The sequence below is a fragment of the Victivallis vadensis genome (assembly GCF_003096415.1).
In the GTDB taxonomy this organism is placed as follows: Bacteria; Verrucomicrobiota; Lentisphaeria; order Victivallales; family Victivallaceae; genus Victivallis; species Victivallis vadensis.
The window spans coordinates 115,344-173,014 of sequence record NZ_QEKH01000004.1 but is presented as its reverse complement, the minus strand read 5'-3'; the positions used below and the strand labels follow the sequence as shown (position 1 = coordinate 173,014).

Genomic DNA, 57,671 nt, shown 5'->3' with positions numbered 1-57,671 from the left:
TGTCCACGGTGAGCCGCAGGTCGTTCATCGCGGCGATGATCTCCTCGTGACAGCCGCCGAGGGCGGTTCTGAGGGCTTCGCACTTGACGGAAAGCTCGTCGAGGCCGGAACCGAGTTCCCCGGCGCATTTTTCCAGCCCCGCGAGGCCGGAGGCGATTCCGGCGGCCTTGGCGTCGGCCAGAGCTTTGGCGATCATGCCGAACTCCTTCGCGACGGCGGGCTGGACCATGCTGCCGGCGATTTCGAGGGCGATCTCGCCTTCGATGCGGATTTTGCGGTGGTAATCTTCAAGGAACACCTCGTAGCGGGATTCGAGTTCGCGCCGGTTGTAGACGCGGTATTTCTCGAACATTGCGATATTTTCCTCTTTGGTCAGGCAGCGCAGCGCGTCCATCGTGGTCGCGGCGTTGGGCAGCCCGCGCCGGGCGGCCTCGGCCTTCCACTCGTCGGTGTAGCCGTTGCCGTTGAAGATGATCCGCTTGTGGGCGCTGATGATCCGCGAAAGGAGATGCTGCAGCCCGGTGTTGAACTCCTCTTTCGGGAGTTTTTCCAGCTCGTCGCTGATCCGGTCGATGGATTCGGCGACGATGGTGTTGAGCACCGTGTTGGGACCGGAGCAGGACTGGCTCGAACCCGGGGCGCGGAACTCGAACTTGTTGCCGGTGAACGCAAAGGGACTGGTCCGGTTGCGGTCGGTCGCGTCGCGGGGCAGCGGCGGCAGCGTATCCACGCCGATCTTCATGGTTCCGGCCTGGCGGCAGGAGGTCGCGGCGCCCTTTTCGAGCTGCTCGATCACGTCGGCGAGCTGGTCGCCGAGGTACATGGAGATGATCGCCGGGGGAGCCTCGTTCGCGCCGAGGCGGTGGTCGTTGCCCGCGCCGGTCACGCTGGCGCGCAGCATGTCGCTGTGCAGGTCGATCGCTTCGATGATCGCGGTCAGCACGGTCAGGAAGATCGCGTTCTGGTGCGGATCGGTGCCGGGATCGAGCAGGTTCTGGCTGCCGTAGGCGAGCGACCAGTTGTTGTGCTTGCCGGAACCGTTGACGCCCGCGAAAGGCTTTTCGTGGAGCAAACAGACCAGCCCGTTGCGGTCGGCGACTTCGCGCAGGATCTCCATCACGAGCATGTTGTGGTCGCAGGCGAGGTTCAGCTCCTCGAACATCGGCGCCAGCTCGAACTGGGCCGGGGCGACTTCATTGTGGCGGGTCTTGGCCGGAATGCCGAGCTTCCAGAGTTCCTGTTCGACTTCGGTCATGAAATTCAGGATGCGCATTTTGATCGAACCGAAGTAGTGGTCCTCAAGCTGCTGGTGCTTCGGCGGGGGCGCGCCGAACACGGTGCGGCCGGTCTGCACGAGGTCGGGGCGCTGGTAGTAGAAATTCTTGTCGATCAGGAAATACTCCTGCTCGGGGCCGAGGGTGATCTTCACATTCGCCTCTTCCTTGCCGAAGCACTTCATCAGCCGTTTCACCGAGGCCGAAAGCGCCTGCATCGAGCGCAGCAGCGGGGTCTTCTTGTCGAGCGCCTCGCCGGTGTAGCTGCAGAAGGCGGTCGGGATGCACAAGGTCGCGCCGTTGCCGTGCCGCTTGATGAAAGCCGGGCTGGTCGGGTCCCACGCGGTGTAGCCGCGCGCTTCGAAGGTGGAGCGCAATCCGCCCGACGGGAAGCTCGAAGCATCCGGCTCGCTGATGATCAGGTTTTTGCCGGAAAAAGCCATGATCGGCTTGCCGTTCCTGATTTCGAGGAAGGAGTCGTGTTTTTCGGCGGTGGTGCCGGTCAGCGGCAGAAACCAGTGCGTGAAGTGGGTCGCGCCGCGTTCCAGCGCCCAGTGCTTCATCGCGTGGGCGACGTCGGCGGCGATCGCCGGATCGAGCGGCGCGCCGTTGTTGATGGTCGCGAGCAGCTTTTCGGCGGTGGCTTTCGGCAGGTATTCGCGCATCACGTCGGCGCTGAACACGTCTTCGCCGTAGCTGCTCATGTCGACGGGAGCGGCAGGTTCCGGGACGGGGGCGTGAAGCGCCGCGACCGTGTTGACGGCATGGATACGATTCAAATTATTCATGGCAAACTCTCCTTTGTGGTGATTCCGAAAATCCGTTGCCACCGGTTAAGCAAATGCCGTGCCAACTTGAAAATGAGCGGAGACAAGCGGGAGGTGGGAGATATTGTTTTACAAAATTGTAAAGGAGTGGCCGGGGCGTTTACAATTTTGTAAAAACCGGGAGGAGCGGGACGGCGTTTTCCTCCTCGGAATGAGCTTGGCACGCTTTTTGCTTTTCCTGTCAAAAAATATTTTCGGACCAAAAGAGGAAGGAGCTCTGAAACCATGGAAATGAATCGACAGCAACCCCAACAGCGATTTGCAGCGCCGCCGGTGCCGGATACCGGACTCTACAGCTTTGCGAACGAACACGACGCATGCGGCGTCGGCCTCGTCGCGGACCTGAACAATGTGCCGAGCCACCGGATCGTCGAGATGGGAATGACGGTCCTGAAGCGGCTGATGCACCGCGGCGCGGCGGGCGGCGACCCGGATACCGGCGACGGAGCGGGGCTGCTGCTGGCGCTGCCGGATGAGTTTTTCCGCGCCGAACTCGGCGGCAAGTTGCCGGAGCCGGGGAAATACGGCGTCGCGATGATCTTCGGCGGAGCGGGCCGGGAAGCCGCCGTCGAAGAAGTCGTCACCGCCGAGGGGGGCCGGGTGCTCGCATGGCGCGACGTGCCGGTGAATCCCGGCGAGATCGGGCGGGCGGCGCGGGAAACGTGCCCGGCGATCCGCCAGCTCTTCATCGACGGCGGCGCTTTCCATTCGCAGGCCGAATTGGAGCGCAAGCTCTATGTGATGCGCCGCCTGATCGAAAAGAGCGTGCCGGAGTGCTACATCTGCAGCATGTCGGGCCGCAGCATCGTCTACAAGGGGCTGCTGCTGGCGACCCAGCTGGAAAAATTCTATCCTGACCTCGGCGATGAACGCTTCAAGTCGCCGCTGGCGCTGGTTCATCAGCGTTACAGCACCAATACTTTCCCGACGTGGAATCTGGCGCATCCGTTCCGCTACCTCGCCCACAACGGCGAGATCAACACCCTGCGCGGCAACCTGAACCAGCTGCGCGCCCGCGAACCGTTCCTCGCCAGCGAACTGTTCGGCGACGACATGCGCAAATTGCTGCCGCTGATCCCGGAAGGGCAGAGCGATTCGGCCTGCCTCGACAATATGTTTGAACTCCTGGTCGCCGCCGGCCGCCCGCTGTCGCACGCGATGCTGATGCTGATGCCGCAGGCGTGGGGTAAAAACTACCACCTCGGACGCGACGTGCGCGGCTTTTTTGAATACCATTCGGCGCTGATGGAGCCGTGGGACGGGCCTGCCGCGGTCGCGTTTTCCGACGGCGTGAATGCGGGCGCGATCCTCGACCGCAACGGATTGCGCCCGGCGCGCTACACGCTGTGCAAAGACGGCGTATTCGTGCTGGCCTCCGAAACCGGCGTGCTGGATTTCCCGGCGGACCAGGTGGTGCGCAAGGGGCGGCTGCGTCCGGGCGAGATGATCTACCTCGATCTGGAGAACCACCGGCTGATCAACGACGGCGAACTTAAGAACCGCGCCGCCCGCCGCCGTCCCTACCGGCGCTGGGTGGAGGAGAACAAGATTTCGGTGCACGGGCTGTTCACCGAAATCACCCCGGCGGAGCTGCGGGACGATCTCGTCGCGATGCAGAAGCGTTTCGGCTACACCCGCGAGGATATCGAATTGATCGTCAAGGCGATGGCCGCCGCCGGCAAGGAGCCGGTCGGTTCGATGGGCAACGACGCGGCGCTGGCGGTGCTGTCGGACAAGCCGCAGTTGCTGTTCAACTACTTCAAACAGCTGTTCGCGCAGGTCACCAATCCGCCGATCGACCCGATCCGCGAGGAGCTGGTGATGAGCCTGACCACCTACATCGGCAACCGGGGCAACATCCTCGCCGAAACTCCGGCGCACGCCCGGCTGATCAAGCTGAACCGCCCGGTGCTGACCGACGACGAGCTCGCGAGGCTCGAACGGGTCGGCCGGCAGGATTTCCAGTCCCGCGTGCTGCCGATGGAGTTCCCGGCGGGGGGCGACGGCGCGGTGCTGAAACTCGCGCTGGAAAAGCTCGCCCGAGACGCGGTCGAGGCGGTGCGGGAGAACTGCCGGATTCTGGTGCTCTCCGACCGCAATGTGTCGGAAAAGTGCGTGCCGATCCCGTCGCTGCTGGCGACGGCGGCGGTGAACCGCGCGCTGGTCGCCGCCGGGCTGCGCCCTGAGGCCGGGCTGATCGTGCAGTCCGGCGAGGTGCGCGAAATCATGCACTTCGCGCTGCTGATCGGTTTCGGCGCGACGGCGGTGAATCCGTATCTCGCGCTGGAAAGCGTGACCGGGCTGGCCTGCTCCGGCGCGATTCCGGTCGATCCGGTCACGGCGGCGGGCAACTACATCAACGCGGTGGACAAGGGATTGCTGAAAGTGATGTCCAAGATGGGCATTTCGACGCTGCGCAGCTACCGTTCCGGGCAGATTTTCGAGGCGGTCGGCCTGAACCGCGAAGTGATCGACGCCTATTTCCCCGGCACCGCCAGCCGGATCGGCGGCATCGGCCTCGACGAAATCGCCGCCGAAGCGAACCGCCGTTGCGAGGCCGCCGCCGCCCCGGCGCTCGGCCGCGGCGAAAACCTGCTGCCGGACGGCGGCCAGTACCGCTTCCGCCGGGGTGGTGAAAATCACCTGTGGACGCCGGAGTCTCTGGCGGCTTTCCGGCAGGCGGTCCGCACCAACGACCGCGAGGCGTTCAACCGCTATTCGAAGCTGATCGACGACCAGGCGAAGCACCTGTGCACTTTGCGCGGGCTTTTTGAATTCGCCCCCGCCACTCCGATCCCGCTGGACGAGGTCGAGAGCGTTGAATCGATCCTGAAGCGTTTCGTCTCCGGGGCGATGTCGCTCGGCTCGCTCAGCCCGGAGGCGCACGAGGCGATCGCGATCGCGATGAACCGCCTCGGCGGCATGAGCAACTGCGGCGAGGGCGGCGAGGACTCCATGCGCTACACGCCCGGCCCGAACGGAGAAAACCGCACCAGCGCGATCAAGCAGATCGCCAGCGGCCGCTTCGGCGTGACCATCGACTATCTGCGCCATGCGAAGGATTTGCAGATCAAGATGGCGCAGGGCGCGAAGCCGGGCGAGGGCGGGCAGCTGCCGGGGCACAAGGTGGACGCCTTCATCGCGCGCATCCGCCACTCGATGCCCAATGTGAGCTTGATTTCGCCGCCGCCCCACCATGATATTTATTCGATCGAGGACCTCGCGCAGCTGATCTACGACCTGCGCAACGCCAACCCGGCGGCGCGGGTGTCGGTGAAGCTGGTTTCGGAGGTCGGCGTCGGCACCGTCGCCGCGGGCGTCGCCAAGGCGCACGCCGACGTGGTGCTGGTCAGCGGCCATGACGGCGGCACCGGGGCCTCGCCTCTGACCAGCATCAAACACGCCGGGCTGCCGTGGGAACTCGGCCTCGCCGAAGCGCAGCAGACGCTGGTGCTGAACCAGTTGCGCGACCGGGTCAGGCTTCAGGTCGACGGCCAGCTCAAGACCGGCCGCGACGTGGTGATCGGCGCGCTGCTCGGCGCCGAGGAGTTCGGCTTCGCGACCACGGTGCTGGTCTGCCTCGGCTGCGTGATGATGCGCAAGTGCCACGAGAACAGCTGTCCGGTCGGCGTCGCGACGCAGGACCCGGAGCTGCGCAAACGCTTCTGCGGCAAGCCGGAGTATATCGAAAACTTCCTGCGCTTCATCGCCGAGGACACCCGCGAAATTCTCGCCCGTCTCGGACTGCATTCGATCGACGAGGCGGTCGGCCGCGCCGACCTGCTGAAAATGAACCGCGCGATCGACTTCTACAAGGCGCGCCGTCTCGACTTCGGCAAAATCCTGACGCCGGTGGTCCGGGGCAAGGTACGGTTCGATCCGGCCCGCGCCCCGGAGGAGCTGGAGAATTTCGACCGCCGGCATCTGCTCGCGCCGCTGCTGCCGCACATCGACGCCGGAACTCCGGCGGAGCTGGAGTGCGCGGTCTGCAACGTGGACCGCACCGTCGGCACCGAGCTTTCCGGCGAACTGGTCGCGCGGCGCGGTGCGGCGGGGCTGCCCGACGGCACGTTGAAGGTACGCTTCAAAGGATGTGCGGGCCAGAGCTTCGGCGCGTTCCTCGCGCCCGGCATCGAATTCGAGCTTGAGGGCGAAGCCAACGACTTCGTCGGCAAGGGGATTTCGGGCGGTGTGATCGTGATCCGGCCGGATCGGGAGGCCTCGTTCGATCCCGGCGCCAACGTGATCGCGGGCAACGTGATCGGTTACGGCGGCACTTCGGGCCGGATCTTCATCAACGGGCAGGCGGGCGAACGCTTCGCGATCCGCAATTCCGGCGTGACCCTCGTAGTAGAGGGCGTCGGCGACCACGGCTGCGAATACATGACCGGCGGCCGCGTGGCGGTGCTTGGGCGCACCGGCGTGAACTTCGCGGCGGGCATGACCGGCGGCCTCGCCTACGTGTACGACGAATCCGATGACTTCGACCTGCGCTGCAACGTCGGCACGGTGGACCTTGAGAGCATCCTGCCGGATTCGGAGGACGAAGCCGAGCTGACCGGATTGCTGCGCGAACATCTGGCCCGCACCGGCAGCCCCCGGGCGAAAGCGATTCTGGACGACTGGACCAACGAGCGCGCGAAGTTCGTGAAGGTGTTCCCGGTCGAGTACCGGCAGGCGCTGGGCCGCATGGCCCGCGAGGACGCCGAGGCCGTCGACCGCCGCGGCGAAATGAATTGAGGATAAGGAGACAGCATCATGACTCACAGAATAGACGATATCTACCGCCCGGCCGAACAGCGCCGCCGGGACTTCAGGGAGGTCGAGCGCCCGTTGTCGTGCGCCGAACTTCACGAACAGGCCGCCCGCTGCATGGGGTGCGGCATTCCGTTCTGCCACGGCGCGGGGTGTCCGCTCGGGAACGTGATTCCGGAATTCAACGCGGCGGCGTGTTCCGGCGACTGGCGCGGGGCGTGGGAGATCCTCTCCTCGACCAGCAGTTTCCCTGAGTTCACCAGCCGCGTCTGCCCGGCGCTCTGCGAAGGCTCCTGCACCGACGGCATCGACGATGAGCCGGTGATGGTCCGCCAGATCGAAAAGGCGATCGTCGAAAAGGCCTATCAGAACGGCTGGGTGAAGCCGTTCACTCCGCCTCGCCGCAACGGCAGGCGCGCGACCGTGATCGGCTCCGGCCCCGCCGGGCTGGCGGCGGCGGACGAACTGAACCGGCTCGGCTGGCTGGTGACGGTGTTCGAGGCGAACGCCGCGCCGGGCGGACTGCTCCGCTACGGGATTCCTGACTTCAAGCTCGACAAAAAGGTGATCGAACGCCGTATTGAACTGATGAAACAGTCCGGCATCGAATTTGTGTGCGGCACCCGTGTCGGCGAGGATGTGTCGGCGGCCTATCTGGCCCGGCGCTCCGACGCGGTGGTGCTGGCGGTCGGCACGCCCGAGGCGCGTGACCTGAAACTGCCGGGGCGCGAACTGGCGGGAATTCATTTCGCACTGGAATTTCTGCAGGGCCAGAACCGGGTGGTCGGCGGCGAACTCGCCACCGTCCCGGTCGTTGCGGCCGGCAAGCGCGTGGTGGTGATCGGCGGCGGCGACACCGGCAGCGACTGCGTCGGCACGTCGATCCGGCAGGGGGCGGCGAGCGTGCTGCAGATCGAGATCATGCCGAAACCGCCGGCGGAGCGTTCGCCTTCGACGCCGTGGCCGATGTGGCCTTATGTGCTGCGCACCAGCTCCAGCCACAAGGAGGGCGGCGAACGGCGGTGGAACATTTCGACCAGAGCCTTTGCCGGTGAGCGCGGCCATGTGACCGCACTCGAAACCGTCGAAGTCGAGTGGGAGTTCAGCCCCGCCGGAAGACCCCTCAAATTCGCCGAAATTCCCGGTTCGGAGCGGCGGATCGAGGCGGACCTCGTGCTGCTGGCGATGGGATTCACCGGCGTTCGGCCCGACGGCGTCGCCGCCGAACTGGGCCTCGCGGTCGATCCGCGCGGCAGGGTGCTGGAGGACCCGGCGCGCCGCATCTTCTGCTGCGGCGACACCGCGAACGGCGCATCGCTGGTGGTGCGGGCGCTGGCGGACGGCAAACGGACGGCGCACCGGGTGAATGACGCATTTCACGGAGGAAACTGACCATGCAATTTTCCAAGTGGCACGGGCTGGGCAACGATTTCGTGATCGTTGAACCGGAGAAGAATCCCGGCTTCGATTTCCGGGGGAGCGCGGAGCATCTGTGTGACCGCCATTTCGGAATCGGCGCGGACGGCGTGGTGACCGTCCGTCCCCTCGGCGGCAGCGCCTTTGAAATGCGCATCTACAACTCCGACGGCACCGAAACCGAAATGTGCGGCAACGCGACCCGCTGCGTCGGGCTGTACATCCGCAAAAACAAACTCGCCGCCGGCAGTGAATTTGAACTGCACACCCGTGGAGGAATCGTCCGTCCGAAGGTGCTGGACAACGGTTCGGTGCGCGTCGACATGGGCGAACCGCATCTGCTGCGCGGCGAGATCCCGGTCGCGGGCGATCCCGCTTCCGGCGCCGAAAATCTCGCGATCGAACTGCCGGGGCGGCAGTTCTCCGCCGTCGGCGTGTCGATGGGCAATCCGCACGCGGTGATCTTCGTGCCGGACATCAACGCGGTCGAGCTGGAAAAGTGGGGGCCGCAGGTGGAGTGCCATGCGCTGTTCCCCAACAAGACCAACGTGGAGTTCGTCGAGGTGATCAGCGACCGGATGGTGCGAATGCGCGTGTGGGAACGCGGCTGCGGCGTCACGCTCGCCTGCGGCACCGGCAGCTGCGCGACCTGTGTGGCGGGCGTGGTCACCGGCCGCACCGCCCGCTGCATCACCGTGCTGCTCGACGGCGGCGAACTCCAGATCGATTATTCGCTGAACGACAATCATGTCTATATGACCGGCCCCGCCTGCGAGGTGTTCCGGGGGCAGTATACCGAAACGAGGTGATCCCGATGGCCCGTATCAATTCCAATTACCTGAAACTCCCCGGCAGCTATCTGTTTGCCGAAATGAAGCGCAAAACCGACGCTTACAAGGCCGCCCATCCGGAAGCGGACATCATCCGGCTTGGAATCGGCGACGTGACCCGCCCGCTGGTTCCGGCGGTGATCGACGCGATGCACCGCGCGGTCGGCGAAATGGGCAGCGCCGAAACCTTCCGCGGCTACGGCCCGGAACAGGGCTATGATTTCCTGATCGAAGCGATCATCGCCAACGAATATGCGCCGCTGGGCGTCGAAGTCGCTGCCGACGAGGTGTTCGTCAGCGACGGCTCCAAGTGCGACGTCGGCAACATTCAGGAGATTTTCAGCTCCGACGCCCGCGTCGCGATCGGCGATCCGGTCTACCCGGTCTACCTCGACAGCAACGTGATGGCCGGGCGTTCCGGCGGATTCGGGCCGTCCGGCCGCTTCGCCGGGATCACCTACCTGACCGGCACGGAGGAGAGCGGATTCGCCCCCGCGTTTCCGCGGGAACCGGTGGATCTGATCTATCTGTGCAGTCCGAACAACCCGACCGGCACTGTTCTGCCGCGCGAAGAACTGGCCCGCTGGGTCGCCTACGCGAAAGAGCATGAGGCGGTGATCCTGTACGACAGCGCCTACAGCGCCTATATCCGCGAGGCGGGCGTGGTGCGCAGCATCTACGAGATTCCGGGAGCGCGGGAGGTTGCGATCGAATTCAAATCCTTCTCCAAGACCGCCGGATTCACCGGAGTGCGGTGCGCGTTCACCGTGGTGCCGAAAGAGTTGAAGCGGCGCGATGACCGGGGAGTGCCGCAGAGCGTGAATGCGCTGTGGCTGCGCCGTCAGTGCACCAAGTTCAACGGCGTCTCCTACATCGTGCAGCGCGGCGCGGAAGCGGTCTACACGCCCGGCGGAATGCGCCAGACCCGCGAGGTGATCGACTACTATATGGAGAACGCCGCGATTATCCGCGACGGGCTGGAGGCGGCCGGTTACCGGGTGTTCGGCGGGAAAAATGCGCCGTATATCTGGTGGAAGCTGCCCGCCGGGCTTGACTCCATGAGTTTTGCGGATAAATTATTAAACACCTGTCAGGTGGTCGGCACGCCCGGCGTGGGCTTCGGCCCCGGCGGCGAGGGATATTTCCGGCTGACTGCCTTCGGCGACCGCAACCGGACCCGGGAGGCGGTCGAACGGATCCGCAACGCGAACTTGGGCTGAAGAACAGCAGGATATGGAACGATGCCGCAGAAGAAACATGAATTGAGTCCCGAAATCACCGTTCTGCAGGAAATCAGTTACGCGGTGGTCCACCATCAGCGCAACGTCGACGACCTGCTGAACGAAATCCTCGCCGTGCTCGACCGGCGCATGGGGATGCTGCGCGGCACGATCACCTTGCTTCACGGCGACACGCTGAAGATTGAAGCCTCCCACGGCCTTGACGAGAGCGGGATGCAGCGCGGGCTGTATCACCTCGGCGAGGGGATCACCGGCCGCGTCGCCCAGACCGGCAGGCCGGAGCTGGTGCCGGACATCGCGAAGGACGCCCGGTTCCTGAACCGCACCAGGACCCGCAAGTACGACCATCCGGTCGCATTCATCTGCGTGCCGGTCTATCACATGGAGCGGGTGATCGGCACTTTGAGCATCGACCGCCGGATCGAACCGGAAACCGATCTTGAGCGCGACATGGCGCTGCTCGAAACCATCGGCAACATCGTGGCCGACGCGGTCGAAGTCTGCCGCCGGGAGCACGAGGAGCGCGAGGACCTGCTCGAGGAAAACCGCAAGCTGCGCAAAATGCTCAACGAAAACCCCGGCGAGCTGATCGGCAACTGCCGCACCATGCAGAACATCTACGGGCTGATCCGGCAGGTCGCCCCCTCCGACGCGACCGTGCTGATCCGGGGCGGTTCCGGCACCGGCAAGGAGCTGGTGGCGCGCGCGATCGTGCAGCTTTCGGGGCGCAGCGCAAAACCGTTTGTGGCGCTGAACTGCGCCGCGCTGCCGGAGAATCTGGTCGAAAGTGAACTCTTCGGCCACGAAAAAGGCGCATTCACCGGGGCGACCAGCCGCCGGATCGGCCGCGCCGAAGCCGCCGACGGCGGCACCCTCTTTCTCGACGAGATCGGCGACCTGACGCTGCAGACGCAGGTGAAGCTGCTGCGCTTCATTCAGGAGCGCACCTTTTCGCGGATCGGCAGCAATCAGGAGTTGAAATCGAACGTCCGCTTCCTCGCCGCGACCAGTCGCAACCTCGAAGAGCTGATGCGGCAGAAGAAGTTCCGCGAGGACCTTTACTACCGGCTGAACATCTTCCCGATCGTGATGCCGGATCTGTGCAAGCGCCGCTGCGACATCATCCTGCTGGCCGAACACTTCATCGAAAAGCTGAACGTCCGGTACGGCAAGCATGTGAAGCGGCTCTCCACCCCCGCGATCAACATGCTGATGAGCTACCACTGGCCCGGCAATGTGCGCGAGCTGGAAAACTGCATCGAGCGCGCCGTGCTGACCGCCACCGACGACTGCATCCACGGTTACAACCTGCCGCCGTCGCTGCAGACCGGCAAGGAATCCGGTTCCGACCTGCTGCCGGAGGGCAAAGCCTCCTTCAACACGCTGGTGGACTCCTACGAGCGCGAATTGATCGTGGAGGCGTTGAAGCGCAATCTCGGCAATATGTCCGCCGCCGCCCGCGACCTCGACCTCTCTCCGCGCGTGATCCACTACAAGATCGGCCGTCTCGGCATCACCCCCGAATGGTATCAGCAGCAGGAGCATTCCGACGGCGACTTTGCCGGATGAACCTGACGGGGGCCTTTGGGCTTGCTCCTGCGACGCGAAGCGTCTTTGGAGTGCGGAGATTCATCTCCGCACTCCAAGTCGCGCGTGAGTTTTATCTTCGACTTTGCATTGCCGCAATAACAGGCATGGCGCCCGGAGGGTAACAACTTTCGAGCTCAATAACAGGCATGGCGCCCGGAGGGTAGTGAGCACCGCACCTCCGGCCTGCGGATGGCTCCGGGGGACGCCGCGCACGTCCCCCGGAGCCCCTCGCCGGTGGCGGAGGCCGGTCCGGTTGCGGAGCACTTCCGCTCGCGGGCGCGGCTTCGCCGCTTACTTGTCCGCCTGCGGCAGCCAACCCTTCATCGCCCGCGTTGCGGGCTACGCCAGGGGGGCTTCGCTCACTGCGTTCGGCTTCGTCACTACCGTTCCTCGTTATTTTGCTGTTGCAAAATAATGCCCTCACATTCGTTCGCGGCGCTTGCCGCGCTTGTTGTGCGCCGCGTAAAGGGTATTGCGGCTTTATTTGTGCGCCGCGTAAGTGGTTATGCAGACCGACCAATGCCTTGCCTGTGCTTGGTCGCACGCCCCCCGTAGGGGCATTGGCGTGCGCATCCGGCAGCGGCACCTTGCCGCCCGCGTAAATGGTCTTGGAGGCCAACCTTTGCCTGACTGTACTGTCCGCCCGTGCGACCCGGAGGGTTACGGCAGAAAAAGACGGCCCGGAATCTTTTTGATATCCTTCTGCGGCTGAACCTTTTTCCATGCCGGGTCCGGCTTCATGCCGGGTTCGATCAGGACCCCGAAGCCGGCGGCGGCGGGGCTGATGGTTTCCCAGACCGTGAACTCGTTGGCGGCAACGTCGAAGCCTTCCAGATTCGCGAAATTCCGCCACAGCGGAATATACGGGTCCAGCAACGGGCGGGCCTGCTGCGGCGTCAGGTCCTGCCGGTCGGAGAGTGCGTGCGGCATCAGCGAGACCTGAACGCCGGGGTAATCGAAATCCTTGCGGGGCCGGTACTGCAGCAGATAGATCATTTCGCGCGCCGCGGCCGAGCCGGGACCGGCATAGGTGTAGGGCGTCAGTCCGGGAATCGGATCGGGCACCGTCTCCTCGATCAGCCATTGCGGATGGGACAGCAGGCGCACCGGATAGACTTTGCCGAGTCCGGTGGTCAGGCTCCGTCCCATCGGGTTGGCTCCGAGCATCCAGTCGCCGAGCAGAAACAGCGCGTCGCGATACCGTTTCTCCCCGGAGGCGCTCCATGCGGCGACCAGCGCCCGCCCTTTCTGGAACGGCAGCGAAGCCCCCCAGCGCATGAACAGGAAGAAGCCGTGCCCCAGCGGCCAGTGTACATTGCGGTAGGCGAGCTCCTGCTGGGTTTTCAGCAGCTTCCCCGCTTCCTCCACTGCGCGTTTCCGGTACTGGGCGGCTTTGATGAAGGCAAGTCGGGGAGAGGCCATCAATTCGGACAGGAAATACGGACTGCGGCGGTTGTCGAAGCAGCTCCGCAGCGCGGCGTTGAAATTCTCCTTGCCGAGATAGGCCTGATACTCTTCACAGCTGTCGTCGAAGGCGTAGAGGTTGAATGCCGCCTTGTAGATCAGGTCGCGGGGCAGCTCCTCCGGCTCCTGATAGGTCACCTTGCCGACCTTCGGAAGAGTGAACTCCTTTTTCTGCCGGTTGGCGGGTTCCAGCGCGTAGCGGAACGCCCGTGCGGCGGAGTCGTGGAACAGCCGGGCCTTCTCCAGTGCCCCGGCCCTCTTCAGCGCGAACGCGAGCTTGGCGGCATAGGCGGCGTATTCGAGCGAACTTTCGCGGGTGGGAAGCGCCAGATAGTAGCGCGGCGGATCGTTGAAGGGATCGGTGCGCTGGGGATGCGAAACCGCTTCCAGCCAGCAGCCGACGCCGCCCGCGGCATTCTGGGCGCGCCGCCAGACGTCGGCTCCCCAGGCCGCTTCGTCGAGAATGTCGGGTATGCCGTTGCCGGATTCGGGGAGGTCGAGCTGCCCGTCGCTGAAATTCTCCGGAAACATCAGATAAACGGAGGTCAGGTCCTCGATGATCTGAAAATGGTAGGTGCGGCGGTCGAAATCCCCGGCATCCCACCAGCCGCCGTAGACTTCGGGCAGGAACTCCTCGGTGGCGGTGGCCCGGATCATATCGAAGGGGCGGACCGTGATCGCCTTTCCGGCGGAATCGCGGAAGCAGCCGCTTTGGGCGTTGTAGTGCTGGTCGTTCGGCGCGAAGCCGCCGCGCCAGGAGCCTTTCTGCCGGGCGGGCATCGGCCAGCCGGTGAGGGCGGCGCTCTTTTCGATTCCGCTGCGCTGGTGGAAAAGGCCGCGCATCTGCACGTAAAAAGCGCGGTCGAACGCGGTCGGAGCAAGCTTGAATTCCCATGACCGGCCGACGCCGGGGATTGAGATGAAGTAATCGCCGGGCGTGTTGAAATCGGAGAAATCCAGCTCCATTACGGTTTCGCCGTTGAGCCGGTAGCGGTTCTGGTTGTGCCGGTGGAACTGCTCCCGGCTGCGCAGCGCGATTTTTCCGGTGTGGACGACCGAACCGTCGGAGCTCCGGCAGATCCGGAACTCCCTGCCGTTGAACTCCTCCGCCGGAAGTTCGCCCAGAGTGCCGAGCCACATCCCGAGATAGGCGTACTTTTCTCCCGCTTCGGTAGAATATCCCTCCTGATTCACCTTGATCGCGCGCGAAAGGGTCGTCGCGTCGTCGTATTTCAGTTGAGCCTGGTTGCCGTCGCCGGTCGTCACCGTCAGGATCTGGCCGTTTTTCAGCGGTTCCGCCAGTTTCAGGTAGGCGAAGTGAATCAGTTCCGCGGCCTGGACGCGATAGTGGTCGCGCCTTCCGGCACGGGGAACCCGCCAGAGACCGATCGCGTTCAGCCAGTACCCGTTGGCGGCGACGGCTTCGGGGTGTCCGTCGACGGAGATATGGAAAAAGTCCTTGTTTTCAAAGCGGTTCCGCAACTGGGGATGGTAGCGGCCGCTGATCTCCTGCGCCGCGAAATTGTACCGGAACTCGAACGCCCACGGTTTGAGCCTGCCGGCGGAAAAGGCTTTTTCCACTTGCATAAGGCGTTTGCCGTAGCTCTGGAGCAGCTGGGAATCCAGCATGTCGGTGTAGTCGCCGGCCACGACGATATATTGCGCAGTCAGCGGAAACAGTTGGAGCTCGCCGCGTTTCCAATCGATCCGGGCCGGCTCTTCCGGCCGGGCCTCCCGGATCGGGTCTCCGGCGGCGATGGAAAAAAACGGAACCGCGGACCACAGGAACAAAAACAGAAAACAGCGGATCTTTCTCATGATCACATCAGAGTCCGGTTAATTGGAATTTTCATCGTCAAACGGGTTCCACAGGCAGCGGTCGAGGTCGACGCAGCCGTTACGCCGGAAAGGAATTCCCTCCGCCTCCAGCAGCGCCCGCTGTTCGGTCCAGCCCGGAGCGGTCCGCCCCGCGTGATTGACCACCCGGTGGCAGGGCAGCGAAAGACCGGGCGGAACATGGCTCAGCGCCCGCCCCACCATCCGGGACTGGCGCGGCCGCTCCAGCAGGAACGCCAGCTGTCCGTAGGTCGCGACAAAACCGGCGGGAATGGCTTCGACCAGCTCGTATACCTCTTCCGGGCGTATCGTGTTGTTCATCATGCAGAGAATATAGGTGCACCGGCGGATGATATCAAGCATGAGACTTTATTTTTATGGATTTTATTCCAGTGGAAATTCCAGAAAAGAATATTGTGTAACAGGAAATTCGCCGGGAGAAGTGATATTGTTATGCGAACCGGATATGCCGCCGTGACCGGCCGGAAGCGCCGGAGAAGAACGAATTGCCGGGGAAAGTTTATGCCCGGCGCTTGTATTTCAGGGCAAGCCGGGCTATTTTTGTCAACGGTATGATGAAAACATAACGACAGGGGTTGACGGATGGACGGCAGAAATATTCTGGTGACCGGTGGCGCCGGATTCATCGGCTCCGCACTGGTCCGGTATCTGATCCGCGAGACGGCGGAACGGGTCTGCGTGGTCGACAAATTGACTTACGCGGGCAACCTCGAATCGCTGGCGGAGGTTTCCGGTTCGGACCGGTTCCGGTTTGAACGGGCCGACATCTGCGACCGGGCGGAACTGGACCGGATTTTCAGTGAGTTCCGGCCGGATGCGGTGATGCACCTCGCCGCCGAATCCCACGTCGACCGTTCGATCGACGCGCCCGGCGATTTCATCCGGACCAATATCGTCGGAACCTATACGCTGCTGGAGGCCGCCCGGAACTATTGGAGCGGGCTGCCCGCCGGGGCGCGGGAGCGGTTCCGTTTCCACCATATTTCGACCGACGAGGTGTTCGGCGACCTGAAGGATTCCGATGGATTCTTCCGCGAGGATACCCCCTATATGCCCTCGTCGCCGTATTCGGCCAGCAAAGCCTCAAGCGACCATCTGGTGCGCGCATGGTTCCGGACGTTCGGGATGCCGACGCTGGTGACCAACTGTTCCAATAATTACGGCCCGCGCCAGTTCCCGGAAAAGCTGATCCCGCTGATGATCCTGAGTGCGCTCGATGACAAGCCGCTGCCGGTTTACGGCGACGGCGCGCAGGTCCGCGACTGGCTCTATGTGGAGGATCACGCGCGGGCGCTGCATCTGGCCGTGACCCGGGGCGTTCCCGGCGAAACCTACAACATCGGCGGGCATAACACAAAGAGCAATCTGCAGGTGGTTCACACGCTGTGCGGCCTGCTCGATGAGCTGAGCCCCCGGCGCGACGGCCGTTCCCGCCGCGAACAGGTCGTGTTCGTGGCGGACCGGCCCGGCCACGACCTGCGGTATGCGATCGACGCCGCCAAGATTCAGCGCGAACTCGGCTGGACGCCGAGGGAGAGCTTTGAAAGCGGCCTGCGCAAGACCGTCGAATGGTATCTGGCGGAGAGAGCGGGATGGTGCCGCCGGGTGCTGGACGGCTCCTGCCGCCTCGAACGGCTCGGATTGGGAGGTGGACGATGAAAGGGATCGTGCTGGCCGGCGGCGCCGGTTCGCGGCTGCATCCGGTGACGCTCGGAGTTTCCAAACAGCTCCTGCCGGTGTACGACAAGCCGATGATTTACTATCCGCTCAGCGTGCTGATGCAGGCGGGTATCCGGGATATTCTGGTGATCACCACGCCGGAGGATCAGGCGGCCTTTATCCGGCTGCTGGGGGACGGCTCGCGGTTCGGGCTGAACCTCAGCTACGAAGTTCAGCCGTCGCCGGACGGAATCGCGCAGGCGTTCCTGATCGGCCGGGAGTTCATCGGTGCGGATTCGGTCGCTCTGGTGCTGGGGGACAATATCTTCTACGGCGCACACCTTGAACAGATGGTGCGGCAGGCGGCTTCCCGGAGTTCGGGAGCCACGATTTTCGGTTATTACGTGTGCGACCCGGAGCGTTTCGGCGTGATCGAGTTCGATGCGGAGGGGAGGGCGCTTTCCATCGAGGAGAAGCCGGCCGTTCCGAAGTCCAGCTACGCGGTGACCGGGCTTTATTTCTACGACAATTCCGTGCTCGACATCGCCGCCGGAATCACGCCGTCGGCCCGGGGCGAGCTGGAGATCACCGCCGTGAACTGCGCTTATCTGGAACGCGGCGAGCTTCGGGTGGAACGGCTGGGCCGCGGCTACGCGTGGCTGGATACCGGCACGCACGATTCGCTGATGGAAGCCGGGGATTTCATCCGCACCATCGAAAAGCGGCAGGGCCTGCAGGTCGCGTGCCTGGAGGAGATCGCGTGGATGAACGGCTGGATGACCACGGCACAGGTATTGGAACGTTCCGCGATGCTGCGGAAAACGGAGTACGGCCGCTATCTGGAGCGCCGCGTGGGGGAAGGCGCGCAATGAAGTTTCTGGAGACCGCGATCGCGGGAGTGAAGGTGATCGAACCCCGGCTGTTCGGGGATTCCCGGGGATATTTTTTTGAGGCGTACCGCAAGGACCTGTTTGCCGGAGCCGGAATCGATGCACGGTTTATTCAGGACAACGAATCGTTTTCGACCGGCGGCGTGCTGCGGGGGCTGCACTATCAGATTCCACCCTATACGCAAGCGAAGCTGGTCCGGGTGGTTTCCGGGAGGGTGCTCGACGTGGTGGTGGACATCCGGCTCGGATCGCCGACGTTCGGAAAACACGTGGCGATCGAACTTTCCGGGGAGAGCAAACGGCAGTTGTTCCTTCCGCGCGGAATGGCGCACGGTTTTGCGGTGCTTTCGCCGGAGGCGGTGTTCGTCTATAAGTGCGACAATTTTTACTGTCCGGCCTCCGAGCGGTGCATCCGTTTCGACGATCCCGCGCTGGGAATCGACTGGCGATTGCCGCCGGAGACGGTGAAACTCTCCCCCAGAGACCGGCGCGGCGTACTGTTTAAAGACGCGGAATTGTTTGAGGAGTACTGAGTTTATGCGGATTCTGGTCACCGGCGGAAAAGGAATGTTGGGGCGCACGCTCTGCCGCGCGTGGAAAAAGCACGAGGTGATCGCCGCCGGCCGTGCGGAAGCGGACATCACCGATGCGGCGGGGTTCGACCGGCTGGTCGGGGAGCTTCGCCCCGATGCGGTGGTGCATTGCGCGGCCTTCACCGCCGTCGACCGCTGCGAGACGGAGTCCGAAGCCGCCTACCGGGTCAATGCCGCCGGTACGGGCAACGTCGCCGCCGCCTGCCGTCGCCACGAGGTGAGGCTGATCGCGATTTCCACCGATTACGTATTCGGCGGGGAGCTGGACCGCCCCTGCCATGAGTTCGATACGCCGATCCCCGGAACCGTCTACGGCCGGAGCAAATTTGCGGGGGAAGAACTGATCCGGCAGACCTGTCCGGACCATGTGATCGCCCGGACCTCCTGGCTTTACGGGGCGGGCGGTCCGAGCTTCGTGCATACGATGATGGCGCTGGCGGACGGCAGCCGGCCGGAGCTGAAGGTGGTTGCCGACCAGTTCGGCAACCCGACCGGAGCGGATGCGCTGGCGGGGCATCTGGCCATTCTGCTGGAACACCCGGAGCTTTCCGGCACCTGGCACCTGACCTGCGAGGGGGAGGCGAGCTGGTATGAGTTCGCCTGTGAAATCTTCCGGCTGGCCGGGAAGAAGCAGAAGGTGACGCCGTGCGCCACCGCGGAGTTTCCCCGCCCGGCGCGCCGTCCCGCCAACTCACGGCTCGACAAGATGATGCTGCGTCTTCATCACCTTCCGCCGATGCCGGAGTGGCGGCAGGTACTGGCAGAATTCATGCAGTCCGAGTTTTCACTCTGACATACCGGCCGTATGGGTAATCCACGGCGTGAATTATTGTTCCGGGGAGCCGGTGTGCCGCCGGTGGGAGGGACCGGCGGGAAACCAGCCCTTTGCGACCCGTTCGCGCTGCTCGAAGATTTCCAGAATGCTCCAGAAGCAGGTGAAGGAGAGTACGCCGAGCAATGCGGAAGCGATTGTATTCGCGCAAAGCAGCGACGCGGCGAGCGTCACGATTCCGGCCAGCAGGAATGCCCGCCAGATCCGCACTCCGAAATAAAATTCGCCCTTGATCACGATCGGATGGAAAATCCCGATGATCAGAAAACTGGCCAGGCCGATTACGACTCCGTTGAAATTCATGGTTCATTTCTCCTTTGCGATTGATTCCTCCATACATAACTTATTGCCGGTTGCGTTTTTGTCAAACCGTACCGGAGGAGGAATCGTTTTTTTTGCCGATACTTTTTTGTGAAAATTTCCTTGATTATTTTCCCTGACACTATATATTAAATCAAAATTTAACGTCCGGGAAATTTTATTTCTAATTTTTTAAGGAGATCAGAGCATGGCAAAAACAGCGTTGGTGACCGGCGGCGGCCGGGGAATCGGAGCCGGGATCGTCGACAGACTCGCCGCGGAGGGGTGGAACGTCGCCTTCTGCGGGCGCAAGCCGGCGGAGGAGTTCGCCGCCCACTGTGCCGGGATCGAGGCGAAGTACAACGTGAAGGCGCTCTACGTGCAGGCCGACGTGTCGAAGGCCGAAGACCGCGAAAAGCTGCTTTACGCCATTCTTGAGATGTTCGGTTCGCTCGAAGCGCTGGTCAACAACGCCGGGGTTGCGCCGCAGGTCCGCTGCGATCTGCTCGAAATGAGCGAGGAGAGTTTCGACCGGGTGATGAACATCAACCTTAAAGGCCCCTTTTTCCTGACCCAGCGCGTAGGCCGCTATTTCGCGGAAAACCATATTCAGGGCGTCATCGTCAACGTCGGCAGCATTTCGGCGACCGTCGCGTCGATCAGCCGCGGCGAATACTGCCTCTCCAAGGCAGGCGTCGCGATGGCGACCAAGCTGTTTGCGGTCAAGATGGCCGAATTCGGCGTGCCGGTCTACGAGATCCGTCCCGGCGTGATCTCCAGCGACATGACCAGCGTGGTCAAGGAAAAATACGATAAGCTGATCGCCGACGGGCTGACGCTGCAGCCGCGCTGGGGCTTCCCGGAGGATATCGGCAAGGCGGTTGCGATGCTGTTGCGCGGCGACCTCGCCTATTCGACCGGACAGGTGATCAAGGTGGACGGCGGCATGGAGATCGGGCGGCTGTGAAACGGACGGTCAACACACTGGTGATCGGCTCCGGCGCGGCGGGACTCGCGGCGGCGCTCCGGCTCAAGTCGCTCGGCGTGGACGATGTGCTGCTGCTCTCCGAAGGGCTGAACCGCGGCACTTCGATCAACACCGGCAGCGACAAGCAGACCTACTACAAACTCGGCATCTACGGCGCGGAGCCGGATTCGCCGGTCCAGCTGGCGCAGACGCTCTTTGAGGGCGGTTCGGCGCACGGCGACGTGGCGCTGGTCGAGGCGGCGCTGTCGGTGCGCTGCTTCATGAACCTCGTGAACCTCGGCGTGCCGTTTCCGTGCGACGGCTACGGGCAGTACATCGGCTACAAGACCGACCACGACCCGAAGCGGCGCGCGACCAGCTGCGGCCCGTACACCTCCAGAGAGATGTGCCTCGCGCTGATCCGGGCGGTCAGGGCCGCCGGAGTCGAAATCGCCGAAAAGCGCAATGTCGCCGAGCTGATTACGGTCGGCAACCGCGCGGCGGGGGCGATCGCGCTGAACAGGGAGACCGGCGAATTTGAAACGATCTTCGCGGAAAACACCGTATTCGCGGTGGGCGGCCCCGGCGGGCTGTATGCGTCGAGCGTCTATCCGGTCGGCCACTTCGGCGCGATCGGGCTGGCGCTGAAGGCGGGGGCGCTGGCGCAGGGACTGCCGGAGTCGCAGTTCGGGCTGGCTTCCGTCAAGTTCCGCTGGAATGTTTCGGGGACCTATATGCAGGTGCTGCCGCGCTTCGTGTCGACCGCGCCGGACGGCTCCGACGAGCGCGAATTCCTGCGCGACCATTTCAAAACCGCCGGGGAGATGAATTCGATGATCTTCCTGAAGGGCTACCAGTGGCCGTTCGACGTGCGCAAGGTGCCGGACGGCTCTTCGGTCATCGACCTGCTGGTTCACGAGGAGACCGTCAAGAAGGGGCGGCGGGTCTGGCTCGATTTCCGCGCCAACACCGAAGGGTTGGATTTCGCGGCGCTTTCCGATGAGGCGCGCACGTATCTGGAGAAATCCGGCGCCTGCTTCGGCACGCCGCTGGAACGGCTCGAAAAGATGAATCCGGGCGCGATCGAGCTCTATCGCGACCACAACATCGATCTTGCCGTCGAACCGCTGGAAATTGCGGTCTGCGCCCAGCACAACAACGGCGGTCTCGCCGGAAACGTCTGGTATGAATCCCCGAACCTGAAGCATCTGTTTCCGGTCGGCGAGGTGAACGGCTCGCACGGCGTCTGCCGCCCCGGCGGCACCGCGCTGAACGCCGGGCAGGTCGGCGGCACCCGCGCTGCCGAATATATCGCCGGGCGCTGCCGGACTTCCACCCTCGACCTCGCGGTTGCGGAACGGCAGGCCGAAAAACTGCTGGCCGATCTCAGGCGGCGGCTCAGCGGCACGCGCGACTGGCGCAAAGACCGCCGGGAGCTGCAGGAACGCATGACCGTCTACGGCGGCCACCTGCGTCCGGCGGACCGGCTCGAACAGGCGGCGGACGACGCGCGCAAGCTGGTCGAGGCGATGGAGCGCGACGGCTATCCCGCCGCCGACGCGGATCATGCGATTACCAACTTCCAGCTCGCGTTCGCGCACTGGATCTACCTCGAATCGATTGCGTTCCAGGTCTCCACCGGGGCCGGTTCGCGCGGCTCGGCGGCGGTGCTGGACAAGGAGGGAAAACTGATCCCGGAAAATCCCGCCTACCGCAAGCACGTGCTCGAAACCGAATATTCGGCCTCCGGCCTGCGGCTGCGCTGGACGCCGTGCCGCCCGGTGCCGAACCCGGACGGCTGGTTCGAGACGGTCTGGAAGGAGTACCGCACCGGAGAGGTGTATGGAGCTGTTTGACTTCTCCATCCTGCGCGACCTGCGCAAAAAGGCGCAGTTGAGCATCGCCGACGTATCGGCGGGCAGCGGCGTGTCGGCGTCGGTGATCTCCAAACTGGAGCGCAACCAGACCCGCGCCGAACTGGATACGCTGTACCGGCTGGCGCGCGTATTCGGCATCACGGCGGCGGAGCTGCTCAGCCTCGCGGAAGCGCGGCTCGCGCATCCGCTGCACGCGACCGAACACCGTTCGGAGGAATTCACCTTTCAGGAGATCAACTACAAGAATATCCGCTGTCTGCACGGAAGCGCCCCGAAAGGCTCGCGGGTGTCGCGGCCGAAGATCCACCGCGACGATTATGAATTGTGCTGGGTGCTCTCCGGCGCGCTCGAAATCACGCTGCCCTCGGAACGGCACGAACTTGCCGCCGGGCAGTCGCTGCAGTTCGACGCGCTGCTCGAACACACCTATCTGGCACTTGAAGACTGTGAATTGCTTATTTTACATATCCGAAAAGAAAAGAGGTTCTGACCATGGCAGATTATCCGCGCATTCCCTCGTTTAAAACCACTGAAAGTTTCTGCAGCCACCTGCGGGAGATCAATCTCGACCTCGAACTCGACGACGCGATTCTGGCCGCGCCCGAATCGCCGCTCGCACAGCCGGTCGAATACCACGGCCGCAGGATCGGCAACCGCTGGTGCATCCTGCCGATGGAGGGGTGGGACTGCCTGCCCGACGGCGCCCCCTCCGAACTGACCCGGCGGCGCTGGCTCAACTTCGCCGCGAGCGGCGCGAAACTGCTTTTCGGCTGCGAAGCGTGCGCGGTGATGGAGTCCGGCCGCAGCAACACCCGCCAGCTGATGATCACCCCCGCGACCATGCCGCTGCTCGCACAGTTGCGCAAGGACATGGTCAAGTTGCACGCCGAAAAGTTCGGCACCGCCGACGATCTCTATATCGGCTTGCAGTTGACCCACTCCGGCCGCTACAGCCATCCGCACGACGACGCGAAGCTCGAATCGGTGACCGCCTACGAACATCCGCTGCTCGACGAGAAGTTTCACAACTCCGCCGCAAACGTGGTTTCCGACGCCGAAGTCAAAAACATCGTCCGCCACTTCATCGAGGCGGCCGGACTTGCGAAAGAGGCCGGCTTCGACTTCGTGGACATCAAGATGGCGCACGGTTATCTCGGCCATGAGTTTCTGAGCGCCTTCACCCGTCCGGGCGAATACGGCGGGAGCTTTGAAAACCGGACCCGCTTCTTCCGCGAAATCGTCGAGGGGATCAAGCGCGAAGTTCCCGGAATCGATCTGGGGATGCGGTTTTCGATCTTCGACTGCCTGCCGTTTGAAAAAGGCGCGGACAAGGTCGGCAAGCCGATGGAGCGCAACGGAATCGGCGTCGGCAACTACAAGTATGCCTTCGGCGGCGACGGCACCGGCCTCGGCTGCGACCTGACCGAACCGATCCGGTTCCTCGAACTGGCGCGGTCGCTCGGCGTGGAGCTGATCTGCACGACCATCTGCAGTCCCTACTACAATCCGCACTTCCAGCGTCCTGCCTATTATCCGGTTTCGGACGGTTACCTGCCGCCGGAGGAGCCGATCATCGGCGCGGCCCGCCAGATCAACGCGGTCGCACAATTGAAGAAACATTTTGAGAATACCGGAATGCTCTTCATCGGAGCCGGTTACACCTGTTTGCAGGAGTATCTGACGCAGGTCGGGCAGGCCGCCGTGCGCGCCGGAAAAACCGACTTCGTCGGCATCGGCCGCATGGTGCTCGCCTATCCGGAGCTTCCGGCGGATACCCTCGCCGGATGCCCGCTGAACTGCCGCCGCATCTGCCGCACGTTCGGAGATTGCACGACCGCGCCGCGCAGCGGCATGGTTTCGGGCTGCTATCCGCTTGACGAGTTCTACAAGTGCCGCCCGGAATGCGAGCGGGTCAAAGAGGTCAAGCGCAAGATCCGCGAAAGCTGATCAGCCTGCTCCGGATTGGGGCGGCCAAGTGCGTGGCGACTGACCCATGCAAGCATCGGTCGCTCTCCGTAACCACTTTCGCGGCGCACAACAAGCGCGGCAAGCGCCGCGAACGAATGTGAGGGAATTATTTTGCGGTAGCAAAATAACGAGGAACGGTAGTGACGAAGCCGAACGTAGTGAGCGAAGCCCCTCTGGCGCAGTGAGCGCAGCGAACGATGAAGAGTTGGCCGCCGCAGGCGGACAAGTAAGCGGCGAAGCCGCGCCCGCGGGCGGAAGTGCTTCGTAACCAGACCGGCCTCCGCCACCGGCGAGGGGGGCCGGGGGACGTGCGCGACGTCCCCCGGAGCCATCCGCAGGCCGGAGGCATGGTGCTCACTACCCTCCGGGCAGCTTGCCTGTTCTTGATGCAATGCAAAGCCGAGTATAAAACTCACGTGCGACTTGGAGTGCGGAGATTCATCTCCGCACTCCAAAGACGCTTCGCGTCGGGGGAATAACGATTATCAGATATTGGGCAAGTAGACGTGGAGGTCGTCTTTCAGCCATTTCTGCAGGGCGGCGGTGTCCACGCTGCGGACGTTTCCGGCGGCGGCCATCGCGGCGGCGGCTCCGGCGGCCTGGCCGGTGATGAAACAGCCCGGAATTACGCGCAGCGAGGATTGGATTTCACGGTCGCAACTGACGCAACGTCCTGCCACCAGCAGGTTTTCGACGCCGAGCGGAATCAGCGAACGGTACGGGATGCCGTAACTTTCGCCGGGTTTGCAGCGGGTTTCGCACAACACACGCTCGACGCGCTTTTGCTCTTCGGGGTCGGTGGAGGAGGAGTGGATGTCGATCGGGTAACTGAACCGGCCGATTTCATCCGCGAATACGGCGCGGTTGCGGTAGTCGTCGCCGTTGAGCTGGTATTCGCCGCGGATGCGGCGGGATTCGCGCACGCCGAGCAGGGGGGCGGTCTGCACGAGGTCGGAATGCTCGAAACCGGGGACGTGCCTGCGGTAGAAGTCATGGTAGATTTTCGCGAGTTTGCGCCCTTCGATATAGGCGTTGGTCAACTCGGTCTCGTCCAGCGTGTTCGCGCCGTAGATGTGGCCGAGGTTGCCGCTGGCGGTGCCGTTGCCGTAGGTGCAGACGCCGACGAAATGATGTTCCGAAACCGGCGCTTCGCCCCGTTCCAGAAGCTCGTGCCAGATCGCGCGGTCGCGCTTGCCTTCGCGGAGCGCCGCGTCATACGCGGGGATGTCGATGTTCGAGAACTGCGGGCACAGGGTGGGACTCATGGTCCGCCCCTCGGCGTCGCCGCAGTCGAACGGGACACCGGCGAAGGCGGCGACCGCAGCGTCTCCGGTCGCGTCGACAAAGACTTCGCCTTTGACCTTGCGCAGGCCGTGCGGGGTGGCGACCAGCAGCGATTCGAGCTTCCCCGACCGGACGACCACATCGGCGACCCGGATCATGTAGAATAGCTTCACGCCGGCTTTCAGCAGCCGGTCGTCGTAAATGCGCTTCAGGATTTCGGCGTCCACCTCCTGCCAGCCGGGGTTGACCTCGTCGATTCCCATTTCGCGGCAGCACTCTTCGATGATGGAGCGGCAGAAGTCGCCGACCACCCAGTTCACGCCGTCGCTCTGGTAGATCACGGCCGGAACCAGCGCATTGGTTCCCATGCCGCCGAGGCTGCCGGTCTGTTCCAGCAACACCACGCGTTTGCCCAGGCGGGCGGCGGCCAGCGCCGCGGCGATGCCGGCGGGACCGCCTCCGGCGACGACGACTTCAGCTTCGAAAAGGACCGGCAGATCGAGCGACTCAAACATAGAACCTCCGTGTTTTGATTGTTTGCGGTTCAATATAAAGGTTTCACGCTTGCTTTTCCTGCTCCGGGATGCTATCTTTCTTTGTTTTCATGCTGAAACGATCTGTTTTTTAAATTGAAACCGTAAAATATGACAAATCATTTCAAGGAATTGGCTTCCCGGCTGGAGGCGGTTTCAACGCTGATCCGGACAGGGTGCATCTGGAAGGTAACCGAAAACTGTCTGGAGGAACTGCGTCTGCCGTTCCGCCAGGCGCACCACGATTTCGCGTTCTGTAACGCGGTCAAAGGGCTCGGGGAGGCGGCCTGCATCAACCACGACACCCGGCGGATCGCCGATATGCTCCGGTTGCGGAGTGAGGCATTTTTACAGGAGTGCCATGCCGGGGCGGTGGAGCTGCTGATCCCGTTCCGCCATGCGCAGCGGGTGTTCGGGGTGGTGATGTGCGGCCCGTTCCGCTCCGGCGAAAACGGGCAGGGGCGCTGCCCGGCGGCGGCCGCCGCCTATCAGGAATTGCCGGTGTGGCGGCCCGAATTCCGTCCGGCGTTGGAAAAGCTGGTCCGGGTTTCTTTGTCGGGACTGCTCCATGAACTGTACACGCTGCGCCCCGAACTGTTGTCGCAGCCGGTTCGGGATGCGCGGATTCTCGCGGTACTGGAGTTTCTGAACGCCCGCTATGCCGAACGCATCACGATCCGGCAGGCGGCGGAACTGGTGTATCTGAGTCCCTCGCGGCTGTCGCACCTGTTCCGGCAAACCTGCGGAATGGACTTTTCGGAATATCTGCTTGCGCTGCGGCTCGGCGTCGCATGCGAACTGCTCGCCGGAACCGACCTCGCCATCGGCGAAATCGCCGTGCGTTGCGGCTTCGGCGACCAGAACCACTTTTCGGCGATATTCCGGAAGCGGACCGGGCGGACCGCTTCCGAATACCGCCGCGACCGCCCCGAAATCATCGTCTGATTGCGGGGCGCTGCAGGAAACGTTACGGCTGGATGCCGAACGAATCCAGATAGATCGCTTCCACGGCCAGTTTGCTTGCCGGAATCGGCGCCTGGTCGAGCAGGCCGGAGAGCCCGGGGGTGTCGAAGGAGAGCGCGGTCAACTGTTTGACGTCTTTTTCGGAGAAGCCGAGATCGGCCAGCTTTTCGGGAACTCCGCAGCCGGCCAGCCACTTTTCGACGCCGCGAGCGGCGCGGACCGCATCTTTCGGATCGGCGGAGAGGCCCGGCACGATCGGCTCAAGCAGCGTCGAAAGCACCTCGGCGCGCGCCGGATAGATCGCCTTGACCACCGCCGGAAGCAGCATGGAGAGCCCGAGGCCGTGCGAAAGCTCCGGCTTAAGGGCGCTCAGCGGATGCTCCAGCGCATGGGTGAAGTGCAGCAGCGAATTGTCGAACGCGGTTCCGGCGATCATCGCTGCGTAGGCGAGGAAATACCGGGCGTAGAGGTCTTTCGGGTCTTTCAGCGCCGACGGCAGGTATTTCGCGACCAGCCGGATAGTCTCGGCGCCGAGCATGATCGCCAGCGGGTTGGCGGCTTTGCTGGTCGCGGCTTCGACCACGTGATTCACCGCGTCGATGGAGACGAACCGGGTCTGCTTCTGCGACAGCGAGGTCATCAGGGCCGGATCGTCGATCGCCCAGGCCGGATAGAGGCAGTCCGCCGCGATCACCGGCTTGAAATCCCGGTCGGTGTCGGTGATCACCGCGAACCGGTTGACTTCGGAACCGGTGCCGTGGGTCAGGTTCACAGCGAGGAACGGCAGTGCGTCGGCGGGTTCGAGTTCTCCGGAAGCGAGCTGGGCGGCCTTGTGATTCGGGTATTTCATCATCGCGGCCACGCATTTGCCCGCGTCGAGCGCGCTGCCGCCGCCGATGCCGATTACCGCTTCCGCCTTGATGTCACGCCCGACCAGCACGGCGGTGTCGACCTGCCCGGTGGTCGGGTTTGGGGTGACTTCGTTGTAGACCGCGTAGGTGATGCCGGCGGCTTTCAGCGCCGGTTCGATCCTGCCCCACGCGCCGGAGCTTTTGTAGGAGTTGCTGCCGGTGACCACCAGCACGCTTTTGATGTCGCGCCCGACCATGTCCAGCACGATATCGCGGATCGAATCGATCGCTCCGACGCCGAACCAGACGTTACAGCGGGTGCGGATCTGCCGCACGTCGTGAATATTGACTCCGTTGTCCCACATGATGAAACCCTCCTCTTCAAAAAGTGTCTGTTTGCCGGATGAACCGGTGATCGGGGGAACGTTTCTTACTGTAACATCATCGGCGGTTTTGTCAAGTCGTCCTGCGGATCGCGATGCCGGTGTTGAGGATGGAGCCGTCCCACGGAACCGCTTTTTTCGGCGGTTTCAGGCTCCCCGTCAGCAGCGACTTCAGCGCCAGTTTGAGCCGGAAGGGCAGGGGAAGCCCGGCCAGCTCCGCATAGGCCCGGAAATACCGGGCGTAGGGGTGATGCGTGGTCTTGCCGAGCCGCCACGGCTTGTGCGTGCCGGTGAAATGGGCGATGCCGGGGCGGCGCAGCGCCTCCACGACCTCCGCTTCGGAATAGAGCGCCGGAGTCGGCGGGTTGCGGTAGACGGAGGTCACGAGGTTCCAGCGCTGGGAGAGCTTCACGTAGTCGTTCCAATAGGCGAGATTCAGGATGTCCTGATCGGGATATTTGATCCGGCCGCCGAGTTCGTCGAAAAGCCGGATGAAGCGCTTTTCATGGTTTTCATGCGCCATTTTGCGCAGGTTGAACAGCATCACGCCGGAGTTGAAGTAAACCGCTTCGGCGGGAAGCCCGATCTTTTTCTGGTGTTCCGGGGCCACCCGGACGGCGGCCGCCGCGCAGGAACGGCTGCCGAGCTCCGTGTTCCAGAGTTCCGCGATATCGTCGAGCACCAGCAGGTCGCAGTCCAGATAGAGGATTTTTTCCAGATCCGGCAGCAGCGAGGGCAGGATCAGCCGGTAGTAGGCGGAAGTGCTCCAGCGCAGCTCCGGCCAGCCCTGAAAGAAACCGCGTTCGATTTTCCGGGGAACCAGCCGGAATCCGTCGATACGGCGCAACGCCTCGAAGCGGGCGAAATCGCTTTCATCGAGCTCTTCGTGCAGCAGATGCAGCGTGATGCCGCCGCCGGGATGCTGCGCCAGCAGCGACGCCGCCGCCACCAGCGCATAGTCCAGATAGTTGCGGTCCGTCGCCATCGCGACTTGAATGTCTTCGGCCATCGCTTACCGCTCCCGGTCGATCAGGAAGTTCACCAGGTCGAGCAGGTGCTGCCGGTACGGATTGTCCGGGAAGCTGCGCAGGATGTTGCGCGCCTGCTCGGCCAGCCGGGCGGCTTCCGCCTCGTTGGAGGCCGCCGCGCCGGAGTCGCGCATGATCCGGCGGACATCGTCCAGATCGGCGTCACTGTAGGTTTCGCGCCCGATGTAGCCGAGCAGTTTTTCACGGTCGGCGGCGGAGGCGAGCCGCAGGGTGTCGAGCAGCATCACAGTCGCCTTGCCTTCGCGCAGGTCGTTGCCGAGCGCCTTGCCGAGCGAATCGTAGACGCCGAAGATGCCGAGGTAGTCGTCGCGCAGCTGGAACGCGATGCCGGCGGCGAGCGCGAACTCGCTGAGTTTGCGCACGTCGGGGTGCTCCGCATCGGCGGTGTTCAACGCGATCATCGCGCCCGCTTCGGTGCAGAACTGCAGCAGTGCGCCGGTCTTGAGGCCGAGCATGGTGCGGACCTCCTGCGATTTGAGCCCGGTGAGCTCCCGCAGCGAAAACTCCACATCCAGCGCCTCACCGGAGATCAGGTCGCTGTTGGCCAGCTTCTGGAATCTCCTGCCGAGCGCGACCGTCACTTCGGGCGGCACGCCGTGTTCCGCCGAACGGAGCAGAAGGTCGTTGGCCCATCCCTGCTGCAGGTCGCCGGCGAGGATTGCGAAATCGCGCCCGGTGCGCTCCGCGTCGTCGGCGGCGAGCGAAAATCTGCCGCCCAGCTCCGCGGCGAGCTTCACGTGGGAGGTCGGAGCGCCGCGCCGGGTGTCGTCCTGGTCGATGATGTCGTCGTGCACGAGCGTCCAGTTGTGGAACACCTCTACGGCGGCGGCGGGGTAGAGCGCGGCGCTTTCGCTGCCGCCGAGGAGTCCGCAGCTCCAGATCAGCATCGCGGGCCGGAGGCGTTTGCCGCCGCGCACCGGGTAGTCGCGCACGGCGTCGCGCAGGTAGTCGGGGCGGACCGTTGCCGGAAATTCGTCGTCGGCAAGGAGCCGGTCGATATCGGCGGCGATCTGCCTGAGGTGATTGATCATGAAAAGTTCTCCGAAAGAGTGTGGAAATTAAAAACAGGTGCTGGCTTTGACGCTGGTCCAAAGCGGGCTGTTCAGTTGAATTTTCTTGCGTTCGCGGGTGGCCAGCGCGATCGGCACGTGGGTGAAATGGCCGTTCCAGTGGCCGACCACCATGTCGGTGCGCCCCGCCATTGCGGCGTGAACCGCGTTCTGGGCCAGCATCGCGCAGAACACCGCGTCCGCGCCGTGGGCCGCCACGCTGCGGATGGTGTAGGCAAGGTCGAAGTATTTGATGTTGACTTCGGTGTTGCGTTCCTTGAAATACTGGTTGATCCGGTCCTTGAGCAGCAGCCCGATGTCCTTGTTGATCAGGTTGCCGGAGGCGTCGCGCACATCTTCGCCCTGCGGGAAAAGCTCCTGCCCGGCTCCTTCGGCGACCATGATCACCGCGTGCTGTTTTTCCAGCATGCGCTTATAAAGATGGGGCAGCAGCGCGTCGGGACCGTCGCCGTCGAGGACGAATTTCGATTCCGGCACGAGGCAGTAGTTCACGTAGCTCTGCGCGAGCGTGGCATAGGCGGCGATGAAGCCGGAGTCGCGTCCCATCACCTTTACCAGCCCGATGCCGTTGTAGGCGCCTTTGGCCTCGTTGTGCGCGCCCGCCGCGAAAATTCCGGCCATGTAGACCGCGGTTTCAAAGCCGAAGGACTTGTCGATGAAGGCGATGTCGTTGTCGATGGTCTTGGGGATGCTGATCACGCTGATGGAGAGGCCGCGCCGCTCCGCTTCGACCGCGATATCGTGCGCGCCGCGCGCGGTGCCGTCGCCGCCGATGCAGAATACGAGGTTGATGTTCATGCGCGCGAGGGTTTCGACCATGATCTCGGCGCTCTCCTCGCCGCGCGAGGAGCCGAGGATGGTGCCGCCCTGCTGGTGGATGTCGTCGGTGTTGTCCTCGTTGAGCTGGATCGGAGCGAGTCCGTGCGCCGGGTTGAGGCCCCGGTAACCGTACCGGATGCCGTAGACCAGCGGCACATGGTAGATGTTCTTGAGCGTCAGCGTCAGGAACTTGATCACGTCGTTGAGTCCGGGACAGAGTCCGCCGGCGGTCAGGATCGCCGCTTTGCTCCAGGCCGGGTCATGGTAGATCAGTTTGCGGGGGCCGGCCTGTTCGAAGGCCGGGATCGCCTGGCCGTTTTTCACATACTCCTCCAGCACGGCGGTACTGGTGTCGTAGGCGACGGTGGCATCGTCGGGGACGAATTCCATGGCCTGAACGGGAGATGCGATCTGAGCTTCCCCGAGCCGGGGAATGAAAAATTCTTTGCTGTCCATAGTTCCTCTTCTCCTGAAAGTCCGGGATATCCGCGGGGCCGATACCGGCCCCCATTTATGGTAAAATAGCCGTTTCAACCTGAAATAGCAACCGGCGGAACTGGAAAAATATGGATTTCAGCAGTATATTGTCGGAAATTTTTTTATTTATGGGAGCTTCGTTTTTGGAAAATCAGCCGCATACCGCCGTCTCCGCCGGAATCGTTTCGGACATTTTCCGGAGAATCGCCTCGCTGTTCTTTGTCGTGCCGGCGGGAATTTTCCTCGGCGGCGTCGCCGTGCTGACGCTGGGCGAATTGCCGCGCACGGAGGGATGGCTCTCTGAAACCGGAGCGGCCGCCGCCGCCGTCGCACTGTTCGCGGCGGCGGGAGCCGGGGCGGCCGCCGCCGGGAAAGGGAGGCGTTCGGCCCCCGACCTGATGTTCCCAGTGCTGATTTTGTTGACGGTCTATGCCGCCTGGCCGGAGCCGCGGGTCGCGCTGGCGGTCGGCGGAGTGCTGTTCGGCGGAGTGCTGGCGCTGCTGCCGCCGCGCGGGGCGCTGCTCCGGCTCGGATTCGGGGCGGCATTCGCGTTGACGGCGCTGCTGCTGGCCTTCGGAGTGTTTCACGGAACCTGGTTTTTGCTGATCCTGTTTCCTGTTGTGTTTGCGCTGGCGGTGTTCTGCTGCCGGACTCACTGGACGGTGAAGCTGGTTCTCTGCCTGATGCTGCCGGTGGCGGTCTACATTTTCGCTTTCGGGGTCAGCCGGGGGCCGGACGGGGAGAACCCGCGCATGAAGCCGGTGGCGATCGCTCCGGCGCTGCCTGCTTCGCTGCTGCCGGAGGGCGGGGAGGAGCGGACGATCCTTTTTGTTTCCGGCCGTCCTTCGCCGCTGCCCGGCGTGTGGTGTTCGCTGCCTTATGTGAAACGGGTGGACGGCATCTGGCCGAACGCGGCCTCGCTGGCGGGCGGAAACTGGTTCAAGCTGAACTACTATTCCGGTCTGCCGGGGCGGATTCTGCCGAAGCTCGCGGGCAATTACGACCTGATCTATCTGGAGGAGCTGCCGCCCGGCTCGCCGGCAGCGCGGAAGCATTTCACCCGCGAGGCGTGGCGGAAGCTGAATCCGGCGACCGGCGTGCTGATTCTTCCCGCCGCGGCGCGCGGGGACCTGCCGCCGGGGGCGGTCCGGGTGCTTCCGGTTCCGGGATCGCGCGGGGAGCTGCTGGCCGCTTCGCCGGACGCCGCGCTGACGGCGGACCCGGAAAAACTGGACCGGCGCATGGAAAAACTGCTGGGCGGTTTCGGCCGCGACGCCGCTTTCATGCCGCCCGGGATCTTCGCGGCACTGTACACGGAGGAGGCGTCCGCTGCTCCGGTCTTGCGCGAGGCTCTCCGTGAAGAAAAACAGACTCCCGGTTTCTTCCTTCCTGCCGCCGCGGCGGCTGTGGTCGCTTATCTGCTGCTGCGCCTCTGGTTCGCCCGGTTCGGCCGGGCCGGTTCCGGTTTCGCGCTGGCGGAGAACGGCGCCGGATTCGCTTTGCTGCTGCTGGCGGCGGGAGCGGCGCTGGCGGAACGGGAGCTGACGACCGGAGTACCGGCGGCGGCAGTCTGGGCGATGCCGGGACTTGCGGTGTTCCACTCGATCCTGAGGCCGCGCGTGGAGCGGGGCTTTGTGGCGGTTTCGCTGCTGCTGCCGTTCCTGTGGCTGTGGAACTCCTGGGCGCTGCCGTCGGAACCGGCATGGCTTGCGGTGCTGCTGGCGGCGGCGCTGGCGGCGGGGATCGTCCGCTGCCGGGTGACCGCCGAGGCCGGTTTCACGGGGAGCGTTTCCACGATTCTGGGCGCATCGGGCTTCGCGGCGGGGGCCGCCGTATACTGGGCGTTTTCGGTGTGGCTGCCGGAGCCGCTGACGGCGGCGCTGCTGACGGCCCTGCTGCTCCGGGCGATCTGGGTCGTCCGGGCGTAAAGTCGCCGCCCTTTCTTTTCCCTCTGTTCCAGTTTTGCCGAAAACGGGTTGTGAAACGGCGGAAATGATCATGGAACCTGTTTTTTGTCAATAAGCAGCTTTTCACGTTGACCGCGCCGCTCGGCTCGCGGCTGCTGCCGCACGGGCTGTTCGCCCGGTTCTCTGCGGCGGCGGGAATCGTGCTCGCGGCCGGTTCGATGGAGATGGGGCCGGACCCGGCAAGACGCTCGACCTGCTGCATCAGGATTACCGTTCCGTGTTCCCGATCGGCGGATTCGTCATCGTGGCGGCCGCGCTGCCTTTCTATGAGATCTACCTGTTTTTTTTGAAAAAAACTGTTTCCGGCTGATTTTCCCTCTTGCGCGGCCGGAGATTTATGACATAATAATATTATGTATAATTGTCGATTGTTTCCAAGTTGACCGGGAACAATGACAGCGGAAACTCTTATAATGGAAAGGTGAATTATCATGGAAAAGGAACTCTATCAGAAACCGGTTCTTGAGGTGATCGATTTTTCGGTCAGGGATGTGATCACCACCAGCGGCACGGGATTCGATCCGAGTGTCGATCCGTGGGAGCCGGGCGGGGATATTGATATCGAGCTGTAAGGCGCGGAATCTTGAAAAAATCTTTCTTTCAATGATTCGGCACTTGTATGATACATGATTTTATAGTATAATAATAAATTGTATAATTGTAGGCTTAGTACTGCCGAAGGGCGGCAGGTCGGGGCCGGAACCGGCAATGCAAGGAGCAGCGCATGGAAAAAGAGATTTACCAGAAACCCGTTCTTGAAGTGATCGATTTTTCGGTCAGGGATGTGATCACCACCAGCGGAACCGATGTCGGCGTGGACATTGATACCGGCTGGAAGCCGGGCGGAGATTATGACGTAGGAATGTGACGGACTTTTCCCGGCGGAAATCATATCGGTTCCGGCTGCGGGCCGATGTGATTTTTTTAGAGAATAAGAAAACGGCGGAAATCGGAAGATGTCGAAGTTTACATGCACTCTGGCGGATCTCGCTTTTACGCTTTATGCGCGGTATCCCGCGACGGAGCAGTTCTGCCGCGACTATCTGGCTTCGGGCGACGGAATTGCAATTGCCTATTCCGCTTCGGAGATGGCGGCGGAGTGCGAAATGACCGGCATGCCGCCGCCGCTTTGCGAACTTACGCTGCTGTACCGGAAGATATGCCGGGAGCTGCTGCGCCGGGATGGGATGGTATTTCACGCCTCGGTGGTCGCGGTGGGAGGGCGTGCCTACGGTTTCACCGCTCCCTCCGGCACCGGCAAGTCCACCCATGCGGCGCTGTGGCGGCGGAAGTTCGGCCCCGCCGCGGTGATGGTCAACGATGACAAGCCGCTGCTGCGGCTGGCCGGCGGGGAGTTCCGCGCCTGCGGGACGCCGTGGTGCGGCAAGGAGGGATTGCAGAACCGCATCGCCGTGCCGCTGCGTGCCGTCGCCGTGCTGGAACGGGCCGGTGTGAACCGGATTGAGCGGATCTCCGGGGCGGAGGCGTTGCCGGTGATCCTGAACCAGACGCTGCGCCCGGAAGAACCGGAGGAGATGGACCGGTTGCTGGCGCTCTGCGACCGGCTGGCCCGTGCGGTGCCTTTTTACCGGCTGGGATGCACTCCCGACCCGGAAGCGGCCGATGTTGCCTGTGAAGCGATGAGATGACGATAATGAAGATCAAAGACGGTTATATGTTGCGGGAGGTCGCCGGGACTCCGGTCGTGGTTGCGGTCGGCCCGGCGGCCCGCGGTTTCAACGGGATGATCCGGCTGAATTCGTCCGGTGCTTTCCTGTGGCGCCTTCTGGAGCGGGGAAGCGCCGAAGCGGAGCTGGCGGAGGAGTGCGCCACCCGGTACGGGCTCGGCCGGGCCGAGGCGGCGGAACACGTCGCCGCTTTCCTTGAACTCTTGCGGAAGAACGGCCTGATCGATGAGTGAGCCGCTTTCGGCGGAGGAAGCCGTTGCCCGTTTCGGCTTTTATACCGGCCTGACCCGCGGCGACAGTATGGAGCCGATGCTCCGGCAGGGCAGGGACCGGGTCTGCATCGAACGCCGTACCGGGCGGCTGCGCCGATACGAGGTGCCGCTCTACCGCCGTCCCTCCGGGCAACTGGTGCTGCACCGCATCGTGCAAGTGCTGCCGGAGGGGTACGTGACCTGCGGCGACAACCGCCGCTGCCGGGAGCGCGGTGTGACCGACGCGATGATCGTCGGGGTCCTGACGGGCTTTTACCGGGGAAAGCGGTATGTCGACTGCCGCCGGAGCCGGGGATATCGCTGTTACGTCTTTTTCTGGTGGCGCTGCCGCTGGCTGCGGCTGCCGTTCCTGCTTGGGCGCGATCTGCTGAACCGCCTGAAGCGCCGCTCTTTTCTTCGCGGTTTGAGATGACTGCCGCATCTGCGCCGGCACTCCGGCGGCCTCCCCTCTGACGCACTTTTAGAAAACAGTTTGCGTGATTCAGAGAGGGAGGTTTGTTTATTTTTGATTAAAATCTCCAATTCCTACTTGACATTTGATGGAAAATGATTCATAATAAAAATAGCAAACAGTTTTCTAGAATGCGAAACAGCGGGAGAATCCAACCATGACCCTGAAAGAGATTGCCGCGGAGCTCGGCGTGTCGCCGTCGACGGTGAGCCGGGTCCTCAACGGCCGTGATAAGAATTTCACGGTGAAGCCGGAACTGCGCAAGCGGATTCTGGACCGGGTCGCGGAGCGCGACTACAAACCGAATCCGATGTATCAGTCCATGCGCAAGAAGGACAACCAGCAGATCGCGATCTTCCTGCCGAGCTATCTGGAAGCCGCGCTTGAAGCCGACATCAACGCGGGCGTGGATGCGATGAACAACAGCCTGTTTGAAAAGGGATTCAGTTTTCACTACCTGGTCCGGCCGTTGGAGCAGCGCGCCACCTACGGCCTGCCGCAGTGGAAGGTCGCGGGGGCGGTCGCCGTGGATGTCCGCCGCAGCGAACTGGTCTGCGAACTGGACGAAAGCGGCCTGTCCTATGTGGTGTTGAACGGTGTCGCCGGGCCGAACGGCAGCGCGGTGCAGGCGGATGACGCCGGCAATATGGAGTGCGCGATGAAGTACCTGTACGAACTCGGGCACCGCAGAATCGGCTATGTGAATCCCTACCGGGACCCGAAACTGATTCCGATCGGCTTCGCGGAGCAGCACTACAGCGTGATCCGCCGCACCGCCTCCTACTTTGAGTTCTGTCTTGCCTATGGACTGCCGGTGCTGGAGAGCGCGAAGGACTGCACCGTGACGGTGGAGGATGCGGTCGCGGAGGGAGTCGCGCGCGGTTTCACCGCGTATGTCGCGTATTCCTTCGAGATGTATATGGAGATCTGCCACTACCTCCATGCCCGGAATCTGCATATCCCGCGGGATGTGAGCGTGGTCACGTTCAACAATCCGCCGCTGGCGCGGTTCGCCGCTCCTCCGGCCACCTGCGTGGAGATTCCATGCAAAGAGATGGGCGTCGAAGCGGGCAGGCTTCTGCTGGAGCGGCTGGAACGGCCCGGCGAAACCGAGCCGCAGGTGCGGATGCTTCCCGGCAGGCTGGTGATCCGCGACTCCGCCGGCCCCGCGATCGGGAAACGGCAGTGAAAATGCTGCATGAATTTTGTAAATCACGGAAAGGAAAGGTTACGGCATGAAAAAGAAGGTTTTCCCGGCAGGAATACTGTTCGCTCTTATCGGATTTCTGACAGTGATTGCGGAGGATTCTCCGCCGGGAGCCGACCGGCGCGGCGCGTTCCGTTACGGGGAGCTTTCATTTGTCCCGACTGTGATCCACGGGCCCGGCTGGAACGTCGCGCGCATCCAGCCGGCGGCGGTGAAACGGGACGGCGGCGGCGCTTCCGCCCGGCATGAGGTCACCGTTCCGGGCGGAACGGGCGGTTTCAGTTGGAGTCTCCGGGCGGAAGGTCCCGGCACGCTGCAGTGCCGCTGGAAATTTTCCGGCGGCGGAGCGGATATCAGCCACCGCTATATCGATGTGGAGGTTCCGGCGCAGTACGCCGGGAAGTTCGGGGTGACCGGCGCCGACGGAAAACGTGCGACGATTGCATTCACCGACAAGTTATGGAAAAAGACCGGCCGGGTCAAAGCGGTCGAACTGCCGCTGGCCAACGGCACGAATTACCGGTTCCGGGTGGACGGCGAGGTGTACCTGACCGTGCAGGACAACCGGCGCTGGAACAAAGACGCCGGCTTTTCCATCCGTTTTGAACTGGAAAAAGGCGATGGTTTCGGTCTGCGGATCGATCGCGAAACGCCGAAAACCTGGCCGGTCGATCTCGGCGGCGCGGCCAACCGCACCTTCGCCGACGAAAAGGCAGGCGACAAACAGGGCGGCTGGACCGATCAGGGGCCGGGCAACGATATGCGCGTGTTCGACGTGACGGAGGTGAAGTACAAGGATATTCCGTTCACGATCGTCGATGAGAAGAAAACCGGCAAGCCCGGTGTGATCGTGGTCGCCGGTCCGGTGCGCGACATGGCTCCCGCCGAAATCACGCTGCCGCTTCCGGCGGGGCTGAAGGTGCGCGGGCTTTCGCTGCTGCACGCCTCCGGCTGGGTCGAGACCAACCGGATCGGGGAGGTGGTCGTGCGCTATGCCGACACCGGCACCGAAACCATCCCGATCACCGGCGGCGTCGATCTGGGCAACTGGTGGGTCGCCGGTGACTTCAGCAACGGCAAGATCGCGTGGTCCTCGCGCAATGCGATGCGGACGGTCGGACTGTATGCGTCGAGCTTCGCGTTGAGTGGTTCGGAGCCGGTGGCGCTGACCTTCCGCATCGTACATCCCGAGGCGATCTGGATGATCGCGGGCGTCACGCTGACCGAGCGCCCGATGCTGCTGCCGAAGCACGTCGCCCGTCCGGTGGTCGGCAAGGCGGACAAGGATTGGCAGCCGGTCAGGTATGAACGGCGGGTCACGCCGGGCAGCGCGCTGGACTTCAGCGGCATTGCGATTTCGCACAAACCGGCGGGCCGGTACGGCCACGCGAAGATCGGAAAAGACGGGACGGTGGTGTTTGAAAACGCCCCGGAGAAGCGCCTCCGGCTCTGCGGCGTGAACCTGTGCGACAGCGCGTTGTTCCTGCCGAAGGAGGAGGCGGAGAAACTCGCGGTTTTCCTTGCCGCGCAGGGGATCAACGCGGTGCGCTATCACCATCACGACAACGGCCTGACCGATCCGAAATCCCCGGATTCGACGACCCTCAATCCGGAGAATCTCGACAAGCTGGAATACCTGACCGCCAAGCTCAGGGAGCAGGGAATCTACCTGACGCTCGACGTCTACACTTCGCGCAAGCTCAGGCCGGGCGACAATCTGGAGGTATTCAAACGCTATCCCGGCTATCTCGAAAAGACCGGCCACACCGGGGCGAAGAACGCCTTTCTGTTCTGCGACGACGCGTTTGAAAACTGGAAGAGCTTCGCCCGCAACTGGCTGACCCACCGGAATCCCTACACCGGGCTGTCGCTGGCGGAGGACCCGGCGGTGGTCTTTGTGAACCTCAGCAACGAGGACACCATCGGCAACGGCTGGAACCACACTCCCGGCAGCATCCTCCAGCGGTTTCTGGCCGACGAGTATGCGAAGCACTGCCGGAAGCATCCGGGGCTGAATCCGGCTCCGTCGCCGGGCAACCGGGATTTCATGCGGTTCATCTACACGCAGGCCCGCAACCGGTCGCGGCAGATGATGGATTTCCTGCGCGGCGAGCTCGGGGCGCGCTTCCTGATGACCGGCGCGAACAACGGCGGCGACCTCGCGAGCACCTGGCTGCGCGACGTGTACGACGTGGTGGACGATCACATCTACCAGGATCACCCGATGTTCCCCGAAAAATCGTGGGGGCTGCCGATGGCGTTCGGCCAGGGCTGCGTGATCGCCGGGCACGGCTGGGTGCCGCTGAATCTGCTGCGCGGCCGCATCTACGGCAAGCCCTTCTACATTACCGAGGTGGATTTCTGTTCGCCGAACATGTACCGCGCCGAGGAGGGGCCGCTGATGGGGGCGTATGGAGCCTTGCAGGATATCGACGGCTATTTCCGGTTCAACTTCTCCGGTTCGGACTGGCGGCTGACGGGCAGGCAGAAGCGGATCGTGGTGTTCGAGTCCGTCTACGATCCGGTCAAGCAGCTCAGCGACCGGATTTCGGCGGCGCTGTTCCTGCGCGGCGACGTGAAGCCGTCGCCGGTCAGGGTCGGTTACACGATTCCGCGCAACCTGTTTGCGAAGCGGGACGACTACGGTTTCCCGGCGCTGAACACCTCCGGGCTGGTCAACCAGATCGGAGCGGTGTTCGACGACCGGCCGGTGCCGGGCGTGCTGGATCACAACCGCGTCACCGACCGCCGCGCGGCGGAGAACTTCAAACGCTACAAGGCGGCCGGGATCGCCGACAGCGTGACCGGTGAAATCCGGATGGAGCCGGAAAAAAAGACGTTTCAGGTTTCGACGCCGCGCTCGGCGGTGGTCACGCTGCCTGCGGGCGGAAGCGCCGACGGGATGTTGAAGGTGAAAAATTCCGACACCTTCCAGACCTTCGCGGCGATCAGCCTCGACGGGAAGGAGCTGCGCACCGGTGATTCGGCGGTGGTGCTGCATTCGACTGACATGCAGACGACCGGAATCCGGTTCGCCGACCGGGACCGCCGCCGGGTCGAGGCGACCGGCGAGGGGCCGCTATTGCTGCGGCACGGCACGGCGGAGCTGTCGTTTGCAACCGACGGCCCGCGCAAAGTGGTGGCGGTGGATTTTCAGGGCGACGAACTCGGCGAGCTTCCGGCGGAGTGGAAGGCGGGGATGCTCTCCTTCAAGGCGGACAATTTCAAATATCCGGGCGGCATCGCCGGATACCACATCACCCGGAAGTGAGGAAGTTGAAATGAAAGGTTGGATGAACGCGCTGCTGTTCTCCGCCGCCCTGACTCTGGCGGCGGACAATTCGGAAAGGGGAAAAAATATGGAACGGCCTCCCGCCGCTGTGACCTGCCTTCAGGTGCCGGACGACTATACGGAACGGCTTCAGCCCCCGGAGAACGCCCAGACCCTCGTATTCGAGCGGCCGGAGCAGTTCACGCGGGCGGAACAGTGGCGCGGCAGGGAGGATTTTTCCGCGCGGGTCACCTTCGGCTGGAACCGGGACGGGCTTTGCTTCTTCTTCGACGTGACGGATTCCGACGTGGTCAACGACAAGGAGAAGAACGTCGACCTGTGGATGCAGGACAGCGTGGAGCTGTTCATCGCCGCGCCGGAGGGGAGGAAATTCGGCAACGGCACACTTGCATTTGAACGGTTCCAGTTGATCCTGTCGCCGCCGGACGCGGCGGGGAAGCTCCGCAGTTTCACCCTCTACGACAGCGCCTACGGGCCGGATATCCCGTACCGCGCTTCCGGCGAACGCACCGGCGGGGGCTACCGGATCAGGCTGCTGATCCCTTACCGTGCATTCGGCGACTATGACCTGGCAAATGAGGGATTGTTCCGGATGCAGTTCAACTGCAACGATTACGACCGCCGCGACGGGAAGGCGCTGCCGCCGCGCAAGGTTTCGATCGGCCGGGCGGTGCAGCCCAGCGCCTCGGCGGCGGACTATCCGCTCTTCCGGCTCTGCCGGAGCGACGCCGACAACCCGGAGCGCTCGCTGGCGGCGGTGTGGAGCCCGGAAGTCCCCCGCCTGGCACAGCAGGAGACCTTGACGATAGCGCCGGAACTGCCGGAATTTCTGGAACGCGCCGAACTCTCGGTTCAGGACCTTTCCGGCCGGGAACTGCGCCGCGAAATGATTCCGCCGGGCACGGAAACGGTGACGCTGGCGGAGCTTTCCGGGCTCGGCTCCGTCGGGCTGCGCTTCGTATTCACCGGATATGTCGGCGGGAAGCCTTACGGCACGGTGGTGCGCAACGCCGCGCAGATCGCCGGTCTGCTTCGGAAAGTCGGCGCGGTCCGGTGGGCGGAGCTGACGCCGTGGCGCGCCGCCGGATACCTGAAACTGGTCTCCGGGATCGAATTTCTGCGGCTCGCCGCCACGCCCGGCAGCATGAACGGCGGCCGGGTGGCGGAGGCGATCGCGGAGTGCGAAGCCCGGCTGGCGCTGCTTGAGGACCGGCCGCTTCCGGCGGATATTCCCGCGAAATACCGCTATCTGGAGCTGACGCGCGGCTTCGAGGCGCAGCTCAACGTCGCGTACAGCCGGGGAGGCCGTCCGAATGAACGGATCTTCAGTGCGGTTTCGATGCCGTGGGGCAACATCCCCTGCGTGAACGCCGAACTTTACTGCTGCGACAGCGTCGCGGATGCGGAAAGGCTGGTCGGAGAGATGACGGCCTACTGCACGCCCTTCGCCGCTCCCGAAGTCGCCGGGGCGGATGCCGTGTACGCCGGGCGCGGTCACCTGCTCGGCGACGGGCTGCGAAGCGATATGGAGACCGGGAGGCTGTTGTCGCTCTACGCTTCCAGCCGTCCCCGCCATGTGTTCCGCCTCACGCCGGAGGAGGCGTTCCGCCATCCGGCCGACGCGGTGGTCGTGATGCCGGACGCGCCGGAGCCGATGAGGAAACGATTGCTCGATTTCGCATCGGAACGGGGGCTGCCGGTGATTCCGTTCGCGGAAAAGGACCGGTTCGGCCACTGCCTGATCGCGGGCACTCCCGACTACCCGGAAATCGCGTGGTTCTGGCACAGCCGCAACGGGTTGCCGAACGATTTCCTGATCGTGCGCCGTGGCGCGGATGTGATCCGGTGCGGTTACGGCAATCGCGAACTGGGAAAATCCTTTGCGGAATTCATCCTCGCCGGGAAGCCGCTGACCCGGCGCGCGGCGGAACGTTTCGCCCGGCTGCGCGCCGCCGCGATGCCCGCGCCGCGCCCGGAGGACGCCGAGGCGGCCCGTGAACTGCGCACCGGCGACGTGCATACGCACACGATCTTCTCCGACGGCCAGTCCACGCCCGCCGGACTGCTGGCGGAAGCGCCCGCCGCCGGGTTCGACTTCCTGGTGATCAGCGACCACGACGAAGTCGCCGGGGCGCTGCGGCTGATGGAGAACATGCGCCGGAACGGCTGCGGTCTGTGGTTGTTCGCGGGGCAGGAGATCACGATGACGCCGCGCTATCACCTCAACGTCTATCCGATTCCGCGCCGGCTCGATGAGCGCTTCTCGTGGAAATCGATCCGCGAGCAGGCGGACGGGTTCGGTGCGGTCGTGCAGCTGAATCACCCGATGACCTACGGGACCGGTTTTTCGGAGCTGTGGTACGGGGATATTTCCCTCGCGGGGCTGGACGCGGTCGAGCGCCGGGTGGAGTATCTGGAAAAGTGGCGGAAATCGGGACGCGGCAAGGTCCCGGCGGTGACCGGCAGCACCGACACGCATCAGGGGATTTTCGGATACTATAACTGCACAGTGGCGCACGCCCCGGAATTTTCGGGCAAGGCGTTGGCGGAGGCGGTCCGGGCGGGGCGTTCCGCGATGATCGACCCGCTGATGCCGGAGCCGGCTTACGGAGATCCCGCCGTATGCCGTCAGGTGGCGGCGGCGCTGCTCGACCCGGAGACGCCGGAGCGGTTCGGGAAACGGCTGGCGGAGGCGCTGAAAGGATTCGATGCCGCCGGATTGATCCGGGCCTCGGAAACGGCTCCGGCTCCGTATCCCGCCGCGCCGCCGAGACCCCCGGAGAGCTTTGAACTGGAGGAACGCGAAAGCATGAAACTGCGATAAGCCGCCTCTGCGGATTCCGTGCTCCGGAGGGGCGATTCTCCGACGCGAAGCGTCTTTGGAGTGCGGAGATTCATCTCCGCTTTCAAATCGCCCGCAGCTTTCAGGCAGGCAGATACATAAATGAGGATTTGCGCAAGCAAAAGGTTTGCGTGATTGCCTGTAATGGCCGTTGAAATAAGCATAACCCACTAATCATGGAGGTAGAAATGAATAATACGTCGCAAAACAAAAGACAGGAATCCAAGACAATCTCCCGTTATATTGCAAAATTCACCCTGATTGAGCTGCTCGTGGTAATAGCGATTATCGCGATTCTCGCTTCGATGCTGCTTCCGGCATTGAATCAGGCGCGGGAGAAAGCGCGGGCGACCCAATGTATCAACAATCTTAAAACCTGTTCCACGGGATTGACGTTCTATGCCGATGCGTTCAACGACTATTTTCCGCCGGCGATCGGGCCGAACTGGGGGGGAAGCTGGTTGAGTTCGTTTCTGGTGGAGGGAGGGATTTTTCCGAGTAAATATGCCGATTACAGAAAGTACCGCTGTCCGAGCACCTGGCGGGAGTCGATTTCCGGCTGGGAGACCTGGGAGGTTTACGCGAAACAGACTTACGGGATGAACCTGTGGCTGGCCGGTTACTGGAACCGCTTCAATCCGTATAAACGTGGAAGGATCGGCCAGAAGGCGACGGATATGGTTCCGTTGAAATCGCCGAGCAACACCGTGGTGCTCGCCGACGGCAGCCAGAGCGACGGGATGCAGTATATGGAAATCGGCACGAATTCCACTTCGGCTTTTCTGCGGCACGGAGGACGGGCGAACGCCGCGTTCTGTGACGGTTCGGTGCGCAGCGGAGGGGCGTTTGAATATATCCAGACGTACAAGTTCCCGTGGGTCTACAATGCGGCCGGCGCAAAGGTGCAGTGACCGAAAGGCCGGGCGGCGGATTGTTTCAACCGATAATTAAGGAGTTTCTGATGGTCAAGTTTTTTTCCCGTTTCGCATGCGGAGTCGCCATGTCGTTTCTGCTGTACGGAAATGCGGCGGCGGCTCCCGCCGAACCTGAGCTGCGTATCGGCATTCTGTCCGACGCCCAATGCCCCAAAAGCAAGGACAGCTGGGGATTGAAGAACGCCCGCCGGGGCTTTGAACTGCTGCGGCAGCGCGGCGTGGATGTGGTCGTGCTCGGCGGCGACCTCGCGGAACGCGGCGACGCGGAGGTGTTTTATAACTTTCTGGAGGCGTTCGATTCGGTGTTCGGCGAGAAAAAGCCGGAACTGATTTCGATCATGGGGAACCATGAATTTGCACCGCCGCAGGACGATCCGAAAAAGAAGATCGCCGCGTTTGCCAAGGCATTCGGGCTTCCGGCCGACGCAAATGTTCACCGGGTGATCGGCGGCTACGATTTCATCGCAATTTCACCGGAGGGGATGAATCAGAACACCTATAAGGAGGGGGCGGAGAAGTTTGTGAAAGAAGCGGTCGCCTCCGCCCGGAAACGCGCGGCGGGGAAGCCGATTTTCGCATTCAGCCATCACCCGCTTTCCGGCACGGTCGCCGAGAGCGGGCAGTGGGGCAGCGATTCGCTGAAGAAGGTCTGGGATTTCAAACTGCCGGATCTGGTGCATTTCTCCGGGCACACCCACCATCCGCTGCAGGATGAGCGGTCGATATTCCAGGACGAGTTCACGATGGTCAACACCTCGTCGCTGTGTTATTTGAGCCGCGGCAATTACGCCAACGTGAAACAGCTGCACGACACCTGGAAGTATCCGCAGATGCTGTTCGTGGATGTGTACGCCGATCATATCGACATCATCCGCATGGCGCTGGATTGCGGCCGGGAGATCAAGCCCGGCAGACGCTGGCGGCTCGAACTGCCGCTGTCGAAGGAGAACTTCACTTACACGGCGGCGCGGCGGGATTCCCGGAAAGCTCCCGAATTTCCGGCCGGAAGCGAAGCCGGGATCAAGTTTTCCGGGACGAAGGAGGGCAAGCCGGTGATCGCGTTCCCGGCGGCGGTTCACGACGATTTCGTGCATGGCTACGCGATGAAGTTCATCCCGCTCGAAGCAGACGGCAAGTCCGGCAAAAGTTTCGAGCTGAACTGCATGACCGATTATTACCGCGGCATCGACAGGATGGCGGAGAATCCGGCGTTCGCGCTGCCGCCCGGCAGATTCCGGCCCGGAACCCGCTACCGCGTCGAAATCCGTCCGTGCGAGTCTTTCGGGAAGCGCGGCAGTGCGATCAGCGCCGAGTTTCAGTTCTGACCGGAACTGCTGAAATAAGTTTCAGATGCACCCTTGCAATGCGGCCCGTTCCGGCTATATTACCGGGAGCGGAGGATGACGGATCATGTTCGGAATCGATTTTCCCGGTGACGGCGAGCTGCTGAACCATTCACACGGCGCTGAAACGGCGAAGGGACTGCGGATCACGGTGCGGGGCAGGGGGCCGCGTGACCGGCGGATTACGGTGAACGGCGCCGAAGCGCGGCGGGACGGCGAATTTTTTGCCGCCCCGGTGCTGCTGACGGAACAGCTTCAGGAGATCACGGCGGAGGCCGGCGGCGAACGGCTGTCGGTCACGCCGTATTACGACCGGAATTCCCGCAGGCGGTACAACTTCTTCATCGACGACAACGCCTTTTTCTTTCGCGAGCTTGCCGTGGAGAACCGGCGGAGCCTTTTCGACTCCTTTTATCTGGCCGCGCTGCGGGAGATCCACCGGGAGTTCGGCACGAAGTTCACCTTGAACTGCTTTTACGAAAACGCGCATCAGCCCTTCCGGCTCTCCGGATTTCCGGACCGGTTCCGGGGAGAGTGGGAGGAGAATTCCGGCTGGCTTCGGCTGGCCTTCCACGCCGACTGCGAATTTCCGGAACATCCCTACGGCGCGGCTTACCCGGAGAAGCTCCCGGAACATTACATGCGCGTTGCCGCCGAGATCCGGCGCTTCGCCGGGGAACAGACGCTGATTCCGCCGGTGCTGGTCCACTTTTTCGACGTGGCGGACCCGGCGGCGCGCCGGTTCCTGCGCGAACAGGGGATGCGCTGTTTCACCCGGAGCGAACCGTACTGGCGCAACCTGCGTGAGCGGACGGGCCGGGAGTGGTTCGCGCGCTTCGACTCCGGGAACCGGTGGCTGGAAATCCCGGTGGAATTTTTCAGCAATCTGCTGACGCAGTCCGGGATCCGGGAGACGGTCGCCCGGATTGCCGCGACGCCCGGCAAGGAACTGGTCAACCTCGGCAGCCATGAGCAGTACTGCTATCCTTTCTACGCCCGCTGCCTGTCCGACCATCTCGAACGGCTGCGCCTGATGGCGGAGCTGATGGCCGAAGCGGGCTATTCTTCCGTTTTTCCGGCCGAATCCCCGGAAAGCTGTTTTTGAAGGTAGGCGTGCAGCTCCGCAACGGTGGTGAAGAGCAGGTCGGGCCGGTTCCGGCGAAGCTCGGACAGTTCCGCGGTCTGCGCCCATGCGGCGGCCGCTGCCGGAACGCCGACACTCCGGCAGGCGGTGATATCGCTTGCAGTGTCGCCGATGTAGAGGGCTTCCGCCGGGGCGAGGCGGAATTTCTCCAATACCGCCCGGATGCCCTCCGGCTTTACCGGACCGGCGGGCGAACCGGTTTCGACGGCGTCGAAGTATTCCGCGATTCCATAGCGTTCGAGCGATATCCGGCAGCTGCGGGCTCCCTTGCCGGTCACGAGGGCGACGGCGGCGCCCCATTTCTTCAGGTCGCCCAGAAGCTCCGGAATGCCCGGGAACGGTGCCGGGCACATGGAGTGGAGTTCGCGGTAATAGTGCAGATATCCTTCCACGCCCTGCTCGTAGAATTGCGGAATCAGCGCGCGGATGGTACCTTCCTCGCTCGGCCCGAAAGTGGCGACGATTTCCCGTTCGGAAAAGCTCCGTCCGGCAAGCGGTGTGATCGCCTTTTGGAAAGCGGCGATGCAGAGCGGCAGCGTATTTCCGACGGTTCCGTCGAAATCGAACAAAACGGCCTTGAGCATGTACTGAAAATTCCTGTGATTCTTTATTGTGCAAAACCATAAGAATATAGTGCTTTTCCCTGAAAAAATCAAGAAAGCGATATCGTCTTTTCCTTAGAGCTTATCCCTGAATAAGCTCTTAACCGCCTGTCGATCGGTTTGGCTGGGTGATGAAGCGGAAAAGCGGGGTTTGAGAAAATAATGGAATTTTTTTGTTCTATTTTGGGGAAAGGGGATATTTGTTTGTTGCTTTTTACCTCTCTCTGAGGTATAATATATTAATTGGAAATTTATGCCTGTTGACATTGATGCTTTATTTCAGAGAGGAGTGCCGACGATGTGCGGTCAGGACAGGTTTTTTCTTGCGCCTTTCTCCCGAAGCTCAATGCAATACCCCCCGCACAACGCCGGTATCAGGCCGCCCCCTTTCCGGAAAAGGAATTTTGGAAGCATGACCGATTCAAGTTGGAGCAGGGGGAGAAAAGCCCTGATTTGCTGTTTGGCCGGAGTTCTCCTGCCGTTTGCCGTGTCGGCCGCCGAATCTTCCGGCTCCGTATCAACCGATGTGGCCTTTCTGTGGCGGAATTACCGGATGGAATGTCAGGCGGTCATTGGATTTTTCGTGCTGTTTTTCCTTTTGCTGATCGGCATGGTGGTCTATATGATCCGTTTTCGGGCCGCCATACACCGCCGTCGGCAGGACGAGCGGGAATTCCGGCGCCGCATTTATCTGGAGCGCGACCGGAGCAATCAGGCGCTCCTTACCTTGGAGCAGACCGCCAAAATGGCGAATCTGGCTTATTTCAGCTGCCGGGCGGACGGATCGGAGCTGACGCTCAGTGCCGGGGCAAACCGCAACTGGCCGTTGGAGGATTCAAAGGCGGTTCCCCCGTCGCAATGGGTATATCCGGAGGACCTTGCTTCCTTTGAAGCCTCCTGGCAGGAGCTGACGCAGGGACGGAGTCCGGAAATTGAAATCTCTTTCCGCGCCGGCAAGGGGGGCGCACGTTATTTCCGGCTGCAGGCCGGCGCCCGCGGGGTCGCGGAGGAAGGGGAGCGCCGGATTGTCGGCTGCATTCAGGAGGTGACGGACCTGCGGGAGCGGGAACGGAAGTTCCGCGATACCGATGAACTGTTGAAAATCATGGCCGACACGCTTCCCTGTCCGATCTTCATCAAGGATGCGTCGGATGGTTTCCGCTATCTGTTGTCGAACCGCAGCCACGCCGCTCTCCTGAACCGCACTCCCGAAGAGGTCGCCGGCAGGACGGATGCGGAGATTTTCGGTCCCGGCCACGAATATGTCGAGCGGTTCCGCAAGGCGGACCGTGAAGCGTTGGAGGCGGGGCGGAACCTGGAGTCCGTCGAGCGGGTGGTCGATGCGCAGGGGAAGGTGCATTATCTGCACGGAATCAAAGGGATCGTGACTCAGTCCGGTGGGCGGAAGCTGCTGATCGGCATGGCCACCGAGGTCACGGAACTGGAGGAAACCAAGCAGCGCGCGGAGGAGTCGAAACGGCTGTTACAGGCGATCCTCGACCATGTGCCGGTCGGCATCCTGCTGAAAGATCCCGCCGCCGACTACCGGTATGTATTGTGGAACCGGGCTTTGTCGGAGTTTTCCGGCGTGCCGGTTGAGCAGGTGCTGGGGAAGAATGATTTCGAAGCGAACATTTATCCCGGCTGCGCGGAGCAGTTCCGCCGGGAGGATGCCAAGGTGGTCGCCACCGGAAAAGCGGAGGTGTTCGTGGAGGATTTGCAGACCGTCAGGGATACCCGCGTCGTCTACCATACCCACAAGATTCCGCTGGAGCTGGAGCCGGGCAAGACTTTCCTGCTCGGTCTCTGCGTGGATATCTCCCGGGAGTGGAAGCTGGAGAATGAGCAGAACCGCATGATCGACGCCCTGAATGATTTTGTGCGTAATGAACAGATGCTGAACCGGTGCCTGAAGACCATCACGGTTGAAAATGATTTTGAAACGGCCGTCAATGAGATTCTGAAGCGGGTCGGCGAAAATCGGGGGGCGGACCGCTGCTTCATCTTCCGTTATTCCGACAATTACCGTGTGGGGGACAACTGCTTTGAGTGGGTGCGCGAGGGGATCGCACCTCAGAAGCGGGATCTGCGGGATTTCGAAGTGGAACGCGTGCAAAAACTGCATCGCCTGATCGTCGAACGCCGGATAATCGCCGTGAACGATCTGGCGCAGGAGCCGGAAATCCGGGAGGAACTGGCGGCTTGGCTGGGGAAGGAGCCGGATGTGAAGTCGCTGCTGATCAGTGAAATCCGGGAAGGCGGGCAATTATGGGGAGTGTTCGGACTGGATTTCGTGCGGGAGCGCCATGCGATCACCGCCGCCGACCGCGAGACGCTCCGCAGCGCCGGAAACCTGTTCATGCTGGCCCGGGAGCGTCAACGGCAGATGGAGCTGGTGGCCGACACGGTTGCGCTGCAGAAACAGCTGGTGGAGAATATCGACATCCCGTTGGCGATTTTCGATCTGGATTACAACATCATCAGCATTAATTCCGCCGCGGCCGAAGATGTGCCGATCGGGGAGCTGATCGGGAAAAAGTGCTATTCGTCCCTGTGCGGCTGTGCGGAGCCGCCGTCGTGGTGTCCCCATGCCCGTGTCCGGCTTTCGGGGCGGTCGGAGCAGGTCGATTTCACCTTGAAAGGACGCAATCTGCATCTGACCAGCCAGCCGATTTTCGACCGGGACGGCAAAATTCGCCACATTTTCGAGGCGGCGGTGGATATGACCGATGCGCAACGGCAGAATGAGACTCTGGCGGAAAACAGGAACAGGCTCCTTGAGAGCAATAACCTGCTGAAAATCTGTATCGAGCAGGATGAGACCGTGAACGCCTGCATGGAGACGCTGGTGTTGAACTCCGATTTCCGCGATTCGCTGCAGCATATCGTGTCGAGGATCGGGGAGCGGCTGGGCTCCGATACCTGCGGCGTGTTCCGGGCGGTCGACGGGAAAGAAAAATTTGCGGTGGAGGAGTATTGGGTCGCCGGGGGGCTGAGCCCGAAGCTGATGGTCCGCGAATTAGTCCGGCGGGATTATCCGGCCTGCTTTGAGGAGCTGTTCCACGGACGGATGCTGAAGGTCGCCCTGAAAGGGGAGGACGGCGAGGAGGAAACTCCGGTGCAGCGGGAGATGCGGAACTATTTGCGCGGACAGAAATTCAGTTCGATTTTCTGCATCGGCGTCTGGTGTCGCGGCGAATACTGGGGACACCTCGGCGTGGAATGGAGCGATGCCGGCAGTATGTTCAATGAGGTCGGGGAACGCATGGTACGGGCTGCCGCCCGGATCATCGAAATTCTGATCGAACGGGAACTGGGCCGCAAAACGCTGGTGCGCAGCGAGTCCGAAAAGACGCTGGTTTTCAATATGCTCGATATTCCGCTGATTCTGTTCGACGCGCAGAACCGGGTGGTCAGGGTCAATGCCGCCGCGGAAAAGCTGGCGGGGCGTTCCAGGGCGAAGATTCTGGCGGAACCCTGCTACCGGAGCTTCTGCCGGCGGGAAGCCCCGCCGCCGGATTGCATGGTCCGCCTGACGCTGCAGACCGGTTTGCCCCAGCAGGGAGAAGCGCAGATTCTGGGCAAGACGTATCAGGTCGCATCCCGGCCGCTCTTCGAGGAGGGAAAGCTGGTGAATGTGCTGCAGAGTTTCGTGGATATGACCGAGGCGCGGCAGCAGAGTGAAAAGCTGAAGGCGGCGATGGAGAGCGCCCAGGCGGCGGACCGTGCCAAAAGCTTTTTTCTGGCCACGATGAGCCATGAAATCCGCACTCCTCTGAATGCGGTGATCGGTTTCAGCGAGCTGCTTCAGAATCAGTCGCTTTCTCCGGAGGAGCAGGTGGAATACCTGCATTCGATCAATCTGGCCGGAACCGCTTTGCTGCGCCTGATCAACGATATTCTCGACCTGTCGAAGATTGAGGCCGGTGAGGTCAGGATTGTAGCGGAGAAAATTGATTTCACGGCGCTGTGCGGCGAAATCAATGCCATTTTCACCCAGAAAGTGATGGAAAAGAAACTGTATTTCAAGCTGGAAGTTCCGTCGGGGCTGCCGTTTCTGTGGCTGGATGGCCAGCAGATGCGGCAGGTGTTGCTCAATCTGGTCGGAAACGCGGTTAAGTTTACCGGGGAGGGCGGGGTGACGCTGAAGGTGGAGTTCCGCCGTGAAGGACCGGAAGCCGGAACCTTGGAAATTGCAATCATCGATACGGGGATCGGCATTTCCAGGGAGTATCAGCAGAAGGTGTTCCAGCCGTTCATACAGGACAATGCCGTGCGGGATCGTGCTTATGAAGGGACAGGGCTGGGGCTTTCGATTTCACAGCGGCTGATCCGGAAAATGGACGGGCGGCTTTTACTGGAAAGCGAACCGGGCCGGGGAAGCTGCTTTACCGTGGTTCTCGAACATGTCCGTTATGAGGAAGGAGCGCCGGAGCAGGCGGGCGCCGTATCCGGGAAGGAGAAGGCTTCGATGGTGTTCGCCCGGCCGTTGCTGCTGGTGGACGATGTGCCGATGAATCTCAAGGTGCTCGAAGCGATGCTGCGGAAACTGGATGTGCCGTATCTGGCCTGCGCTTCAGGGGCCGAGGCGCTTGAGTTGGCGGCGAAGGAATTGCCTTGCGTGATCCTGACCGACCTGTGGATGCCCGGCATGAACGGCGGCGAACTGGCGGAGCGGCTTGCCGGCGATCCCGTGCTCCGGGAGATACCGGTGATTGCGGTTACGGCCGACAGCCAGATTGATCCGAAGCTGGAAGGATTGTTCGACGGGGTTCTGCTGAAGCCCATTTCTCTGGACGGCCTGCGGAAATTGCTGAACGGACTGCCGGTGAAGCATACCGCCATCGATTGCTGACCGGTGATGCGCCTGTGATGCAAGAGCTGGTACCCGGGACGGTAAGAAAATTCGCCTGAAAAACGGGCGTAAAAGCTACCTCTCCCGCCCGAAACAACGCCTTCGGCATCGCCCGTAGCCAATCTCAAACGGTACCGATGAATATATTTCAATGGTACTTGATGGTACTTTGCCCGGATGAAAATATTGAATGTGTTGTGAATTTCAGGAAGCAACAAGTGGATATCAAGTTTTTGTGCAATGAAACTCTGTTCCATATAATTCCAAATGATTTCCAATGGTACTCGGTGGTACTTCCGGATGCCTTTCCGGGCGTGGATGTGGTACCTCGGTAGAGAACGGAAGTACCTTGAAATCTCCTTAATAAGTGACGTATAAAACCTTTAATTAATGCTCCAATCCCACGTTCAAACAGGATTTTTCTGTACTCACAGCATAAGCTTTCATAAAATCCCGTAGTAGGGGATTGTCAATGATCATATAATCTAAAACAATTTCTGATTTCACAAAGATTAACTCTTCATCAGAGATATCATTACATTGTTGGCCTATAGAGTCCTCTTTGGCGCTTTCCAACAAAGCTAAAATCTTACGCGCTGTAGAATTTGAGCTTTGCTTGCGTGAAAATATTCTGAAAACACGTTCTCGGATATCCAAAGCTTTCCCTATATATAAGATATCCTCCATAGCATCAGAGATAATCTCAAGTTGTTTTTCTTTCTGCGAACTATATCCATAAGAAACATTGATAATGGCTTGTCGAGGGAACTTGAGAGCTGAATTTCTTGTCCAGCGAATTCGCAGTAATCCTCCAGCTGTTGGTAATCCTGAAGTTATTTTTGTCTTCTCTGCGATAGATAGATTTCCGACCCAAATTAGATCAGGAAGAGTGTCGTTAAGATTAATTTCATCCTTTCTGTCGCGGAAACTAATTCTGGCCATGATTTACTTCCTGTGCTGATAAAATTTATGGAGTAAATATACCATGAAATTTTGTTTTTTGCAACTAAGGAGAAACAGAAAATTATTGATATTTTTTAAGTCAAACAATCTTCGCGTGGGTGGTGGAAGTTGAAAGGCGAAATAACTCAGAATCCTCTTGAAATAGTTGGATATTTCAAGAGGGCTTTTTTACTTTGATAACCAAGAACAGTCGAGACTTTGTTCTTAAAGATGCTCAATGGGAATCAAATTGCTGTTCCTGCAATATTGTGGAAATATGATCCTGGACTTTTAATCTCGCATTTTCATTTCCGTCGAATATTTTTTAAATCTTTCATGAGGTTATCAATAGCGTCGAGTCCATCGCGTAATTCCTCATTTCCGTACATCAATTCCAAGAACCCCCTTTTCTTCAGGTACTGTTCGCTTGAATCAGCAATGGCTGGACATTTATTCACAATTTTTATTTTTCCTGTTCTATCTCGGATTTCTCCCCGGTATAAAGAAAATGGAGACTCTGAAGTGCGATTAATTGCAAACTGTGCCATTATTTCTTCTCCTTTTTTGGGGTAAAACGCCCAGATGAAATCAATTCCGGCAAGAATTGAAGCAAAGTTACGTTTTACTTTGTCTTCTCCATAAGTATCATTATTCCAAGTTCCTATAACCTCGACAATGGTCCGATTCCCCTTAGCACGGAATTTCCGCCAACGAATATTATCCAGTTGAGCTGAGAAAGCTTCCTCTACTGTTCGACTTTGATCGAAGAGAAATACTCCATTCTTAACCATTTCAATCTCGGGATCACGAATATTTTTAAAGCGGCTATACTCTTCCTCTATGCGTTCTCGTTTTTTTTCCATTGGAGTTCTTCTTCAAGCTCTTTTTTGAGTTTTTTCAAGCGAGAAATAGCATCCATATTATTTTGCGTGGCTGCCAGTTCCAACCAATATTGGGCCTGAATTAGATTTTTTTCAATTCCATTACCTTCGGCATAGCAAGTACCTAATTCATATTGTGCAGGAGCACAGCCCTGCTCGGCAGATCTTTGGATCAACTTGATCCCTCGGGAGAAATCTTCATCACCCCCCTCTCCTCTCATATATAATAAACCGAGAATATATTGCGCTGTAAAATTGTCTTGATCTACAGCCTTTTGAAGCCATTTTATCGCTGATTCTAAGTTGCGAGCAATACCTTCTCCAGAGAAATACTGAATGCCTAAACGGAGTTGAGCATCGGCATATCCTTGTTCAGCTGCTTTTTGAATCCATCGGATTCCTTTCTGTAAATTTTTTTCCACTCCCTCTCCATTCATATAAGATAATTTCCAGAAGTTCCAGCAGCCTTCCCCGCAACTCCCGACACTCTTTTCTGCGTTTGGCGTCCATCATCATCAGAGTCATGATGGAGTGTTTCCGTTTTAAGAAAGCAAAAAAATCGAGATCAACAGTCTTTCCGAATTCTGATTCCCTCATAGCCGCGCTTCAGTGTGTTGCCCCGGCTGATTCGGTGGCTTTGGGAAAGATGAAATTTCGTAAGCATTGCGTTCTTCAATTCGATAAAAAATTGCTTCCTCGATCCCGGTGTCAAACCCTGGTAGTCGCAATAATGATAGAACTGGCTCCAAAGTTCTTCCGAAGTGGCATTCAATCCAGGAGACAGGACAATACACTTGTGGACGAATTGTCCAACCGTGTCGGATTCAAGCAACAGCTTATCGACCCGTTCCGTCTGCTTTGCGGTCATCCTAATTTTCCCGCCTTCGACAAGTAATTTCCGAGCTCCTTCCAACGCCCAGTTCAACACTCCGGCACCTTCTTCCGTGAGAATCTTCTCGTCGAAGTCGGCAATGGGAGTGGAAGTCGGCGGAAGTTCATACTTGATCCAAAGCAGCCGCCTCCGCCACGCCTCTTTGTCGCCATCCAGTGCAACATGCAGTTCGGTGTTGGCAGTAATGACGACATTGAAATTGCCGATGACATCGACACCGGTGGAAACGCCTTTAAAATCAGCCGTCAACGTATCTTTTCCGGTGAGAGCTTTGATTTTGGCTGCTCCCGGGGTATTCAGAAAGCTGCTCTTGACATCTTTGGCCGTCAAAAGCGTTTTTCCGACAAAACGCGCAATTTCAAATCGCTGATCAAGATGTTCCGTCCGCAATTCACAGCAGTTGTGCCGCCCGATAAGACCTTCCAGAATATTGACCAAAGTCGATTTACCCCCTCCTGCACTTCCAGTCAACAGCAAAACCTTTTGGGAAAGATTGTAACCAAGCAGAACCAATCCGGCATATTGCTGAAGCAGACTGATGTCTTCCTCCGGCATGGCTTCCCCCAGAAGTTGGTCGAGAAATTGCGGACATTGAGATTCGGGATTGTAAATAATCTCCGAACGGTTGCGGCTGTAATCTTCAGGCTGGGGATTGCGCAACTCCCACCCGCCGCCGGAAATGAATTCCAAAATTCCGTTGGCAACGTGAATGACGTTTTTCTTCTTGTTCTGAAAGGCACCCCGCTTCTCGGCTAAGCCTTTGATGAAACTCTGAATTTGCGAAATCATTCTAGAAGTTGAAAGACGAATATAATCATTCGGAACATATTGCATGATCAGTTGGGCAACATCACAAAGCTGTGCATTTGAACTCTGTTCCTGCCACAGACCAGTCGATTGATCATACAAAAAGAACTTTTTCTCGTCCTTGTCGAAAAGCAGATTCCTGGCTTGGCAATACAAGGCCGCAAAGAAGCGTTGATTGATACCGACAACCTCTTTCCCCGCTTTGTCATAGACGAAGGGGAGACCATATTTATCACGTAAATCGCAAAACTGGTCAGAAAGCAATTCGTTGTTCAAAATTGTGCTATTCATAATTAAAAAATCCTTATATTGTTGTTTTTCTAATTTTGATTGAGCTGAATAAAACTTTTTGTGTCATGGAGGATGTAAAAATTCCAGTACCAGAAATATTACATTTCTCGTACTTGCCGCATTCCAACATCCTCTGCTACAGTTGTGGGCAGAAAAATGCCGATCATGAATTTGAAATTCTTTGTTCCCGTGAAAAACTACTTTTAACGAAGCCATTGTTGTAATCATCCTTGTGTATATTTGCTAGAAGAAAGTTTTGAAGGCTTCGGAAAACCACAACGTAGCAGTTTTTATAGAAAATGTCAAAAAAAAGTAGTTTTGGTCAATCAAGAAAGAGAAAACGTTGATGTTTTTCTTTGAAACAAAAGTTTTAAGCAGGTTTCAGGATGGCTTCGAGCTTCTCACGTTCGGGAGAGGGAGGAAGGGCGGCAAGAAAGGCAAGGGCCTGTCGAATTCGTTCCTGTGCGGAAGAAACTTCGGTTCCGGTAACGGCTTCGATGGCTTTCAACTGGGCTTCTTCTCCGATGTGCGTGTAGTATTTGTCGGCGATTTCGGAATCGGTGCCGAGGATTGAGAGCAACACCGCTTTCGGAACTCCGGCTTCGGCGCAATGGCTGGCGAAGGTGTGCCTGAGCGAGTGGAAGCCGTACTGTGTCACCTTGCGCTTGCGTCCAGGAACGGCAACCGAAGGCTCTACGCCGATCCAGCGGATCACCCGCAGCACGTCGAGATTGACCAGATTGTTGCCGATGTTTTTGCCGGTTTTGTCGAGGTGGTTGTAGCGTTCTGCCGTTTGGGGACAGACATAATCGTTACTTTGCCATTGGCGGGCCTCCAGCAGCACGGAAAGCAGCTTGTCCGCAATCGGAATCGTGACTTCCTTGCCGGTTTTGAACTGTTTGACCCAGATCCGCCGCCGTTCGAGGTCGATGCTTCGCCATTGCAGCAGGACACAGTCTTTGAGCCGCTGGCCGGTGTACATGCCGAGATGGTAGATCACTCGGATTTCGGGTTTGTTCATCACGCGATATTGCGGATCGTCAAGGACTTCAAGAAGCTGCCGCTCCTGCTCCCGGTTGAAAGCAAGGCGGCGGACCCCGAGGCCCTGTTCTTCACGTTCCCGGCGAAAAAGAATTGTTCGGAACGGGTTTTCCGCGTCTCGAAATTCGCCCAGGGTGGAGAAGATTTTGCGGAGTCGTTTGATTTTGCGGTTGTGAGTACAGACGGCAATGCCGGTACTTTTCAGATATTGAGCGAATTTTTCGGTGTGCTGGCTGCTGATCTTGCCGACTTCCATCTGAGGATTGCCGATGAAGCGGATGAATTCGTCAAGGGTGGTATGATACTGAATCTGTTCGTTGACGGTGGCGGGCGTGGCGCGTTCCGGATGCGTGGAATAGTAGTCCCAGACGCCGTCAAGCGACAGCTCGCGTATCGGAGAGCTCAAACCTCTGGCCTGTTGTACGTGGGCGGCGATGACTTCGGTTGAAG

Annotated in this window: 42 protein-coding genes and 1 pseudogene (2 of these 43 cut by a window edge); 28 read left to right on the top strand and 15 right to left on the bottom strand. The window is 61.1% G+C overall.

Translation table 11 applies throughout. The annotated features are described in order from the left end of the window. Positions 1 to 1,978, bottom strand: partial view of a glutamine synthetase III family protein gene (locus C8D82_RS04020; RefSeq protein ID WP_353891152.1) — the 5' portion only. The gene continues 71 nt to the left of window position 1, outside the view; the window shows 1,978 of its 2,049 coding nt (coding positions 1–1,978); it begins with the start codon at positions 1,976 to 1,978; the stop codon falls past the left edge of the window. 348 nt (positions 1,979 to 2,326) lie between these two features. Here C8D82_RS04020 and gltB point away from each other — a divergent pair, with 348 nt between their 5' ends. Genes gltB through C8D82_RS03995 form a run of 5 tightly spaced genes read left to right on the top strand, consistent with a single transcriptional unit; the run spans position 2,327 to position 11,912 of the window. After that, positions 2,327 to 6,841, top strand: a complete 4,515-nt coding sequence (gene gltB / locus C8D82_RS04015) for a glutamate synthase large subunit (protein WP_207776062.1) — start codon at positions 2,327 to 2,329, stop codon at positions 6,839 to 6,841. A gap of 18 nt (positions 6,842 to 6,859) precedes the next feature. Further along, positions 6,860 to 8,248 carry a glutamate synthase subunit beta gene (locus tag C8D82_RS04010; protein ID WP_116882983.1) on the top strand — a complete coding sequence of 463 codons (1,389 nt, stop codon included), beginning with the start codon at positions 6,860 to 6,862 and terminating at the stop codon, positions 8,246 to 8,248. 2 nt (positions 8,249 to 8,250) lie between these two features. Then, a complete protein-coding gene (gene dapF, locus C8D82_RS04005) occupies positions 8,251 to 9,081 on the top strand; it encodes a diaminopimelate epimerase (protein WP_116882982.1) in 831 nt (276 codons plus the stop codon). Between the two features lie 5 nt (positions 9,082 to 9,086). Next, positions 9,087 to 10,322, top strand: coding sequence for an LL-diaminopimelate aminotransferase (locus tag C8D82_RS04000; protein WP_116882981.1), 1,236 nt, complete (start codon positions 9,087 to 9,089; stop codon positions 10,320 to 10,322). 21 nt (positions 10,323 to 10,343) lie between these two features. Next, on the top strand, positions 10,344 to 11,912 hold the full coding sequence (locus tag C8D82_RS03995; RefSeq protein WP_116882980.1) for a sigma-54 interaction domain-containing protein: 1,569 nt from the start codon (positions 10,344 to 10,346) through the stop codon (positions 11,910 to 11,912). A 681-nt stretch (positions 11,913 to 12,593) separates the two neighbouring features. Here C8D82_RS03995 and C8D82_RS03990 read toward each other — a convergent pair. Together C8D82_RS03990 and C8D82_RS03985 are read right to left on the bottom strand one after the other, a co-directional pair. Next, positions 12,594 to 15,215: a glycoside hydrolase family 9 protein gene (locus C8D82_RS03990; RefSeq protein WP_116882979.1), complete on the bottom strand. Its 2,622-nt coding sequence runs from the start codon at positions 15,213 to 15,215 to the stop codon at positions 12,594 to 12,596. An 18-nt stretch (positions 15,216 to 15,233) separates the two neighbouring features. Further along, on the bottom strand, positions 15,234 to 15,554 hold the full coding sequence (locus C8D82_RS03985) for an MGMT family protein (protein WP_116883000.1): 321 nt from the start codon (positions 15,552 to 15,554) through the stop codon (positions 15,234 to 15,236). Positions 15,555 to 15,836: 282 nt separating this feature from the next. On the opposite strand from C8D82_RS03985, the gene rfbB reads away from it, so the two are divergent. Genes rfbB through rfbD form a run of 4 tightly spaced genes read left to right on the top strand, consistent with a single transcriptional unit; the run spans position 15,837 to position 19,189 of the window. Continuing rightward, positions 15,837 to 16,913 (top strand): dTDP-glucose 4,6-dehydratase, encoded by a 1,077-nt coding sequence (gene rfbB, locus C8D82_RS03980; RefSeq protein WP_116882978.1) that lies wholly within the window; start codon positions 15,837 to 15,839, stop codon positions 16,911 to 16,913. After that, positions 16,910 to 17,785, top strand: a complete 876-nt coding sequence (rfbA, locus tag C8D82_RS03975; protein ID WP_116882977.1) for a glucose-1-phosphate thymidylyltransferase RfbA — start codon at positions 16,910 to 16,912, stop codon at positions 17,783 to 17,785. The genes rfbB and rfbA overlap by 4 nt, the downstream gene beginning before the upstream one ends. Then, a complete protein-coding gene (gene rfbC / locus C8D82_RS03970) occupies positions 17,782 to 18,336 on the top strand; it encodes a dTDP-4-dehydrorhamnose 3,5-epimerase (RefSeq protein ID WP_116882976.1) in 555 nt (184 codons plus the stop codon). Before rfbA ends, rfbC begins: the two co-directional genes overlap by 4 nt. Positions 18,337 to 18,340: 4 nt before the next feature. Beyond that, positions 18,341 to 19,189: a dTDP-4-dehydrorhamnose reductase gene (gene rfbD, locus C8D82_RS03965; protein WP_116882975.1), complete on the top strand. Its 849-nt coding sequence runs from the start codon at positions 18,341 to 18,343 to the stop codon at positions 19,187 to 19,189. 33 nt (positions 19,190 to 19,222) lie between these two features. Here rfbD and C8D82_RS03960 read toward each other — a convergent pair whose 3' ends face one another. Then, positions 19,223 to 19,531 (bottom strand): DUF4491 family protein, encoded by a 309-nt coding sequence (locus C8D82_RS03960; RefSeq protein WP_116882974.1) that lies wholly within the window; start codon positions 19,529 to 19,531, stop codon positions 19,223 to 19,225. A gap of 205 nt (positions 19,532 to 19,736) precedes the next feature. Between C8D82_RS03960 and C8D82_RS03955 the strand changes: the two genes are divergently transcribed. The 4 genes from C8D82_RS03955 to C8D82_RS03940 are packed head-to-tail and all read left to right on the top strand — an operon-like array spanning position 19,737 to position 24,319. After that, positions 19,737 to 20,495: a 3-ketoacyl-ACP reductase gene (locus C8D82_RS03955; RefSeq protein ID WP_116882973.1), complete on the top strand. Its 759-nt coding sequence runs from the start codon at positions 19,737 to 19,739 to the stop codon at positions 20,493 to 20,495. Continuing rightward, on the top strand, positions 20,492 to 22,351 hold the full coding sequence (locus C8D82_RS03950) for an FAD-binding protein (protein WP_116882972.1): 1,860 nt from the start codon (positions 20,492 to 20,494) through the stop codon (positions 22,349 to 22,351). Before C8D82_RS03955 ends, C8D82_RS03950 begins: the two co-directional genes overlap by 4 nt. Further along, positions 22,338 to 22,862 (top strand): helix-turn-helix domain-containing protein, encoded by a 525-nt coding sequence (locus C8D82_RS03945; RefSeq protein WP_116882971.1) that lies wholly within the window; start codon positions 22,338 to 22,340, stop codon positions 22,860 to 22,862. Before C8D82_RS03950 ends, C8D82_RS03945 begins: the two co-directional genes overlap by 14 nt. Positions 22,863 to 22,864: 2 nt before the next feature. Then, positions 22,865 to 24,319, top strand: coding sequence for an oxidoreductase (locus C8D82_RS03940; protein ID WP_116882970.1), 1,455 nt, complete (start codon positions 22,865 to 22,867; stop codon positions 24,317 to 24,319). 506 nt (positions 24,320 to 24,825) lie between these two features. Here C8D82_RS03940 and C8D82_RS03935 read toward each other — a convergent pair. Beyond that, positions 24,826 to 26,139, bottom strand: a complete 1,314-nt coding sequence (locus C8D82_RS03935) for an FAD-dependent oxidoreductase (RefSeq protein ID WP_116882969.1) — start codon at positions 26,137 to 26,139, stop codon at positions 24,826 to 24,828. Between the two features lie 129 nt (positions 26,140 to 26,268). Here C8D82_RS03935 and C8D82_RS03930 point away from each other — a divergent pair, with 129 nt between their 5' ends. Then, complete coding sequence (locus C8D82_RS03930; RefSeq protein ID WP_116882968.1) at positions 26,269 to 27,102, top strand: AraC family transcriptional regulator; 834 nt, start codon at positions 26,269 to 26,271, stop codon at positions 27,100 to 27,102. 22 nt (positions 27,103 to 27,124) lie between these two features. On the opposite strand, the gene C8D82_RS03925 is transcribed toward C8D82_RS03930, so the two are convergent. The 4 genes from C8D82_RS03925 to C8D82_RS03910 all read right to left on the bottom strand — a co-directional run bounded on the left by C8D82_RS03925 (position 27,125) and on the right by C8D82_RS03910 (position 31,748). Then, on the bottom strand, positions 27,125 to 28,336 hold the full coding sequence (locus C8D82_RS03925; RefSeq protein WP_116882967.1) for an iron-containing alcohol dehydrogenase: 1,212 nt from the start codon (positions 28,334 to 28,336) through the stop codon (positions 27,125 to 27,127). Between the two features lie 91 nt (positions 28,337 to 28,427). Beyond that, positions 28,428 to 29,363: a glycosyltransferase family 8 protein gene (locus C8D82_RS03920; RefSeq protein ID WP_116882966.1), complete on the bottom strand. Its 936-nt coding sequence runs from the start codon at positions 29,361 to 29,363 to the stop codon at positions 28,428 to 28,430. A gap of 3 nt (positions 29,364 to 29,366) precedes the next feature. Then, positions 29,367 to 30,434 carry a polyprenyl synthetase family protein gene (locus C8D82_RS03915; RefSeq protein ID WP_116882965.1) on the bottom strand — a complete coding sequence of 356 codons (1,068 nt, stop codon included), beginning with the start codon at positions 30,432 to 30,434 and terminating at the stop codon, positions 29,367 to 29,369. A 27-nt stretch (positions 30,435 to 30,461) separates the two neighbouring features. After that, the gene (locus tag C8D82_RS03910) at positions 30,462 to 31,748 is read right to left on the bottom strand and encodes an ATP-dependent 6-phosphofructokinase (RefSeq protein ID WP_116882964.1); all 1,287 of its coding nucleotides are present in this window, start codon (positions 31,746 to 31,748) and stop codon (positions 30,462 to 30,464) included. Between the two features lie 164 nt (positions 31,749 to 31,912). Here C8D82_RS03910 and C8D82_RS03905 point away from each other — a divergent pair, with 164 nt between their 5' ends. From C8D82_RS03905 to C8D82_RS03860, 13 genes and pseudogenes are all read left to right on the top strand, one after another. Next, positions 31,913 to 33,697 (top strand): hypothetical protein, encoded by a 1,785-nt coding sequence (locus C8D82_RS03905; protein ID WP_133245050.1) that lies wholly within the window; start codon positions 31,913 to 31,915, stop codon positions 33,695 to 33,697. A gap of 470 nt (positions 33,698 to 34,167) precedes the next feature. Next, entirely contained in the window at positions 34,168 to 34,308 is a 141-nt protein-coding gene (locus C8D82_RS21030; RefSeq protein ID WP_165832815.1) for a hypothetical protein, read from the top strand. 152 nt (positions 34,309 to 34,460) lie between these two features. Then, positions 34,461 to 34,604, top strand: a complete 144-nt coding sequence (locus tag C8D82_RS21025) for a hypothetical protein (RefSeq protein WP_165832814.1) — start codon at positions 34,461 to 34,463, stop codon at positions 34,602 to 34,604. Between the two features lie 88 nt (positions 34,605 to 34,692). Then, positions 34,693 to 35,385: a hypothetical protein gene (locus tag C8D82_RS03900; protein ID WP_116882962.1), complete on the top strand. Its 693-nt coding sequence runs from the start codon at positions 34,693 to 34,695 to the stop codon at positions 35,383 to 35,385. 5 nt (positions 35,386 to 35,390) lie between these two features. Beyond that, the gene (locus tag C8D82_RS03895) at positions 35,391 to 35,657 is read left to right on the top strand and encodes a PqqD family protein (RefSeq protein ID WP_165832813.1); all 267 of its coding nucleotides are present in this window, start codon (positions 35,391 to 35,393) and stop codon (positions 35,655 to 35,657) included. Then, positions 35,650 to 36,108, top strand: a complete 459-nt coding sequence (locus tag C8D82_RS03890) for a S24/S26 family peptidase (protein WP_116882960.1) — start codon at positions 35,650 to 35,652, stop codon at positions 36,106 to 36,108. Before C8D82_RS03895 ends, C8D82_RS03890 begins: the two co-directional genes overlap by 8 nt. Positions 36,109 to 36,295: 187 nt before the next feature. Beyond that, positions 36,296 to 36,442: pseudogene (locus C8D82_RS22060) on the top strand (LacI family DNA-binding transcriptional regulator); the annotation flags it as partial. Positions 36,443 to 36,457: 15 nt separating this feature from the next. Then, positions 36,458 to 37,336, top strand: a complete 879-nt coding sequence (locus tag C8D82_RS22240; protein ID WP_315969224.1) for a LacI family DNA-binding transcriptional regulator — start codon at positions 36,458 to 36,460, stop codon at positions 37,334 to 37,336. A 46-nt stretch (positions 37,337 to 37,382) separates the two neighbouring features. Then, positions 37,383 to 40,625 (top strand): hypothetical protein, encoded by a 3,243-nt coding sequence (locus C8D82_RS03880; RefSeq protein WP_116882958.1) that lies wholly within the window; start codon positions 37,383 to 37,385, stop codon positions 40,623 to 40,625. 10 nt (positions 40,626 to 40,635) lie between these two features. Beyond that, positions 40,636 to 43,470, top strand: a complete 2,835-nt coding sequence (locus C8D82_RS03875; protein WP_116882957.1) for a PHP domain-containing protein — start codon at positions 40,636 to 40,638, stop codon at positions 43,468 to 43,470. A gap of 206 nt (positions 43,471 to 43,676) precedes the next feature. Continuing rightward, entirely contained in the window at positions 43,677 to 44,399 is a 723-nt protein-coding gene (locus C8D82_RS03870) for a DUF1559 family PulG-like putative transporter (protein WP_116882956.1), read from the top strand. Between the two features lie 50 nt (positions 44,400 to 44,449). Beyond that, positions 44,450 to 45,748 carry a metallophosphoesterase family protein gene (locus C8D82_RS03865; RefSeq protein ID WP_116882955.1) on the top strand — a complete coding sequence of 433 codons (1,299 nt, stop codon included), beginning with the start codon at positions 44,450 to 44,452 and terminating at the stop codon, positions 45,746 to 45,748. Positions 45,749 to 45,833: 85 nt separating this feature from the next. Next, entirely contained in the window at positions 45,834 to 46,871 is a 1,038-nt protein-coding gene (locus C8D82_RS03860; RefSeq protein ID WP_116882954.1) for a hypothetical protein, read from the top strand. Here the strand turns inward: C8D82_RS03860 and C8D82_RS03855 are convergent. Next, a complete protein-coding gene (locus C8D82_RS03855) occupies positions 46,826 to 47,494 on the bottom strand; it encodes an HAD family hydrolase (RefSeq protein WP_116882953.1) in 669 nt (222 codons plus the stop codon). The two genes, C8D82_RS03860 and C8D82_RS03855, sit on opposite strands and share 46 nt — an antisense overlap. Before the next feature lie 430 nt (positions 47,495 to 47,924). On the opposite strand from C8D82_RS03855, the gene C8D82_RS03850 reads away from it, so the two are divergent. Continuing rightward, positions 47,925 to 52,367, top strand: coding sequence for a PAS domain-containing protein (locus tag C8D82_RS03850; protein WP_165832812.1), 4,443 nt, complete (start codon positions 47,925 to 47,927; stop codon positions 52,365 to 52,367). Between the two features lie 387 nt (positions 52,368 to 52,754). Here C8D82_RS03850 and C8D82_RS03845 read toward each other — a convergent pair whose 3' ends face one another. From C8D82_RS03845 to C8D82_RS03825, 5 genes are all read right to left on the bottom strand, one after another. Then, positions 52,755 to 53,309, bottom strand: coding sequence for a hypothetical protein (locus C8D82_RS03845; RefSeq protein ID WP_116882951.1), 555 nt, complete (start codon positions 53,307 to 53,309; stop codon positions 52,755 to 52,757). Positions 53,310 to 53,614: 305 nt separating this feature from the next. Continuing rightward, positions 53,615 to 54,172 carry a hypothetical protein gene (locus C8D82_RS03840; RefSeq protein ID WP_116882950.1) on the bottom strand — a complete coding sequence of 186 codons (558 nt, stop codon included), beginning with the start codon at positions 54,170 to 54,172 and terminating at the stop codon, positions 53,615 to 53,617. Beyond that, positions 54,148 to 54,627 (bottom strand): tetratricopeptide repeat protein, encoded by a 480-nt coding sequence (locus C8D82_RS03835; protein WP_116882949.1) that lies wholly within the window; start codon positions 54,625 to 54,627, stop codon positions 54,148 to 54,150. Before C8D82_RS03835 ends, C8D82_RS03840 begins: the two co-directional genes overlap by 25 nt. 128 nt (positions 54,628 to 54,755) lie before the next feature. Beyond that, positions 54,756 to 56,180: a DNA primase family protein gene (locus tag C8D82_RS03830; protein ID WP_116882948.1), complete on the bottom strand. Its 1,425-nt coding sequence runs from the start codon at positions 56,178 to 56,180 to the stop codon at positions 54,756 to 54,758. 370 nt (positions 56,181 to 56,550) lie between these two features. Next, positions 56,551 to 57,671: the 3' portion of a tyrosine-type recombinase/integrase gene (locus C8D82_RS03825; RefSeq protein WP_133245049.1), read on the bottom strand. 175 nt of this gene lie beyond the right edge of the window; only the last 1,121 of its 1,296 coding nucleotides appear in the window; its start codon lies off the right edge, out of view; its stop codon occupies positions 56,551 to 56,553.

Coding starts and splice junctions, on each gene's coding strand:
- C8D82_RS04000 (WP_116882981.1), top strand. CDS start 9,087: ATGGCCCGTATCAATTCCAATTACCTGAAACTCCCCGGCAGCTATCTG.
- C8D82_RS04010 (WP_116882983.1), top strand. CDS start 6,860: ATGACTCACAGAATAGACGATATCTACCGCCCGGCCGAACAGCGCCGC.
- C8D82_RS03915 (WP_116882965.1), bottom strand. CDS start 30,434: ATGATCAATCACCTCAGGCAGATCGCCGCCGATATCGACCGGCTCCTT.
- rfbB (WP_116882978.1), top strand. CDS start 15,837: ATGGACGGCAGAAATATTCTGGTGACCGGTGGCGCCGGATTCATCGGC.
- C8D82_RS03845 (WP_116882951.1), bottom strand. CDS start 53,309: ATGGCCAGAATTAGTTTCCGCGACAGAAAGGATGAAATTAATCTTAAC.
- C8D82_RS03945 (WP_116882971.1), top strand. CDS start 22,338: ATGGAGCTGTTTGACTTCTCCATCCTGCGCGACCTGCGCAAAAAGGCG.
- C8D82_RS03910 (WP_116882964.1), bottom strand. CDS start 31,748: ATGGACAGCAAAGAATTTTTCATTCCCCGGCTCGGGGAAGCTCAGATC.
- dapF (WP_116882982.1), top strand. CDS start 8,251: ATGCAATTTTCCAAGTGGCACGGGCTGGGCAACGATTTCGTGATCGTT.
- C8D82_RS03895 (WP_165832813.1), top strand. CDS start 35,391: ATGAAGATCAAAGACGGTTATATGTTGCGGGAGGTCGCCGGGACTCCG.
- C8D82_RS03840 (WP_116882950.1), bottom strand. CDS start 54,172: ATGGAAAAAAAACGAGAACGCATAGAGGAAGAGTATAGCCGCTTTAAA.
- C8D82_RS03850 (WP_165832812.1), top strand. CDS start 47,925: ATGACCGATTCAAGTTGGAGCAGGGGGAGAAAAGCCCTGATTTGCTGT.
- C8D82_RS03875 (WP_116882957.1), top strand. CDS start 40,636: ATGAAAGGTTGGATGAACGCGCTGCTGTTCTCCGCCGCCCTGACTCTG.
- C8D82_RS03935 (WP_116882969.1), bottom strand. CDS start 26,139: ATGTTTGAGTCGCTCGATCTGCCGGTCCTTTTCGAAGCTGAAGTCGTC.
- C8D82_RS03930 (WP_116882968.1), top strand. CDS start 26,269: ATGACAAATCATTTCAAGGAATTGGCTTCCCGGCTGGAGGCGGTTTCA.
- C8D82_RS03830 (WP_116882948.1), bottom strand. CDS start 56,180: ATGAATAGCACAATTTTGAACAACGAATTGCTTTCTGACCAGTTTTGC.
- C8D82_RS03995 (WP_116882980.1), top strand. CDS start 10,344: ATGCCGCAGAAGAAACATGAATTGAGTCCCGAAATCACCGTTCTGCAG.
- C8D82_RS03900 (WP_116882962.1), top strand. CDS start 34,693: ATGTCGAAGTTTACATGCACTCTGGCGGATCTCGCTTTTACGCTTTAT.
- C8D82_RS03990 (WP_116882979.1), bottom strand. CDS start 15,215: ATGAGAAAGATCCGCTGTTTTCTGTTTTTGTTCCTGTGGTCCGCGGTT.
- C8D82_RS03925 (WP_116882967.1), bottom strand. CDS start 28,336: ATGTGGGACAACGGAGTCAATATTCACGACGTGCGGCAGATCCGCACC.
- C8D82_RS03880 (WP_116882958.1), top strand. CDS start 37,383: ATGAAAAAGAAGGTTTTCCCGGCAGGAATACTGTTCGCTCTTATCGGA.
- rfbD (WP_116882975.1), top strand. CDS start 18,341: ATGCGGATTCTGGTCACCGGCGGAAAAGGAATGTTGGGGCGCACGCTC.
- C8D82_RS03960 (WP_116882974.1), bottom strand. CDS start 19,531: ATGAATTTCAACGGAGTCGTAATCGGCCTGGCCAGTTTTCTGATCATC.
- C8D82_RS21025 (WP_165832814.1), top strand. CDS start 34,461: ATGGAAAAAGAGATTTACCAGAAACCCGTTCTTGAAGTGATCGATTTT.
- rfbC (WP_116882976.1), top strand. CDS start 17,782: ATGAAGTTTCTGGAGACCGCGATCGCGGGAGTGAAGGTGATCGAACCC.
- C8D82_RS03920 (WP_116882966.1), bottom strand. CDS start 29,363: ATGGCCGAAGACATTCAAGTCGCGATGGCGACGGACCGCAACTATCTG.
- C8D82_RS03870 (WP_116882956.1), top strand. CDS start 43,677: ATGAATAATACGTCGCAAAACAAAAGACAGGAATCCAAGACAATCTCC.
- C8D82_RS03985 (WP_116883000.1), bottom strand. CDS start 15,554: ATGAACAACACGATACGCCCGGAAGAGGTATACGAGCTGGTCGAAGCC.
- C8D82_RS22240 (WP_315969224.1), top strand. CDS start 36,458: ATGTATCAGTCCATGCGCAAGAAGGACAACCAGCAGATCGCGATCTTC.
- C8D82_RS03835 (WP_116882949.1), bottom strand. CDS start 54,627: ATGAATGGAGAGGGAGTGGAAAAAAATTTACAGAAAGGAATCCGATGG.
- rfbA (WP_116882977.1), top strand. CDS start 16,910: ATGAAAGGGATCGTGCTGGCCGGCGGCGCCGGTTCGCGGCTGCATCCG.
- C8D82_RS03940 (WP_116882970.1), top strand. CDS start 22,865: ATGGCAGATTATCCGCGCATTCCCTCGTTTAAAACCACTGAAAGTTTC.
- gltB (WP_207776062.1), top strand. CDS start 2,327: ATGGAAATGAATCGACAGCAACCCCAACAGCGATTTGCAGCGCCGCCG.
- C8D82_RS21030 (WP_165832815.1), top strand. CDS start 34,168: ATGGAAAAGGAACTCTATCAGAAACCGGTTCTTGAGGTGATCGATTTT.
- C8D82_RS03890 (WP_116882960.1), top strand. CDS start 35,650: ATGAGTGAGCCGCTTTCGGCGGAGGAAGCCGTTGCCCGTTTCGGCTTT.
- C8D82_RS03865 (WP_116882955.1), top strand. CDS start 44,450: ATGGTCAAGTTTTTTTCCCGTTTCGCATGCGGAGTCGCCATGTCGTTT.
- C8D82_RS03955 (WP_116882973.1), top strand. CDS start 19,737: ATGGCAAAAACAGCGTTGGTGACCGGCGGCGGCCGGGGAATCGGAGCC.
- C8D82_RS03855 (WP_116882953.1), bottom strand. CDS start 47,494: ATGCTCAAGGCCGTTTTGTTCGATTTCGACGGAACCGTCGGAAATACG.
- C8D82_RS03860 (WP_116882954.1), top strand. CDS start 45,834: ATGTTCGGAATCGATTTTCCCGGTGACGGCGAGCTGCTGAACCATTCA.